Origin of the sequence: Vreelandella rituensis (genome assembly GCF_003336665.1) — a bacterium.
GTDB classification, from domain to species: Bacteria; Pseudomonadota; Gammaproteobacteria; order Pseudomonadales; family Halomonadaceae; genus Vreelandella; species Vreelandella rituensis.
The window spans coordinates 1-49,598 of sequence record NZ_QPIJ01000033.1 but is presented as its reverse complement, the minus strand read 5'-3'; the positions used below and the strand labels follow the sequence as shown (position 1 = coordinate 49,598).

Below are 49,598 nucleotides of genomic sequence, written 5' to 3'. Positions count from 1 at the left end.
AGCATTTCCAGAAACTGGAACTGGTCATCAACAACGTCAAGTTCCAGGACGGAGAGCAAGTAATCGATCAGTCAGACAGGAACGCCGCCTGACCGTCGTACACCAGATTTGACAATAACTCCTATAAAAGTGAGACTTAGTGTAATAAAGAAGGGGGAAAATCATGTTAGACAGGGTTAATCGGAATAAATTATTTAATCTTTAAAAATCTTCATATTTAAAATCAACTGCTTATAAAATAATAAAATATATTTAACAATTTAATATGCGCATTAGAAAGTTACCTTGTCATGACTCAAAAAAAGCCTGTCACCAAAGAACACTCCGCAACAGAAATATTACTTACATATAGTAAAGTCAACGTTGGAATACTTACTTGAGAAAATACTTACAATAAGAAATAGTCTCGAGACTGACATGCCGAATCGGCAATATTGCAGGAAAGTCCAGCAGGGGTAGGAAGAAGGAGCAAAGCGTAGGCATATGGAGCATAAGCCCATCCGTACCCACCGTACCTGCTATGCTCCTTATGAAGCGTTAAAGGAAGTTATGCAAAACAAGCGTGAGCATGACGTGGTATAAGTCAAAAATAACTTATTTCACATGCCATTTAATGGGGCCACTCCCCTACCGATACCGCCAAGGTGCATCATGGCTACACTAGACAGGAAGACTTTGCTGGAAGGGTTGCGGACAGAACTCCAGGAGCGCATACAGTGCTACGAAGATCATCAACATCGTACCAGTGGCGCTCTGGACAAAGACATCGAGGACCAGGCGCTGGAAGTCCAGAACGACGAAGTGGTCGAACGGCTGGATGATGAAGCCAGGACAGAGCTTGCTCAGGTCGAACGGGCGCTGGCACGTATCGATGCCCAAGTCGGAGATCGTTGCGAAGAATGCGGCGATCCGATCGCACCTGGGCGCCTGGAGGTTCTTCCCTACACGACTCACTGTAAGGACTGTGCTGACTTGCAGTAGTGGCAAAGTCTCCTACGCACTCACGCAGGGATCACCTACTGCTTTTACTTGTGACGCCTTTATCATTGGAGCTAAACCCTACCGGACACCTCATTAAGGTGGCAGAAGATAGTCAGCCTGATGGTCAAGAAGCGGCTCATGGCCGTCGTTCAGATGGGGGTGGCAGGAGGTGAGTACCTCACGACGTTATCTAAAATCCGACAGACTGCTAAAGTTTTTCAGCCCAGCCGAGAGTGGCATCTTTCAGCAGCGTATGAACATGCTCGAAGATTTCGACGTTCTTGCGGTAAGGGTCGGGGATATCCTGCCCTTTGCCCCCGTCCAGCCAACGGCCGAGCAAGAGTGTCTTGCCCAAGGCTTGCGGTGCTTGTTGTCCCACGGCACGACGCTGGCCTTCGGACATCACCAGAATCAGATCGGCTTCCTGGATCATTGTCGCTGTCAGTTGGCGCGCCTGGTGGTGAGAAACATCCAGGCCATCGGCCTCGGCCAATTCACGCGCAAGCGGTGAAACGGGCTTACCTACCAATGCGCCCAGGCCAGCGGAACCGATCTGACGCTCGGGCAGTTGTTGTCTAAGAAATGCCTCAGCCACAGGGCTACGGCAGATGTTGCCGGTACAGACCACCAGAATACGCTTGAACATGGCTTACTTATCTCCCGGTAAGCAAAGGTGCAGGTGTTTAAATGTCACGTTCAATGCTCCCACTGAATGGCAAGCAGTCCAAGTGCTTCGTAAAGGGCGCGCTCGGTCTTGCGCAACTCAGGTGCGGAGGGCACCCAATAGGCTAGCCCGAAGCCCTCGGCCCGATTCGCCAGATAATGCGTAGGGGCAGCCACGGGAACCAAACCGGCTACCTCGAAATGACGTACTGCGCGTGGCATATGTGACGCTGAGGTCACCAGCAACACTTGAGCGCCTCCACCGAGTAACGCCTGTACCGCCTTGGCCTCGGCGGCCGTATCGTTGGGCGATGCCAGCTCCACGATCCGCTCTGGGGGCACTCCCAGTGCCTCGGCGGCTTCGGCATAGCCATGGGCCATGGTCATTTCCGGACCCGGACCACCCCCTGAGACCAACAACGGCAAATCTGGACGCTGATGCCAGAGCCGCAGCCCTTCCATCAGGCGTATCCCCGAACTTTCGCTGAGTCGCCCGGTTATCGACCAGGACCGCTCCGGCTGCCAACCACCGCCCAGCACCACCACCGCCTCGATTTGCCGCTCTTGCGGCCATACCGTCAAGGCGGCATATTTCGACTCCATCGGCTCCAGCAGGGCATCCGCCACCGGCGCCCAGGCAGCCAGCAATAACAATAACATGGCCGTTATCATCAGGCTGTCACCCAGACGATAGCGGCCCAGCCGGCGGATCATCCACCCGGTAGCAAAGGTTACCGCCATCAGAGGCATCGGCATCAGCAAGAGGGCCGTCAGGCTTTTGATTAGAGAATACATGGTGCCTATCTTGTGGGACTTTCCCCGGGACTTGAACCCAAAGGAAAATCAGCCAGCCGGAATACACCGCAATTCCTGCGGGATACGCGAAAAAAGAATAACTCAAGCCAAAGCCCATAAAAGCGACCGGTAGCAACACGCCGGCCACGGCAAAGGACCGCTGGACGGGGTTTTTGGTGCGCAAACCCGGTAGAAAACGCCATAAGGGAACCAGATACAGCGCCAGCACCATCAAAAAGCCCGGCAAACCTCGGCGTACCCAGGCATCCAGAAGGTCGTTGTGGGCATGCCAGTAATTGCCTAACCCGGGGCTTAGAACGCCCTTTTCCTCGAGTGCTTGCATGGCGGGTTGATAGCCTTGGTGGCCGTAGCCCACCAAGGGACGCTCACGGATCAACACCAATGCGCCACGGTACATTTCCAGACGAGCCCCAACGGAGCCATAGTCGGTGCCTTCGATGTAGCGATGCACCTCGGCCACCGCCTTGTCCACTCGTTTCTCCACACCACTTTGCGGGATCACGTACATTGCCATGATGAGCGCCAGCACCGCACTCAGTGCCAGCCAGCGCCACGCCGCCGGCCATCGGCGAGCATAGCCGCCATAGAACACCCCTATTACCAGCGGCAAGGCTAGCCACCCACCCCGCGTGCCGGAAAGCGCCGAGGCCAGCCCGCCTCCCGCGGCGCCACTCAGTAACAGCGCCACCCAGAAAAATCTTGTGGTTCGCTGTTGCCAGGCCCAACCCAGTCCAGCCAGACATAACAGGGCACTCAATAACGCAAGATTGCCGAAGAAGATGGAATGTAGCGGTGGATGCCCTGTGGCACGGGTCAACCCCTCCACCAGCTTTTGCCACGCAGCCCAGCCACCCACGCCCAAGCCACTCACAGCCAGCCCTGCCCACCATGCCAAAGGCCGTGGCGGAACTGCGCGAAGCATTACCAACACCAGAGCCGCGAGCCAGGCCGCGCCCGCCAATGGCAAGGCTTGCCGCAAGCTATCATGCCAAGCGCCTGCCGCAAGCTCGACCATGCCCACCCCTAACAGCAACGCCAGCAGGAGACCATCGCCGTGTCCTATTGCTTGCTTTAAACAGCACTGCCCTCGCCGCTTATTCCAGGCAAGCAGCCCCCACACCAAGGTGATCGCCAACCCCAGCCAATAGCCCAAGGGCACCAATAGCGGTAATGCGGTGATTGCTACAGCCTGCATGCATTGTTTGCCTTGTAGGTCATAGGAGTGCGTGTGCTTTAATATTCCACCCGATCCTCGCCTACAGAAACTCGCTGGACGACCTTGTCTAACGGGGAACGAAACGAAATGCTATGACTGGAGGCCAAAGGTAACACCGGCGGCAACCCAGTGCGGTGCCAAAACCTCATCATGGTCTGGGGATTTTTCTCAGGCTTTAGGCACGCCGAGCCTCCTACTTAACCATCAGCTGAGGCAGGAGTTACTTGATCGGTTAAATAATCAGCGGGCTTGAATCAAAACCAGCCCTTGCGGCGAAACAGCCATATCAAGCTGATGCCAATTCCCAGCATCACGCCCCATACCACGAAATAGGCGTAGCGAAAGGTCAGCTCAGGCATATATTCGAAGTTCATCCCATAGATGCCGGCGACGAAGGTCAGTGGCACGAAAATCGCGGTAATCACCGTCAAGACCCGCATGGTGATATTGAGCTGGTGAGACGCAATCGAGATATAGCCGTTCACCAGGTCGCCGCAGATGTCGTAATACATCTGGGTCAGGCTATAGAGACGCTCGAAGCGTTCATAAACATCATTGATCGCGTGCAGCGTTTCGGCAACATCGCGCGGAAGGTGGCGATAATCATAGGCGATCAATTCCTGGGTAATCCCCTGGTGATAACTGAAGATGCGCCGCATCTTGACCAGCCGCGAACGGTACAGGGTGATGCGACGCATCAATTCATCGTTACCCGCTTCCAGCAACTCATCTTCAAGGTCACTCAGCTCGGCTTCAAATTCCAGCAGCCCATCAATGTAAAACCCGGCCGAGATATACATCACCTTCAGCGCCACCTGTTCCGGCGACTGCAGCAGCAGTGCCTTACCCTGGTCGTTATATAGCCGCTCGACGCTTAGCGCCATGCCCGGGTGAAGGCTGATCAAGAAGCGCTCGCCAATAAAGAAGCACAGCTGTTGCGGCACGTAATTGAGTTTGCCGTCGAAGGAGGAAATTCCCCGATAGATGACCAATGTATGCGTCTCGAATTCTTCGATCTTGGGCGGATGGCGCGCCCGATGCGCATCATTGATTGCCATGGGGTGGCAGTCGAAGGCTTCCAGCAAGGTACGCTCGCTGTCCTGCGTTTCCCCCTGCATATCGATCCAGATATGCGCATCCGTCGACTCCCGCCAGGTAGCGATCAGTTCCTCGCCGCCCTGGCGGGACTCGCCATCAGGGAAAACCAGCATTGTGCGTAACATACCACCTCCGGGGTTCAACGAATCATCACTTGGCTACTGCTTTCGCGGCATGAGCCAGGCAAGCAACAGGCTGATCAGGGTAGAGGCGACAAGCGCGCCCAGAAAAGGCGCCAGGGTGGGGATGCTGTGGGGGAAACTTGCCGCCAGTATTCCCTCGATCAAGCTTCCCTGGGTCACCCAGCCGGGCAACACAGCGCCGAGCATACCCGCCACACCGCCAGCCACGGCGGAGAAGGCGCTCATCCGCTGCCACAGACCCAATAACACAGGCACCACGATAGCCGCGCACAACAAATCGGCAATCAGGAACAGCCGCAGTACCGAAAGCCCCTGCAAGGCCACGATGACCACCGGCACCATCAGCGCCACCGTCACCAGCCGAGCGGCACCGATCGACAACCCGCGCTTGCCGGAATCCGCCACCACCAGGGAAGCAATCCCGTTTTGCAGGGTGTCCACACTCGAGGCGACCAAGGTCACCGCCAGCACCAAGGCAGGTAGCGCCAACCAGGCCGGGGCCTGGCTGAGCAAGGCAAAAAATGGAATCGGCGGTTCGCCCAGTGCTACACCGCTCATCGCCGCCAGCATCCCCAAGCCACCGACCACCATCACCACAATGACGGTAATACCGCCGCCCAGCCAAGCGCCTTGCCCCAAGGCTCTATCATCACGCGCCGCCCACACCCGCTGCCAATACCCCTGGTGAAAGAGATTGGCCGCGGTGACCGCGATCACCAGAGTCAGGGCAACGCTCAAGGCCCCGGCGACCGGGATGGCAGGCATCACCGCATCCACCGGCATCTCGGGCAAGCGCAACCAAGCGACGCCTCCCACCAGCGCCAGCAAGGCAATCAACAACCACGCTTGCCAGCGGTCGGTAGCCAGACTCGCCCGCAACCCTCCCAGGGCCGTGTAAAGCAGTGTGGTCAGCGCCACCCCTATCACCACCAAGGCCGGCGGCACGTCGGAAAGCAAGGCGGTAATCGCACCGATCGCGGTCAACTCCGCGGCAAGAAAGCAGGCCATGTAAAGCACCGAGACCAGCGACACCCAGCGGCGCACCCCGGCCCCGTAACAAGCTTCGGCAAACTCGCCGATACTGCGCCCTTGCGGTAAATGACGGCGAATTTTCGGCCCATAAAGCCCCAGCACAATGAACGGCAGCGCCGAACCGATGGCATAGCCCGCCAGGGCCAGCGGGCCGACAAAGGCACCGATTTCCGGCGGCGCGAACAGTATCCACGCCCCCATTCCCGATGCCAGAAACGAGAGCCCCAGAGTCGAGGCATTTTGTGAGTTACGTGCCGTGACGTAATCATCCAGGGGACCGTCGACACGGCGCGCGCGCAGCCCGAGAAACGCAAAACACATGAGTGCCGCGACGAGCACGGCAGACGTCAGGTAAGGCATGTCGCACTTCCTCCGCCGGTATCAACCGGATCAGGTTCCAGGGTCAGCGCCTTGCGCTATCTCAGTCCCGCCTCGCAATGCAGCGGGACTCCCCTGGCGACAGTGAGTGGAATGTAAAATCAGCCGAAGCCGAGAGCGGCATGATCCTTTAGCCGTGCTGGATTTGCAAAGTTGTCCCAAGTTCAGTCGACAGAGCGTGGCATCTCTTACATGGCCGGCTTGTCTCTCGGCACACGTCCCATCAGATAGAACTCTTCATTGGGCGGTGTTCCAGCAAGTGTGACCAGGCGATTGGACAAGCTGAAAAACGCCGCCACCGCGCCGATGTCCCAGATATCGTCCTGGGTGAAACCGGCCGCCATCAGGCGCGCCTCCCAATCGCTGCTCAGCTCGCCCACGTTCAGGCTGCAGTGCATGGCGAAGTCCAGCATTGTCTGCTGGCGCTGGTTGATCGATGCCAGCTGATAGTTGATCGCCACCTGGTCGGCAAGGAGCGGATTCTTGCTGTAGATGCGCAACAGGGCGCCATGGGCCACCACACAATACAGGCAAGCATTACGCGCGCTGGTGGCCACCACGATCATCTCTTTTTCAGCCTTGGTGAGAGTATCGGACTCGCGCTCCATCAAGGCATCGTGATAAGCGAAGAAAGCCCGAAATTCCGCCGGGCGATGTGCCAGCATCAAGAAGACATTGGGCACGAAACCGGCCTTCTCCTGTACCGCCAAGATGGTGGAATGAATATCTTCTGGCAACTCTTCCAGGGTTTCCGGAAGAGGAAAACGACTGATCGGAATACTCATGATGCTTCCTTTTTTTATGAAACAGCGTTTTTATGGAACAGGCTTTTTATGGAGTAGCGTTTTTGTGAAGCAGGCGTCAGCATGACAGCCTGGCTCTTCCAATTCTCGACCCCTCTCGCCATACTGCGTGTCATTATAAACAATCATAAATCTGCGCATTTATCGCGCAATACCCGATAAGAACAAGGGAAGCAGTTATGCGTTACACCGAAGCCAAGGAACATACCCCGGGTCGTCTGCATGAACTGTTTGCCGATCCTTATCATGCGTTCGGCAATGATGCCGACGAGCGACAACTGCATATTCGTATCATGTTGCACTTGTTGGTAGCACGCCCTTTAAAGCGCGGACACCTCACTCTCAGGGTGATTCATGGCTGGGAAAACGGCGGCTTCGAGCCGCAAGCGCTGCTCAATGCCGATTATCATCTAAACAGCATCAGCGATTTTCAAAAAGCGGTGGACGAATTCACCCTCGCCACGCAGAAAGGTAGCGCTTTTCCCAGCGACGATCTCTCGCTGCTGGCCAAACCGCTGGATGCCGCTATCACCAAGGCTCACGCCAAGGGCCAGGTGCTGGATACCGAAACACGTACCATTCCCGCCCGCTGGCCAGCTTTTGAAGAGGGACTGGCGCTGTACACCTTCTTCAAGATTTATCATCGCCTGGTTTACAGTGAAGACGACTCCTACCGTTGCGCTCACTGTGAAACGCCTCAAGGGCTACGCGAGATACACGAATTCCATCTGGAAGAAGGTGAGTTTGCCGTGGTGATCCCTCCCGGCCCGGACTACCGCACCGAAGAAAGCCTGTTGATTCTTCACGAAAGCCAGCTGGTTCCCATGGAAAGATTGCTCACGCAATCGATTCCCCTGTTCGAGAATTTCTGACACCGCTCAGCATACCGACTCATGCACGGACGAACGGCCCCGCCTTTGCAGACGGGGCCGTTCTTATAACGCTACCTCCAACACAATTCTAACCTAACGAAATGGTGCTGTTGATGCCGCTGGAGACGTTTTCCGGCTCGAACCAACGCGCGGTAACGGTCTTGGTCTGGGTCCAGAAAGCGATGGCCTGCTTGCCGTTGGGACCCATGTCTCCCAGCTTCGAGGCCCGTGAGCCGGTAAAGCTGAAGTAGGCCACCGGCACCGGGATAGGCACGTTGATACCCACCTGACCGACATCGATATCGCTTTCATAGCGACGCGCCACCCAGCCGGAATTGGTGAAGATCGAGGTGCCGTTGCCATTGGGGTTGGCATTGACGAAGGCAATGGCGTCATCCAGCGTTTCGACGTTGACCACACAGAGTACCGGGCCGAACACTTCTTCACGATAGATGGTCATGTCGGCGGTCACATCGGCGAACAGGGTCGGGCCGACGAAGTTACCCTTGGGATAGCCTTCCACCTCGCAGCCACGCCCATCAATCATCAGCCTGGCGCCTTCCTTCTCACCCACCCCGATCAAGCGTTCGACACGCTCCTTGGCGGCGGGCGATACCAGCGGGCCGAGGTCGGCGTCACGCTGGGTACCGGGGCCGACTTTCATGTTACGCGCGCCTTCGACAATATCTTCGAGCCACTCACGTGCATCCCCAACCAGCACCACGACGGAGTTGGCCATGCAGCGCTGACCGGCGGCGCCGAAGGCGGAACCCAGCAGATTGTTGATGGCCTGGCTACGGTTGGCATCCGGCATCACCACACAGTGGTTCTTGGCGCCCATCATGGATTGCACACGCTTGCCCGCGTCACTGGCGCGGCGATAGATGTGCGTACCCACATGGGTGGAGCCGATGAACGAGAGGGCCTTGATGTCCGTGTGGTCGCAGATCTGATTGGCGACATCCGGGCCGCCATGCACCACATTGAGCACCCCTGCCGGAATGCCCGCTTCGTGAGCCAGTTCGACCAGACGCATGGTAGAGCTGGGGTCCTGTTCGGAAGGCTTCAGAATGAAGGTGTTGCCGGTGGCAATGGCCAGCGGGAACATGAAGCACGGCAGCATGATCGGGAAGTTGAAGGCGGTAATACCCGCCCCCACGCCCAGCGGCTGGTGCATGGTGTAGACGTCGATCTCGCTACCGGCGTTCTCGGCCAATTCGCCAAGCTGCAGGGAAGTGATCGAACAGGCGTGCTCGATCACTTCCAGGCCACGGCCCACCTCGCCTTCGGCATCCGGCAACGTCTTGCCGTGCTCTTCGGTGATCAGTGCGGCCAGCTCGGAAACGTTATCGCGTACCAGCGCCTGGAACTTGAGCATGATACGCATGCGCTTGCCCAGCGACGTCTTGCGCCAAGTCTTGAAGGCTTCCTTGGCGCTGGCAACCGCCTGATCGACTTCTTCAGGCGTACAAAATGGCACTCGGGCGACCACTTCCTGGGTAGCCGGGTTGACCACCTCGCGCCATTCCTGGCTTTTTGATTGAACCGGCTGGCCATCGATAATCATGGGGATTTCGCGGACGGTCATGGCGTTGCTCCTATAAATTATTGTTTGCCTATCAATTTTTCGTTTGTTAGACGTTATGTGTACAAACACACGAATAGTAGTAACGAGGAGTCTATCCGCAGGTCGGATTGCCTGACAACGGGCACTCAGGCACATTGTTTGTGCATAATTGCACAAACAGCTACCCAAAACAGACCCCTTACGTTGCAAGCGGAGCCCCCATGCTCGACTGGCATGACATTCAAATCTTTCTCGAAGTGGCGCGCAGCCGTCGGCTCACCGATGCCGCTCGGCGCCTGGGGCTGGATCATTCCACCTTGTCGCGGCGTACAAGGCGTTTCGAACAACAACTCAACACCCAACTGTTCGAGCGCAGCACCCACGGCTATCACCTGACGGAAGCCGGCCAGCAGCTGTTGGCCTATGCCGAGGAAATGGCCCGCCATGCCGAGGAAGCCGGGGAAAACCTGTCCAACAAGAATCATCAGGTCAGCGGCCAGATACGCTTGGGAGTGACGGAAGGTTTCGGCACCTGGGTGATCGCTCCACTGCTTTCCGCCTTCTGCCGCAGACACCCGGGCATTACCCTGGATATTCTCGCCCTGCCCCGAGTGGTCAACTTGAGCCGCCACGAAGCGGACCTTGCGATTACCATCGAACGCCCGGTAAGCCCGGGCCTGGTAATTTCAAGGCTATGCGACTATCGGCTGCGCCTTTACGCGAGCCAGGATTACCTGGCGGGCCACGGCGCCCCCACAACCCTGGCTGCGCTGGCCCGCCACCCGCTGGTCGGCTATGTGGACGATCTTATCTTCAGCGACCAGCTGAGTTATCTCGACCCCTTGTTACCCGCCAGCAGCCTCAGCGAAGAGGCGCATTTCAGTATTCGCAGCACCAGCGTCACCACTCAGTACAGTGCCACCCTGCATGGTGCCGGGCTTGCGGTGCTGCCTTGTTTCATGGCCGAACCCACGGCCTCATTGGTGCGCGTACTGGAAGACGAGGTGACGGTGACTCGTCAGTTCTGGATCACCGCCCGCCAGGAACAACGCCGCCTGGCGCGGGTGCGCTTGTTGTGGGATTTTCTGCGTGAAGCGCTGAAGCTCAATCGGGACTTCCTGATGGGTGACAGCGCCACCCTGGTGATACCCGAGCATGTCTCGGCAGCCGAATTTTCAGCGCCCGATCAGCCCGGTAGTCAACCAGGGCTGCCAGGCCAATAGCACCAGCGTCACCAGGGTGGCGAGCAGGAAAGGCAGCAGAGAGCGGAAAATTTTCAACGGCGGCGCCCCGGTCATCGAGGAGGCAATGAACAGCCCCGCCCCCACCGGCGGGGTCAAAAGCCCCATCACCAACGTCAGACAGACCACCACGCCGAACTGATAGGGGCTTATGCCGAACTGCTCCTGAGCGATAGGCAGCAGTATGGGCACCACCAGGATCAGGGCGGCAATGCCGTCGATAATCATCCCCACCAGCAACAGCACCCCGATCAGCAGCAACAAGAACAGGAATGGGTCGGTGGTCAGGGCGGCGATCCAGGCCGCCGCCATTTGCGGCAAACGCTCGTAAACCACCACCCAGCCGAACACCCCGGCGGCGGCGATCAGCATGATCACCAGCCCCGCATTGACTGCCGTGCGCCGCAGCACCAGGGGGAGGTGACCGAATCGCAAATCGCCATACACGAAGCGCCCGATCAAAAGCGCAGCCAGTGACGCCAGGGCGGCGGACTCCGTGGGAGTGGCCAAGCCCAGCAATATGCCGCCGATAATGATCAGGGGAATACTCAACGCCGGCAGGCCCATGAGCAGATCGTGAAGCGCCTGGCGGCGGCTGGGCCATTCTCCACGCGGATACTGCTGTACCAGGCCCACCACCGCGATGGTGACGAAAAAGGTAAAGCCGAGCAGCAACCCCGGCAGAATGCCGGCAATGAACATTTCAGCAATCGGCACCTGGGCCATCACCCCGAACAGCACGAACAACATCGAGGGCGGAATGATCGGCGAGAGCAAGCCGCCGGCCGCGGTAATCGCGGCACTGTAGGACTTGCTGTAGCCCTCCTGTTGCATGGCCGGCACCATGGCTCGGGACATGATCGCGATCTGCGAGGCGGCCGAGCCGATGATCGCCGCCATCATCATGTTGGCGACCAGATTGATGTAGGCCAGACCACCACGAAAGCCACCCACGAAAATACGCGCCAAGGCGATCAAACGCTTGGTCAGTCCGCCTTCGTTCATCAATTCACCGGCCAGCATGAACAGCGGAATCGCCAAGAGGCCATAGCTTTCCACCGCACTGAAAAGCTGTTGGGGATAGGAGTCGAACAACACCGTATTACCGGAGGCCTGGATGTACCACAGGGCGGTCAACGCCAGTACCAGGGCGATCGGCACCGCCCCCAGCAGCAATACGCTGAATATCACGATTGTCATGGCGGCGGCTCCGTGGAAGGGTCACTCGCCGGGTCGCCCAAGCCTGTCAGCGACTGCCAAAGGTTGGTCGCCCCATGCAGGCTCAGTGAAAAGGCAAACCAGGGCAGGATCAGCCACAGCCAGAACTTCCTCATGCCCAACGTCGAGGTGTTTTCGGCATAGATGAAGTTGAACGTCTCGCCTTGAAAAGTACGCGTATCGAACCCCGCCTGCATCAAGGCCCAGGGTTGATACCAGCGCCAGCACAGCCACAGCAGTATCAAGGCGAACCCGAGCACCATGGTATCCACGAATACCCCGATCAGCTTGCGCCCGAAGCTCGGCAGGGCATCACTTAACAAGGTAACTGCGATACCCTGGCGACGCTTGAGCACCGCCCCGCCAATCAGGAAAGTCATCCAGATCATGGCGTAAATCGCCAGTTCACTGATCCAGTAGAGCGGGTTGCCCAGGGCGCGAAAGGCGACATTGGTCAGAATCAACAAGGTAATCGCCGCCGCCAGAAAGGCGGCGGCGATTTCTTCCAGGTGCGCCAGGCATGTCGAAAAACGTGACAGCATCAAGCTCCGCCCTTATCGGCCCGCCTGTTCATCCACGCCTTCACTGCTGCTGCGGTTCACGCAGACGTTCGGCTTCTTCGCGAAGGGTATCCAGCATCGGCGCCTTGGGTTCCCAGATGGCTTCCCACTCGGCGATGGCCTCACTGAAGAAGTCGGCATCGGCTTCAACGATATTGATATCCAGCGCACGGATCTGCTCTTCCTGAGCGGCATCCATTGACTCGAAACCACTCAGGACGTTTTCCAGATGCTCGGCCATGGTGGTATCGATCAGTTCGCGGTCCTGTTCGGAAAGCTCGCGCCATACCCGCCCGGAAACCACGCCCACCATCGGGAACATCATGTGGTTGGAAATCAGCAGATTATCCGCTTGCTCGTAAAACTTGAGGATCAGAATGGAATCGAAGTCCATGTCGATGGCATCGACCTGGCCGTTGGCCAGCGCATCGTAGACTTCCAGCAGCGGCATCGGCGCCGGGGCCGCGCCCGTGGCGGTATAGAAGTCGCGAATCGGTTCGAAGGGGGTGATACGGATACGCTGGCCGTTCATGTCCTCGGCGCTTTGGATGGGATCGCGGCTGAGCACCTGGCGCATGCCCACCATGCCGTAACCCACCCCGATCATCCCTACCTCGACAGGCATGAGCTCGAGCAACTCCCCGGCGGCATCGGAGCGCAACAACCGAGCGGCGTGATTGACGTCGTCCACCAGGTAGGGCGCATACAGGGCGCCGAAATCCGGAATGCGATTGGAAATCTCGGCGATGGTCAGAAACGCCATGTCCAGCGCGCCGGTTTGCAGCTGCTGGACCATTTGCGCTTCGTTACCCAACTGCTGAGCCGGGTAAACCGTCACGCTATGCTCACCCTCGGAACGCTCCTCCAGGGTACCGGCAAATGCCTCGGCTTCGGTTGACCACAGATGCTGAGCCGGGGTGATCAGACCCAAGCGGAAATCGCGCGCCTGAGCGCTCAGGCTGGTGGAGACCAGAGCGGCGGCGGCCACCGCCAGCGTCAATGACTTGCGTAGGTTCATGTAAAGCCTCTTGTCGTTAGAATTAATCGATAACGCGAGAATACCCCAGCCACCCGCCGGATGGCACCCGCCGAGCGAATGCCGTAAGACAAGACGCTGCGCCTCGTCTGCGCTAGGCTGTCGGGCATTCAACCTTCAAGGAGTCTTGCCCGATGAGTGAGCATGTCTCGCTGGTAATCGCCCCTGTCGATGGCTCACCCGAAGCCGCCGCCGCCGCGCATCACGCCGGCCTGCTGTCGCAGTTGCTCGACGCCCAGTTGCAACTGGTACACGTGATGCCGCTGAACCCACCCGAGCTCAGCGACCTGCCGGCCAACCGCAAAGCCGAACTCGACCACGACCGCGCCCAGCGCAAACAGGCCGCCGCCGCCGCCTTCGCCGAGGCGCGCAAGGCCCTCCACGACGAGGCGCCGACGCCGGAGGAGGTAGTGCTCGAGGAGAGCAGCTTCGTTCGCCACCCCGAGCGCGTCATCATTGACCACGCTCGCGATCAGTCTCGCGCCTTGCTGGTCATGGGGGCGCGTCAGCTCAGCGACATGGGCAAGTGGGTCCGTGGCAGCGTCAGCAACGCCGTGGTGCACCAGGCCCGGGGGCCGGTCACCATCCTGCATACCGATGCCGATGTGCTCAACAAGGCCCGCATCAAGCGCATTCTGGTGCCGGTGGATGGCTCGAGCCACAGCGACATGGCGGCACGCCTGGCCGGTGATATGGCACGCAGCGGCAGGCTTCCCGTCGAGCTGCTGTTTTGCCGGCCTCCCCGTGAGGTGCCGCTTCGGGATGACGGCGAACCCGAAGAGATGCGCGTCTTCGCTCGCTCACGCAAGGCACTCGGCGAGGTGCCGGCGGGCGTCACCCAGACACTGCTGGAAAATGAGCACTATGCTCGAGCCATCGTCGCGCATGCCCGGCACTGCAATGACTCCCCGGTCATCATCATGGGGCGCCGCGGCCTGGGCAAGTGGCGCGAGTCCCTGCTCGGCAGCGTCAGTCACGATGTCATCGATGACGCCCCCTGCGCGGTCACCGTGGTGAGTTGCGACAAGGGGGTCGTCAGGCGTCCTCGTAGGCGGCCTTGAGACGATAGAACTCCGCCACGATAGCCTCCATGGCCACGGCATCGTAATCACACAGCCCACTGACCACCAGCTTCTTAGAACCGATACCCACAGGGATGCCATTGGAATGGATGGAAAATTCGAGCAAGGCATCCGCCCGCTTGCCATTGACCTCAAGCGATGAGTGATTCAGCGTCAGATCGGGAGAAAAGCCGTCCAGGCGTTCCAACGAAAAGCCCATGCTGTCATAAATTACCAACGGGCGTTTGGGGTTGAACATCACCCCATGCTCTTCCATCAACGGCTTGAGATAGTGCGGAAAGTTCTTGCCGGAAAACGCCACATAACACCGCGAAAACGCATCGACCGCCGCGTTGTCGCGTGTGGTTTCACCTGAGCGGGTTACCGTCAGGTAGCATTTGCCGTTATCGTCGGTCACATGAATATCGCCGTTTTCCACTTCGCTGAAGTTCAGGGGGGTGTCCGCCCCCACCATCGCCAGGAAGTGAAACTGCATGTGCCGCGACAGGCCAAAACGTTCCAGCACCAGCGTGAACAGCAAATCTCCCGGCACGCAGAAACGCCGCGCATCGGGGTTGTGGATCGGGTTGTAGTCGCCGGCCACACCCTTGGCGAATCGACTGGCCTGCTCTGCGGAAATCATGACTTGCTCTCCGCGCTGCGAGTAAAATTCCTTGAACATGGCGTTTGCTGCCTGCCTCTGCCTTGCGTTGAAAACGAGATCCAAAATGATCCAATGCCGCGCATAATGCCATAAAAACAACGCTTACAGGAGCCGCAGCACAAGGATGCTCAATTTACTTGTGCCAGCGTACATCCACGGATGTTCCAGATATCAGACGTTTTCCGGAACGTTTTTCAAACAAAAGGAAGACGCCATGCCAGAGCTTTCAACGCCAGCGCGCCATCGCCTGTCCAGGCGTATCGTCCTTTGGTTAGGCGGCATAGGGCTGATACTTGGCGCCCTCGGCGTGTCCTGGCTAGCGGCCAGCCATTGGTTGCTCAATAGCCAATGGCTGGCTCAGCGGCTTTCCCAGGCGGAAGGTATCGAGATCAGCTGGGAAAGCGGCACCAGCCGTCACCCCGGCCGCTGGGAACTCACCGGCCTCTACCTGGCTCGCGAAGATAGTCGACTCGCCCTTTCGCTAGCCACCGAGCAGGCGACACTCGAGCTTTCATTGCTGGCACTGCTGCGGGGTGAGCTGCATATTACCTCCCTGGACGCCCAAGGGATTCGCCGCCTCACCCTGAATGAGTACCGTCTGGAAGGCGATGGCAGCCTTCAGCTCGAAGATACCCGCCTAACACCGGATTACCTGGAAATCCCACTGTTTGTTGTCTCGCTGCAAGAAGCCCGTATCGATCGTGGCTCAACCAACCTGAGCCGGGATATCGCCTTGAACGCCGACCTTTCACTTGAACGTATCATCCCCTCTCAAGCCGGCCCGGAAACCCTGGGTGCGCTTTCCGGCGCGCTCGATCTTCAAGCCTATGCGGATGCCTGGGATGTGTTTAACCCCTACTTGCAAGCGTTGCCCTGGCTGAGCCTTTCCGGTCACGGCAGACTGCAGGGCGAGCTTTCACTGTCCAAGGGCGTGCTTCAATCGGGTAGCCGCCTGCGGCTTGACTCGCCACGCTTGCGTGTCGAGGTCGATGAGTCACGCTTGAATGAAGCCGACGATACAGCCGACAGCGCCCGGCGATGGTTGATTCCCGGGCAAATGCCGCCCACCCACTATGCCCAGGGCCAAGGCAACGTCACCTTGGAGGTACCCCGCAAGACCCCCGATATTTTGAGTTTTTCCGCCCAATGGAACGACGTTGCGCTGTCGGATGGCGAGCCTTACGCCGAACGCATCCACCTGACGCTACTCACCCGGCTGCCCAACAAGCCTCTCAATCAACTCGAAGCGCCCACCCATGCCCAAGCCACACTCAAAGGGGATATCACGCGCCTGGATATGCTGGACCGTTATCTGGCCTCTACTCTTGATGGCCAGGGAATCGAACTGCGTGGCCATGGTTCGCTTGACGCCAGCGTCTCCATTGTTGAGGCACGCCCCGACCAGGCTGAGCTCAGGGTGGAATCCCCGCGCCTGGAGGCACGTGCATTGGGGTTTACCGCCAGAGGCCGTGGCTTGCTGAGTGCTGATTTGCAAGAGAGTCGGCAATTGAGTGCGGACATCACCTTGAATGAGGCCGAGTTCGACCACCATGGGCGTCGCCTGTTAAAGGACGCCGACCTCGCGCTGCACCTCGAAAGCTCGCTGGACGCTGACACCGCCCTGGCCCAGGCCGAAGGCTACGTAGAATGGAAAGCGGCGCGACTGCCCGACATTGCCGTCTTGCAGCCTTACCTTTCACCCTACCTCCCTTCCCCCTCGCCGCTGCTCCTGGAGGGAGGCAGTGCGCAAAGTGACGGGCGCTTGAACGTCACCCAGGAAGGCATCCAGGGAAAAGCTACCCTGACCGGCCGAGAGCTGCGTACTCGCTTTCGCGACCACACCCTGACCAGCGAGATGCGGCTTGACCTGGCATTGAACCAGGCGACCCTGGACGCTACACAGCTGGACATCAGCGGCAGCCGCCTGAACTGGCAGGCTGGTAGCGAGGCCGACACCGAGCGACTGGAAAGTTCTGAAGGTCTTGAAAGTCTTGAAGGTCTTGAAAGCTTGATAGTGCTGCGAAAAGGCCAGTTTCAGCGCAACGAGGACATTCCCAGCGGCCAGGTGGTTGTCGAGGGCATGGTGCAGCATCTAGGGTTTCTCAATACTTTTTTGCCCGACGCCCATGGCTTGGCGGTGGATGGCAACGGCCAACTGCGCCTACAACTTGATTTCGAAGGCAACCGCCCGTTGCCCGGCAGCCGGTTACGAATCAATGCCGACGACCTTTGCGTGGGGTTTCTCGACCATCAGGCACGCGGACGTGGCGAATTGACCGCACGGATTGACCCGGATGATCACGCCCAACTGTCGCTGGCCCTGCCTCGTTTCGAGCTACGCCGCACAGATGACCCGCGTCCTCATCTGGAAGGGCGGCATTTCGCTTTGTCCACCCAAACCAGGCAATTTTCTCAGCTGTTGAACGCGCCGGACCCACGCGATTTCGTTACGCGAATTTCCCTACCGATTACCCAGGTGCCCGATCTGAGGCGCTATAACGCCTACTTGCCGAAAGAAGCGGGGATCACCTTGCTCGGCGGACAGGCAAGCCTGAGCAGTGAGATGACGCTCACAGGGCTAAAAGCCCAAGGAAATCTGGAACTGCAGGCGTTCGGCGCCGAACTATCGCTGCTCGATCAACACCTGCGCGGAGATTTGACACTGGCGCTCACCCTTTCCGAAGGCGACTTGGAAGCACGCCGTTTTCAAGCCGATGGCTCGCGCCTGCGCCTGGATAGCGTCCAGCGGCTTTCTACTGAGCGACAAGGCGCCGGTGAGCCACAAGGCGATGCCGGTTGGTGGGTACAGCTCGATTTGCAACAAGCGCGTCTGCATTGGGCGCAACCGCTGACGCTGGAAAGCCATTTGCGGTTGAGCATGCGCGATAGTGGCTTGCTGGCGCGTCTGTTCCTGCAACGCGCCCGCGACAACCAATGGCTGGGGAGACTGCTCAACGTGCGCGATATCGAAGGGACGGCTCAACTCACCCTGGATGAAACCCAGGTCGAATTGAGCGATATCCAGCTGTACGGCGGGGAAAATCTGTCGTTACTCGCCGACCTGATGCTACGGGACGACACCGCTAGTGGCGCCCTCTATGCGCGGCTGGGCGCTCTGGCCCTAGGGGTCGGGTTAAAAGAAAACTCACCGGAACTGCATCTAATCAGCCCCAGGCGCTGGTTCGATGCCTGGCGCGAACGGCGGCCATGAACACCCAGCTATCAGCGGCTTTCTTGGTCACGATCACGACGAATTATGCGGACACGTTCCTTGGCGACCTGTGCCGACTGTCGTGACGCATCGGCCGCCGACTCAGGTGGCGGCTCCTTGGGAGGCAGCGTCACCCAGGCGAACACCGGCAACGAAAGCTTCCAGTGAATCGCCGCCAGGCGCAAGCCCAGCGTCACCGCGAGCGAGCCGCCAATAATGGCCGTGAACGGCGCGCCCAGACCGTCAAGCGTCACGTAAGTGATACCTCCGGCGATGGAAGCCGTGGCGTAAACTTCCTCGCGCAACACCATGGGTATGCGCCGGGCGAGAATATCACGCACCATACCCCCCGCCACCCCGGTCAATAGCCCCATCAGCACCGCCACCTCAGCCGGGCTTCCCAACAGCAGCGCCTTGTGAGTGCCGATAACCGTGAACAACGCCAGACCGAAGGCATCCGCCACCGGCAGGAAACCTCGCGAAAGACGGTGAATGTAATGAAACCCCACCAGCGACAGCCCGACGGTGGCCAGAATCACCCACAGGTAGGTCGGGTCGGTCACCCAGAAGACCGGTCGCACCCCCAGCACCAAATCGCGCAGCGTGCCGCCGCCAATTCCCGTCACCGCCGCTAGAACCAACATGCCAAAGGGGTCCATACGTGTGCGACACGCCAGAATCACTCCGGAAAGTGCAAATACCACCACGCCGGCCAAATCCAGCCAATAGACCCACTCCGTCACAGTTGTCTCCTTGATTTCGACTGACCCATTACCCGGAAGGCGGCAGGATAGCACTGCTTGATCCAGCTCGCCGAGTTGATCGCTGGCTCATGCCATGGCCGGTATGACTTCGATGAGTGGAGTAAACCCCAGGCTAAAAATGACTCTTGTAAAGTAAGCACTTACTTCTACACTGATTTTGGCTGAACATTCAGCTTGGCAGTACAGGACAGTACGCTTCATGTCATTCATGAAAACTGCAAGGGGGTTCTAATGAAACATCATAACACCACTGTTATCAGTACGTTATTCGTTTCAGCTTTTGCGCTTTCCATCGCAACAGCCCATGCTCAGCAGCAAAGTGAGCCAACCGAAGGGCAGGCGGGCAGTATTACGGGCGATACTCAGATGCACGGCTCCCCAACAGATAAAGAAGCAATGTACGTTACCCGTAAGGAACAAAATGAGTTCCTTGCTGATGACTTGATGGACACGGAAATACACAGCACCACCGAAGACGATGAAGGCATTGGTTCCATTGAAGACCTCATTATTAATGAAGACGGTGAAATAACCGCCGTCATTGTCAACGTGGGCGGTTTTCTCGGGATGGGAGAAAAACAGGTCGCCATCGAGTGGGATTCCCTGGAGTTGACCCAGGAAGGTGACGACTATGTGATCAAGACCAATGCGAGCCAGGATGCTCTCGAAAATGCCGAAGAGTTCGAAAGCGAATGACTTCCCTGGTGTGACCTAGCGTTGACAGTTTCCCCAACGCCCGGACAAGCGTCCGGGCATTTTTAATGACCTTCACCAAACCTCATGCAGCCGGCCGCCATCCGCCGCTGTTATCCTGTAGGCTAGCCTGATCAAAGGTTGTCATTACAGGAGTTTCGATGGAGTGGAATCCCGCTTATACCTGGCTGATCATCGCCTTACTGCTTAGTCTGGCGGAGCTTTCTTCCGGTGGTATGGTACTTCTTGCCCTGGGCATGGCTGCCGCCCTCACCGCCCTGCTTGCCTGGTTGGGCCTTTCGCTTGCCTGGCAATTGGTCGGCCTGGGTATCCTCGCCGGCGTTCTGGTACCAATCGCCATCAAGTTCATCCGCCCCTGGTTCTCGCCACGCGGCGTGGCCTATGGCACTACCGGCACCGGTGTCGAAAAGGGACGTACCTACCACACCCTCAAACGCGATTTCGATGGCGCGACCGGTATCAAGGTCAATGGCGATTTTTACCGCATCCGAATAAGTGAAAACGGTGCCACCGAACTTCCGGAAGGCACGGCCGTCACTTTCAAGACATTCGATGGCACCACCGCCATCGTCACCCTCGATTCACCCAAGGAACATTGAACATGGATTTACCTGTTAGCCCGGGATTGATCATCAGCCTGATCATCGTACTGCTCGGCACTTTGATCGTCGTCAAAGGGCTGGTCATCGTTCGCCAGTCGGAAGTCATGGTCATCGAACGGCTCGGCTCGTTCAGCCGCGTGCTCGAAAGCGGCATCAATATCATCGTTCCGTTCATCGACCAGCCGCGGGCCATCAAAATGCTTCGTTACCGCAAGATGGGTGACGAATATCAAGCGATCACCAGTGACGAGATCCGAATCGACCGCCGGGAAACAGTGATGGATTTCCCCGGTCAGCCGGTGGTAACCACGGACAATGTCACGGTGCGAATCAATGGTGCCCTTTACTACCAGATAATCGACCCTAGACGCGCTGTCTATGAAGTGGAGAACATGAGCCAGGCGGTGGAAGTGCTGGCCAAGACGACGCTGCGCTCGGTGGTGGGTAAAATGGAGCTCGACAAGCTGTTCGAGTCGCGTGCCGAGGTCAACAATGAAATTCAGGCCGCCATGGAAGAACCCGCGTCCAAATGGGGGGTAAAGCTTTCCCGTGTCGAGGTTCAAGATATCGCCATGCCGGAAGAAGTGGAAACCGCCATGCGTTTACAGATGGCCGCTGAGCGTAAACGTCGCGCCACGGTGACCGAAGCCGAAGGCGAGAAATCCGCCGCCATCGCCAAGGCCCAAGGCCAGCGCGAATCGTCGATCCTGAATGCTCAGGGCGACAAGGAATCGGCCATTCTACGCGCCCAGGGTGAGCAGGAGTCGATCAAACTGGTACTCAACGCCATCGGCGACAGCGAAGAAAACAAGCGTACCGTCGTGGGTTACCTGCTCGGCCAGAGCTATATCAAATCCTTACCCAACATGGCCAAGGATGGCGAGCGGGTCTTCGTACCCTACGAATCCTCCGCCCTGCTCGGTTCCATGGGGATGTTCCGTGAAATGGCCGGATCACCGGAAAATGCGGTGGGCAAGCACCTTGGAGCGAGCAGTAGCGCAAGCGATCTGCGTAGCGGCATGGTAGGTGGCGCCGGCAGCAGCGCTGGCTAAACTGCATTTCTTACTATTCAGGGGCCTGGTCCCGCATCAGGTGCCTGATCCCGCAAAAGAAGTGCTCGGTCTTATCTTGAGTTTCCAAGCGGTGGCACACGCCCGGCCACCGTTTTCCTACTCTTTTCACCGACTGTTTTTTACCGACTATGTAAGGCCCCAGAAATGCGCTATACGACGGGTCGAAGAAATACCGACTTCCAGCATAAACCTGTCCTCTTCCCCGAGGCCCTCGTCCCCCTCGGCCATGATCGGCGTGCCGTGGCCCATTCCCTTGATGATGTATTCCTCGATCACCTCCCGCCCCTCGTCGTTGCACCAGACCTGTCGGGGAAAACCGTCGACCTCCTCCACCCGTGTCGGTGGTCCTTCGACTTTGTGGATTTTCTGCCACTGCCGGACGATGGAATCGGCGTTGGCATTGTTGACGGTCGTATCGCTGCCGCCATGCCAGACCGAGATCGTTGGCCAAGGGCCGTCGAAGGTCGAGGCATCGCGCACCAGCGAGTCGAGCTTGCTATCCGAGGGGCCGCCATAGCCTTTCATGCGAACCATCGCTTCCATCATGTTGTCCGCGCTGCCGTAGGGGAGTCCGGCGATGATCGCGCCTCCCGCGAACACCTCTGGATAGGTCGCCAGCATCACGGATGTCATGGCGCCACCCGAGGACAACCCCGTGATGAAGACACGCGACGGGTCGATGGCGTGATCCTCAACGACCTGCTTGATCATATGCCGAATAGAGAGGGGTTCACCGCCGCCACGTTCGGTGTCGCCGGACTTGAACCAGTTGAAACTGCTAAGGGGGTTGTTAGTTTTTCGTTGCTCCGGATACAGGAGCGCTATCCCGCATTCGTCGGCGAGAGTAGACCAGCCTGAACCATGGTCATAGCTCTCCGCCGACTGGGTGCTGCCGTGTAGCACGACGACGAGCGGCCCGTTCTTCGCGAAGTTTTTCGGAATATAGATGTCCGCATGCAACGACCCGGGGTCAGTTCCGAATTTTTTCAACACGGTCAGACGATCATTGCTATCTGAAAATGTCGGCATAGGACCTCCTTTACCAGTACCAGTTTAGTTCCGTTATGGACAGCATCACTCAGGATAGTTCTTTCAGAACTTTAAGCTACTTTCTTTGGGATCGATCACTGAATTCGCCCATCTTTGCTTCGCTCGGCTTACGGGGCGAGAATACCTTCAGTTCACCCCGAGAGGACCCCGGGCTCAGCGCCACCGCGTATAACGCAAGGCCCACCGTAGCAAGGAAGAGTCGCACGCTAAGGGAATCCTGAGCGGTGACTGCCAGCAGTAAGGCTACCGTTCCAAGCATTAGGACAAAGATGGTTTTCATAACATTTTCCTTACAACGGATCGATTTAATGCTGAGTCTTCACGACCTGCACCCCTCTCGCTCGAACCTTTGCTCGTAAATACCCTTCGCGGCACTCTAGGCACGGTTCCCCGCCATCGGTAATGAAAATTGATGGAGCATGATGTCGGCAATTGCCAGCGATTATTCGAGGAGGAACAGCGTCAGGCGGCGAACCCCGCCGCCAAGGACAAAGCGCGGGACGAAGAATGAGATGCTATCGAACCATTGATCTACTATGAGAAAGAAGCGCTGCATCCTCCGCAGTGCATAGCGCAACATCCTTGTTTAGGCATTTCCTTTGCCACGTCCAGACGCAGGATGAACCCTTAAAGCACACACTCACCGTGCGCTAGCGAACGTAGCGTTGCGGAATTACCAGAAGTGCAGGCTACCTTCTGTCTTATCTTTGAGCAATTTAAGCCGCGCATCCTACGCATCGACGCGCAGCGTGATGCGCTAGTTAAACGGCTGGCCATGATGTATATCATGGCTCGCTATGGCTGGATATAAATCAGGGTTTGGGGGTATGGTGTCGTTATGCCAAGCAAGATGATTCGTACCGACAAATGGCCACTGCAAGCCACGTTGCAACAACGACAGTTGATGCAGAATACGCGGGATGAATACCGTGCCTTTTGTCGTGCGCTATCGGTGGTGGTGCTCAATAATTGGGCAACGTTACAGCAGGCGCCCAGCTTTTCGGCAGCGGTCGAGCGGTTAATCCACCCAACGAAAAAGAACCCGTCACCTCGCCATCACTATTTTGCTCAGCGGTTCTACAAGTTCCCGTCTTACCTACGCCGTGCCGCTATCGAGTTCGTCAAAGGCCAGGTGTCCAGTTACCTCACCCGCTACCGCGAGTGGCAATCGGGCTACCGCTCACGGCGTGACGCCAAACCGCCACGCTTTAACGCCGTCGCGGGCTACTATCCGGTGATGTATCGCGGGCAACTGGTCAAGTTTGATGCTGACTTCACCACGGCCAGCCTGAAGTTATGGAACGGTAAAGAATGACTATGGCATAACGTCGCTATTAAAGCGGTGCGCCAGCGCCACCTACTTGGCACCGTGAAATCACCACATTGGTACTCAATCGGCACTGCCATCTGGCGGTGCCGGTGGAAATACAACCTGAAAAACTCCCCGATCAGCAGAGCGTCTGCGCGGTGGATGTGGGGATTAATACGCTGGTCACGGCCAGCATCGTTTCATCCAACGGCACTGTCGCCGCGAGGCGGTTTTTCCACCCCGCAGCGGACATGGACCGTCGCGATAAACGTGCCGCGATGATTCGTGGCAAGGCGCGTAAGACCGGCAAGCTGTCAAAAGGCTTTGGCCGAACGTGGTACCGCAAAGTGCAGCGCATTAACGAGAACATGGCGCAACAGACGTCACGCCAACTGGTCGATTTTGCCTTGGCCGAAGGTGCTGACATGATCGGGTTGGAAGAGCTGAAGGGCTGGCGTCCCAAGGCGGGCAAAAAACGCTCTAGCTTACGCCAGCGTTTTCACCAATGGCTGCATCGGCGGCTCGCCACGCTGATCGAGCACAAGATGAAAGAAGCTGGCGGGAAGGTGGTTTATGTCTATGCGCGAGGCACGTCATACTGGGCGTTTGATGGCTCTGGCCGCGTGAAGCGGCACAAGACGCAATACGAACTGGCCACCTTCCAGAGCGGGAAGCAGTACAACGCCGATCTTAGCGCCAGCTACAACATGGGTGCCCGTTACTGGGCATGGAAACGCAAACTGACCCGCCGAAAGGACGGGCAGGCGTCAGGCGGCAAACGTTCCCCTGGCTCACCGAGGATGCCGGTCACGCTCTCCACGTTGTGGCGGAGCGATGAAGCCCCGAATCAATGCGCAGCATGATTCGCGGGAGCATTCACTTAAAGGCGCTTAAACTACCCCCGCTGAAAGGGATAGACTGAGCCGATCTTGAGCATTTGAGTCAACTCATCCAGTGCGGTCAGGGTTTCTTCGGTGAGCCGTGGGTCGGCGAGGTCATCCGGCGTGAGGCGGTCGCGGTAGTGGCGATTCACCCAGGCGATCAAGTCGCCGTATAACGCTTCATTCAACAACACACGCCCGGAAAGCGCTGTGCGTTCGGCTTCATTGAGCACCACACGCAAACGCAGGCAGGCCGGGCCACCGCCATTGCGCATGCTCTGCTTCACATCCTTGACGATCACCTCACCGATCGGATTATTGCCCGCGAGCAGGTAATTTTGAATCGTGCGCCAGACGTTTTCGTGTTCCTGACATTCGCCGGGCACCACCAGGGTCATGCCGCCATCGGGATTGGAAAGCAGCTGGGAGTTGAACAGATACGAGGCCACGGCATCTTCCAGGCTTACGGCTTCCAACGGAACCCGTATCGGTATCAAGGGCGTGGCCAGTTTGGCGCGCAGTTCGTCCAGCGTTTTTTGCTCATCGAGAAATGCCATTTCGTGGTAAAGCAATACCGGTCCGTTGCCTACCGCGATCACATCGTTGTGAAACACGCCGGCATCGATGGCGTCCGGATGCTGCTGGGCGAAAACCGTCTGGGCCGACGAAAGCCCATGCTGGCGCGCCACTGCCTGGCTGGCTTCGAGCGTCTGGCGGGCCGGGTAATGTCTCGGCTCTCGCTTGGGGTTGCCGCCGAACGCCTGGCGCCCATAGACGAAGAGATGCACCGCCGGTTCAGCGTAATCGCCACATAGCCGGGTATGGTTGGCCGCCCCCTCGTCGGCAAACGCAGGCGTCGCCGGAAGCACGGGGTGATGCGCGAAATGCCCCTCGTTGCGAAAAATTGCTGCCAGCACGCGCCCGGTGGTTTCGGGTTCGAGAAAGCGGTGAAAGCTTGACTGCAAGTTGGCCGGGGTCATGTGCATTCGGCTGTCAGGCGCATCCACGCTCGGCGTCACGGTGGCGGCGTTGGCCGTCCACATGCTCGATGCCGAGCACACCGCCCGTAGCAGTTGCGGCGCTTCCCTTGCCGCCCGCGACAACACCTCCACGGGCGAGCCGCTAAAGCCGAGGTCCCGCAAGGCACCGATATCGGGGCGCTGTTGGGGCGGCAGTACGCCCTGAGCGTAGCCGGCATCCATCAGCGATTTCATCTTGGCCAGGCCCTGCAAGGCGCCTTCCCTGGGGTTGGCCACTCGACCTTCGTGACTCATCGAGGCCAGGTTGCCCACCGCCAGCCCGGCGTAGTTGTGCGTGGGGCCGACCAGTCCATCGAAGTTGACTTCCCGATAATCCATCGCGCTCACAGGCTGACTCCCGGTGGCAGGGTATCGGGCATTTCCAGCGAATCGGACTCCATGGAAGCCACCGGATAAGCACAGTAATCGGCGGCATAATAAGCACTGGGCCGGTGGTTGCCGCTTTCACCCACCCCGCCGAAGGGAGCATCACCGGCAGCCCCGGTGGTCTGGCGGTTCCAGTTGACGATGCCCGCACGAATTCGCAGCAGAAAGTCATCCCAATCTCTGCGTTCGCCACCGATCAACCCGGCGGAAAGCCCGTAACGGGTATCGTTGGCAAGTGCTACGGCCTCGTCCCAGTCGCGATAACGATGCACCTTGAGCAAGGGGCCGAAATGCTCTTCATCTGGAACATCCAGACCGGTGACATCGATCAACGCCGGGCTTAGCAGACTAGTATTGTCTTCGAGCCGCTGCATGCGTGCGATAACGGTGCCGCCCATGGCTTCCAGATCATCCTGAGCCTTGAGCAGACCATCGGCCGCTGCCACGCTCACCAGGCCACTGTAGAAAGGCTGCCGTGTTTCCTCGAACTGAGCGGCGACATGCAGCTTGGCGATAGCCTCGGCCAGCGCATCGAGCAAACGGTCGCCAACCTCACCCTCCGGTACGATCAAGCGGCGCGCGCAGGTGCAACGCTGCCCGCCGGACAGAAAGGCCGACTGCAGGATGGTCAGCACTGCGGCGCGCTGGTCCGGCACATCCTTGATGACCAAGGGGTTGTTGCCACCAAGCTCCAGCGCCAGAATCTTTTCCACCTGGCCAGCAAATTGTCGATGCAAGATGCCACCCACCTTGGCGCTACCGGTGAACAGCAGGCCATCGATAGCCGGGTTACCCGCCAGGGCCTGGCCGACTTCCACGCCACCTTGCACCAGGTTGAGCACCCCTTTCGGCAGCCCGGCTTCCTCCCAGCATTGCAACGTAAGGTCGGCGGTCAGCGGTGTCTGTTCACTGGGCTTGAAAACCACGGTATTGCCCGCCAGCAACGCCGGGACTATGTGGCCGTTAGGCAAATGGCCGGGGAAATTGTAAGGGCCGAATACCGCCATTACGCCGTGCGGGCGGTGGCGCAGCACCGCTTTCGCCCCGCTGCCGTTACCGCCTACAGGCTTTTCGCGCTTTCCAGTACGTTCATGGTAAGCATCCAGCGAAAACGTCACCTTGCCGACCATGGCACCGACTTCCGTGCGCGCCTCCCAGAGAGGCTTTCCGGTTTCCCCGGCAATCGCCACGGCCAAGGCTTCTCCACGGGTCCTGAGCACTTCAGCAAAACGCTGGACCAAGGCCTGGCGCTCATCGAAAGCAAGGCGCGCCCAGCTCGAAAATGCCTCTCGGGCACTAGCGATTGCCTGGTCGACCTGCGCCGGACTTGCCGCCTTGGCCTCCCAAAGAGCGTGCCCGGCCACAGGATCGAGCTTGGTGAAAGCGTCACCCCCGCCATCGACCCAGTCGCCATTGATGAATAATTGTTGTTTGGCGTGCATAACGTCTCCTAAGTCTCGAGTAAGCGAAGGGTATCACCCGTGCTGACCTGCAATTGCTGCGCTTCCGCCTCGCTCACCACAATAATCTGGTCATCCGAAGGCCCGCGTCCTACCCAAGCGGCGTAAAAGTTTTTCATGTCCGTGGTCGCTGCCAACCAGCGGCGTTCCTCGCTTGCCACCAGCTGTTTGCTCACTTCTACCTGACACAGCCGCGAGTGACATACCGCCTGCACTTCATCGATATAAGCTTCCACGGTGGGGCCGCCATCGAAAATATCGATATAGCCTTCCCAACGCAGCCCCTCTTTCTTGAGCATTTCCAGTGCCGGTCGCGTATCGCGATGAACCTGCCCGATACAGGCGCGGGCATCGGCACTCATAAAGGTAGTGTAGAGGGGAAACTTGGGCATCAATTCGCCGATGAAGCTTTTGCGGCCCAAACCGGTCAGCCGGTCGGCTTCGCTGAAGTCCATGGGGAAAAAATGCTTGCCCAGGCTTTCCCAGAACGGGCTTTTATTGTCCTCGTCGAACACCCCGCGCATTTCAGCCAGCACCTTTTCCGGGAATCGGTCACGGAACTGGGCGATGAACAACCAGCGAGCCTTGGACAGCAGCGCGCCGTTGCGCAGATGGCGCAGTTCCCGGCCACGATATTCCGGGCGCAGAAACAACGAACAGACCTCGGCGTCGCCGGTGTGATCGGAGCTCAGAAACAGCGTCTCGAACGTGCGATGTAGCTCCAGCTGTACCGAGGAGTGAGCCAGTTTTCCCAGGCGGTAATTGTAGAACGGCACGCCCTTTCCCACTTGCCCTTCGATGGCGCAACAACCGGCCAACTCACCGTTGCTTTCGTCTTCAAGCACGAAAAAATACAGCCGATCATCCACCGGCACCCGTTCTTCGAAGGCACATGCGGCTGCTTCGATCTTGCCGGCAAGAAATTCACGGTTATCGGGTAACGAGGTAAAGCCGACACCGGTCTGGCGTGCGAGTACCTGCAAGCCATCCAGATCATCACGTGCGATGGGTCGAATGCGCATCACATCTCTCCTTCATCGAGCACATTCGGTGCGGATGGCAGCGCCAAGGGCGCCGCCAGCACAGCACGGCCCTCTTCCACGCCGAGCCTTTCGGCATGTTCCGCGGTAAGCATCAACTGGCCGGTCAGCGACAGGGCATAGCTTGCCATGATGCAGCGAAAACCTTCACGCTTCTGGTTGGCGATCATCACCGGTTCGGCCTTGGGCAAGGTCGATGCCGGACGCAGCCGCACCGGATGCCAGGCAGCTTTCCGGCAAGTTTCCAGGCGTTCGCGCTGGGCCTCGACCAACGGCCCGGCATCGAAGATGTCCACATGACGCGAACGGGTGAAGCCTTCCGCCAGCATTTCCTGAAGTGCCGTTTCATGCGCTGGGTGTTCATGGCCGATGACCGCCCGCGCCTCATCGGTGAGCAGCGGCAGATAAAGCGGAAATTGCGGCATCACCTCGGCGATAAAGCTTTTCGAGCGCACCCCGGCAATATGATTGATCGCCTCATAGCCACAGGCGAAAAAGTGCTGCCCGACGCTGGCCCAGAACGGCGATTCGCCTTTCTCGTCCAGGTAGCCCGGAAACGCCACCGCCAGGGTGGTTGAAAAGCGCTCCGGGTACTGGGCGATGAACATCAGCCGTGCCCGACGCAGCAGGCTTTCCGCGGGCGTGCCCTTGTAGCGCGCATCCAGGGTGAACGCACATAGCAGGCTGGCCTCGGACACTTCATGGGAAAGCGCCAGGGTTTCGACTTCACGGCGCACGTTGAGCTGCTGGGAGGCGTGAATAAGGGTTTCCCGGCGGTAGGTGTAATAGGCATCCTGCGCCCCGGCATGGGCCCGAATGCTTGCCGTTCCCAGCACGTCTCCCCCCTTAATGTCTTCCAGCACGAAGGTGTACTGTTCATCGCCGGGGGCGTCGATATCGCGACTGAACGCCTCTTGCGAGCGCGCAATACGCTCCACCAGCCGTTCACGATGGGCCGGAAGGTTGGTCAAGGGCGGTACCGCGCGAGCCGCCAGGCGTTCAAGGGCGGGCAGGTCATCGGTTTTGACGGGGCGTATCAACAGCATGTGTTTATGCCTTGACCAGGAGTTTCTCGATGGCTCGCTCCAGACGTGCCATGCCTTCGGCAATATCTTCCTCTGGAATCACCAGCGAGGGCGCCAGCCGCAAGACGTTGGGTCCGGCAATCAACGCCATCAAGCCTTCTTCAATCGCCAACGCCAGAATGTCCTTGGCCCTGCCTTCGTATTCGGGGGCCATCTGGGCGCCCATCAGCAAGCCCATCCCGCGAATTTCCTTGAATACCCCATGCTTGGCATTGATGGCTTCAAGGTGCTCACGAAACAGCGCATGACGCTTCTTGACGCCGTCCAGCACTTGCGGCGTATCGATGAATTCAATGGCTGCCAGCGCGACCGCAGAGGCCAGGGCATTCCCGCCGTATGTCGAGCCATGAGTACCGATGGCAAGCGAAGGGGCGATCATATCGGTGGTCAACATGGCCGCCACGGGAAAGCCGCCCCCGAGGGATTTGGCGGTGGTCAGAATGTCCGGCGTCACGCCGTAGTTCTTGTAGGCGTAAAGCTCTCCGCTTCTGCCCACACCGGTCTGGACTTCATCGAAGATCAACAAGGCATTGTGGTCGTCGCACAGCTGGCGCAACCCTTTCAGAAAGTCAGGCGTGGCCGGAACGATGCCGCCTTCGCCCTGCATCGGTTCGACCATGATGGCGCAGGTATCGTCACCGACCAGTTGCATCACGCTTTCCAGGTCGTTGTAAGTCGCATGCACAATACCACCGGGTATCGGCCCGAAACCTTGCGAATATTTCGGTTGGCCGCCCACGCTCACGGTGAAGAAGGTACGACCATGGAAAGACTGGCGAAACGAGATGATCTTGTCCTTGTGCTCGCCGTGGTGCTCCACCGCCCAGCGACGAGCCAGCTTCAAGGCGGCTTCATTGGCCTCGCCACCGGAAGAGCACAAGAACACCTTGTCGGCAAAGGTGCGTTCGACCAGCGCCTTGGCCAGCTTGAGTGCCGGCTCATTGGTAAACACATTAGACAGGTGCCAGAGCGTTTCACCCTGGACCTTCAATGCCTCCACCAGCACCGGATGGCAGTGTCCCAGGGCATTCACCGCGATCCCCCCAGCGAAATCGATGTATTCATGCCCCTGCTGGTCCCATAGACGGCTGCCTTTGCCACGCACCGGAATCACTTCCTGGGGGGCATAGTTGGGGGTCATGTAACGATCGAAATCGTGACGATTCGGGGTGTAGTCCATGAGAGGCTCCCTGCTGGGATAAGAAAATGGGATAAACAGAACAGGATAAACAGTATCAGTGGCAAGACAAAGGTCGTGCGAACGTCCATCTTACCCAGTTGGTATAACAACACAATTGCCGGGCACGAAGGCCCGGCAATCATTGCCTCATGGCTAAGGTTTCACTGGTGACTTTTTATGAAGGGCGCGGTCAGTCGGTAGCCCCGGAAAACAGCAACAGACCCACCAATAGAATCCCGACCACCACGATGATGATAGGTAACAGCTTATGCATCCCCTTGGGCGATTTCTGGGCCTCCGGTTGAAGATGCGGCTCTACCTCATCCTCCTGCGGATAGCGTTCGTTCATTACGTGCTGCTTTTCTTCTTCAGGTGTCTTGCTTTCTCTGGTGTCCATTTTCATCTCCTTGCTATTCGGTCAAGCCAAGGCATTCATTCAGACAATACGATGTTTCAAGTTCAGTGTTACAGGTTCTCCACGTCGAATTCCACCATGGGGTTTACATCGGCTTCGTAATCCACATCGTCGCGCTCGAATCCGAACAGCTTCAAGAATTCATGCTTATACCCAGCATAGTCGGTAATCTTGAAGAGGTTGTCCGTGGTGACCTTCGGCCACAGGTCCTTGCACGCTTGCTGGACATCATCACGCAACTCCCAATCATCCAGGCGCAAACGCCCTTTTTCATCGGTAGCAGGCGCTCCGTCGTACAAATAGTCAGCGAACAAGCGGTTGAGCTGATCGATGGTGCCTTCGTGCAGGCCTTTTTCCTTCATCACCTTGTAGACCATGGCGATATACAGCGGCATCACCGGAATGGCGGCGCTAGCCTGGGTCACCACCGACTTGAGCACCGCCACATTGGCACCACCCTGGGTTTTCGCCAGGCGCTGGTCGATTTCATGGGCGGCGCGGTCCAGGTCTTCTTTGGCCTTGCCCAGAGCACCATGCCAGTAGATCGGCCAGGTGATTTCGGTACCGATATAGCTGAACGCCACACTGCGCGCGCCTGGCGCCAATACGCTGGCCTTGTCCAGGGCATCGATCCATAATTCCCAGTCTTCGCCCCCCATCACCGCCTTGGTGTCTTCGATTTCCTGCTGGGTGGCGGGTTCGACTTCGGCTTCGATAATACTGTCTTTGTTGGTATCGATTGCTGTGGCGCGATAGGTCTCACCGATAGGCTTGAGCGCCGAACGCTTGAGCTCGCCACTGTCCGGGAGTTTGCGCACCGGGGAAGCCAGCGAATACACCACCAGATCAATCTGGCCCATGTCCTGCCTGATTATCTCGATGGCCTTCGCGCGCGCCTCATGGGAGAACGCATCGCCATTGATCGATTTGCTGTAGAGTCCTTCAGCCTTGGCGAACTTGTCGAAAGACGCACTGTTGTACCAACCGGCGGTACCCGGTTTTTTCTCGCTGGCCGGTTTTTCAAAAAATACCCCCAATGTATCGGCGCCATACCCGAAAGCGGCGGTGATGCGCGCCGCCAGGCCGTAGCCGCTGGAAGCGCCGATCACCAAGACCTTCTTGGGTCCGGCACTTTTGTCCAGACCACGCGAACGCGTCGCTTCGATCTGTTCCAGAACGTTCTTTTCACAACCCACCGGGTGGGTGGTAGTACAGATAAAACCGCGGACCTTGGGTTTGATAATCACGCAAAACCTCTCAATAGTAAGTAGTCGGTAGAAGACGCTAATTGGACAATAACGGTTGGACAATAGTAAGCAGACAGTGGAATAGGCACCATTCTAGCGAGCCTTGGCCGTGGTGTCCGCCCTTGAGCCAAATCGACTTTCGCGGCACGATGGCGCCTTGGCTCCCAAAGCCAGGTCCGGTGAACAACAGAGGCGACGATGAACGCACAGCAACTGGTAGATGAGCGTGGTGAGCTATGGCTGGCGCTGGCACCGCTTTGGCTGGACAAGGAGCCCGGTGAACGCGGTTACGCCCATATGGTGGCGGTCATCGAGGCTCACGAAATGACGCTGCAAGAACTGGAATGGATGTTCCGCCTGGAAATGGCCCCTGTCATGTCGCGTCATCAGATGTCGGTGGCCAGCGAATGGCGAAAATTCGATGACCGTAAACTGATGCAGCAGTTGGTCACTCACAACATCAAGTTGACCGGCTGGCGGCGCAAGAGCTGGGCGCTGTTTTCAGGATTGACCACCATGATGGTGCGTCACCGCTGGAACGAGTTGATGGGGCGAGTGATGGTGGCTCGCGGAGAACTTCCACACTAAGAAGCGGGTCGGTCAAGCATCTTCAAGCGTCAATGTTCTTCCAAGGCCTTTTCCAAGGCTTCTCGCAGGGGCAGGCCATGGTCGCGAGGGCTGAAGCGCGCAATTACCCGGCCATCGCGAGCCACCAGAAATTTGGTGAAATTCCATTTGATGGCCTTGCTACCCAGTACGCCCGGGGCGGCGTTCTTGAGCTCGGCAAACAACGGATGCGTCTCCCGGCCATTGACCTTGACCTTTTCCATCAATGGAAAGGTCACCCCGTACTTTGTTTCTCCGAAGGCACAGAACTCTTCCGCACTTTCCGGTGACTGATGGCCGAACTGGTTGCAGGGAAACCCCAGCACGGTAAAACCGTGATCGCGATACTGTAGATAAAGTTTCTCGAGCTCTTTTAACTGGGGAGTGAAACCGCATTTACTGGCGACATTGACCACCAACAGTACCTGCCCGCGCAAGGCATGCAAATTGAAGGGTTCTCCCTGGTGGGTGTAGCAAACGTGATCATGAATCGCCATGGTTACTCCCACTACAGGCCGCGGTACAACGAGGTGGCTCTTTATCCACTTCAACATCAATATCGATCTACTGTTATCAACCTTGCCATGAGTGCCGACCAAGCGCCAGCGCAACGCTTAAACCAAGGGGCCGGCGATTACCCGTAGCGCCAGGGCGATCAATAGCACGCCGGTGATACGGTTGATCCAGTGCGCCCGTTGCTGCAGCCAGGGCAGCACCCGCGAATGCGACAGAGCCACCGCCACCAGCACATACCAGCCTCCGTCGATGATCATGGCTGTCGATACGATAATTACCTTGGCCGTCATGCTCATGTCCGGCGTGACGAACTGACTCAACAAGGCGACGAAAAACAGAATCAGTTTAGGATTACCCAGCGCTACCAGCACGCCTTCCCGAGCCGCCTGGCCATTGGTGCTGATGACTTGGCCGGGATGCATCGCCCCGCCTTTTCCGGCACGCAACGCCTTGACCCCGAGCCATGCCAGATACGCCGCGCCACCCCAAGTGATCAACTGAAATAATAGCGGAAATTGCACGATCAACTTGCCCAATCCCCAGACGGTGAGTAGCGCGTAAAACCCGACACCCAAGGCATGAAACAATGCAGCCACCACACCGGGCACGCGGCCGCCGCCAAGCGTATGGCGAAGCACCAGCGCCAGGCTAGGTCCTGGCGACATCGCCCCCATCATGCAGATCGCGACTAACGACAACCAAAGTGAAAATGCCATTCAAGCCCTCCTGTTGATGCGCCCAAGGCGCGATATAGACGCTCGACCATTGCCGCCAAAAAACGCCACCCAGTGTAAGCGATAAGCCGCATAAGGGTCGCCATGACAGGTAAATAACGCTGTTAGCATGGTATTGTGTTGGGTAATATTTGTCTTTTTCTCGACGAGCGTGAGGCCCTCATAGGGGCAGGCACGACCAGCACAGGACAGTAACATGGGTAGGGCATTTCAGAACCGCAAGGAATCCATGGCCAAGACGGCCGACGCCAAAACCAAGGTGTACAGCAAGTACGGCCGTGAGATTTACGTTACCGCCAAAGCCGGCGGCAGCGATCCCAATGGCAATTTGGCCCTGCGCGGCCTGATCGAGCGTGCCAAGAAAGACCAAGTACCTTCGCACGTGATCGATAAAGCGCTGGACAAGGCCAGCGGCGCCGGCGGCGAAGACTTCTCACCGGCGCGGTACGAAGGTTTCGGGCCGGGCAATGCCATGGTGATCGTCGAATGTCTGACCGATAACCCCAACCGTACCTTCGGTGACGTGCGCGGCTGCTTTACCAAGACCAAGAGCAAAATCGGCACGCCCGGTACCGTCAGCCACATGTTCGATCACTGCGCCATCTTCTCGTTTGCCGGAAGTGATGAAGAAGCCGTGCTCGAAGCGTTGATGGAAGCGGATGTGGACGTCACCGATATCGAACAGGAAGACGGGCGTATCACCGTCTTCGCCCCGCATACCGACTACGCCAAAGCCAAGCAGGCGCTGCTGGAAACCTTCGGTGATATCGATTTCGAGGTCGACGAGATTCAGTTCCTGCCCCAGACCACCACCGCCCTGGAAGGCGATGATGTCGCGGTTTTTGAAAAGCTGCTGGGCATGCTCAACGAGCTCGACGATGTCCAGAATGTCTATCACAGCGCGGAACTACCGACGACAATCAATGAACGTTGCGCTACGCTTAGATTGGACGGGTAACTAAATGTATATATCTTGCATCGGTGTGCAGTGTTTATAGAACTCCGCTGATTTCTCGATAAATAACATACCGTCGCTGATTAATGCAGGAGGGAACTCATGAGTATCGTCCATGTCACCGAGAAAGAACTTCATGCCAAGCTGGAAAAATGTTTTGCCGGAGAGCGTGTACTGGTGGAGCATGACGGCAACCGGCTCAGTGCCCGAATACAGCATGTGGGGTTCATGGGAGTGAAAGTGATTCCAGAAACCGACCTGAAACATAGCCACGGCGAACCCGGGGATGTGGAGGGAATCACCGTGCCTTACAAGGATATCTATGAAGTGGAAATCAAGGGCGTGGTTTACAGCCGTCTTCAGGACTGATACGCCCTCGTAGTGTGAGATAGCGTGAGATCAGAACTCCAGGCAGATCTTGCCGAAGTGTCGCCCGGCTTCTTCATAGCGAAATGCATCCGCAATATCTTCCAACGAGAAACGCCGGTCGATAACCGGATGCATGTCGGTGGCGTCAATCGCCCGAATCATTTCCTGCTGGTTACGCCGGCTACCCACGATCAGGCCCTGCAAGCGCGCCTGCTTGGCCATCAGCTTGGCAGTGGGAATCTCGCCCTCACGCCCGGTGAGAATGCCAATCAAGGCAATATGTCCGCCGATCCGCACTGCATCGATAGATTGCGGCAAGGTGCCCGGGCCGCCAACTTCAATCACATGGTCCACCCCACGTCCATTGGTCAGCTCCTTGACCTTCTTGCCCCACTCAGGCTCGTTTTTATAGTTGAGCGTATGCTCGGCACCCAGCTCCTTCAGCCGCTCGATCTTGGCATCTGAAGAGGAAGTGGCAATTACCCGCGCACCCATCATTCGAGCGAATTGCAGGGCGAATATCGACACACCGCCGGTGCCCAATACCAGCACGCTATCCCCTGCTTTCAGGCCACCGTCCACTACCAGCGCACGCCAGGCGGTCAGGCCCGCCGTGGTCAGGGTGGCGGATTCAGCATGGCTGTAGCCCTTGGGCTGATGAGTAAACCACTCGACCGGATGAATCACCTGCTCGCGAGCGTAGCCGTCTACGCCGTCACCCGGGGTGGTGGCAAAGTTACCCACCCGGGCGGGGCCTTCCAGCCAGTGCGGGAAGAAGGTCGACACCACCGCATCGCCTACCGCGAATTCTTCCACGCCCTCGCCCACGGCCTCCACCACACCGGCACCATCGGACATCGGAATGCGGCCTTCTTCGGTAGGGATCATCCCCGCCACCACCGCGTAATCATGAAAGTTGAGCGAACTGGCGTGAATACGCACACGTATCTCGCCAGGGCCGGGTTCGCCCGGCGCCGGGGTATCCTGAAGCTGAAGGTTATCCAGCCCACCGGGTTGTTTCAGGGTTACCGCTTTCATCGCAAGCTCCTTGGTTGTGCACGTTGGCTTGATGCATCGGCGAATTGGCAAATTGGCCAATTGCTGTCAAGACATTAGCAGACGAATAAGCCCTTCGCCCATCAAGGCGCCGCTTCAGTGGCGACATCCACCCCCAGAAAACCGCCGGACTGCCGCCACCATAATGCGGCGTAGATGCCATCCCGGGCCAACAATTGCTGATGCGTGCCGGTTTCCACGATGCGCCCTTCATCCACCACCACCAGGCGGTCAAGCATGGCGATCGTCGAAAGCCGGTGAGCAATGGCGATCACCGTCTTGCCTTCCATCAAGGTATCCAGCTGTTCCTGAATGGCAGCTTCGACTTCGGAATCGAGAGCCGAGGTCGCTTCGTCCAGCACCAGTATCGGAGCGTTCTTGAGCAGCACCCTGGCGATAGCGATACGTTGACGCTGGCCCCCGGAGAGCTTCACCCCACGCTCGCCCACATGCGCATCCAGGCCACGCCGCCCCTTGGGGTCGACCAGCTCATTGATGAAGCTGTCGGCATGCGCACGACAAACAGCTTCCCAGACGGCCTCATCATCGGCATGGGGGCTGCCATAGCGGATATTGTCACGCAGCGAGCGGTGCAACAGCGAGGTATCCTGGGTGACCATGCCAATCTGATGACGCAGAGATGTCTGCGTCACCTTGGCGATATCCTGGCCGTCGATCAGAATCCGCCCGCCCTGAAGATCGTAAAAACGCAGCAGCAGGTTGGCCAGGGTCGATTTGCCCGCCCCGGAACGCCCGATCAAACCGACTTTCTCTCCCGGTGAGATAGTCAGGTCCAGTCCGTCGAAGACACGCCGGGTTTCCCCTTTCGCCTGGGCATATTCGAAGCATAGCGACTCGAAGCGAATCTCGCCCTGTGTGACACGCAGCGTATCGGCGTCAGGAACGTCTTTTACCTCGGGGTCTCGGGCAATGGTATTCATGCCGTCCTGCACCGTGCCGATGTTCTCGAATAGTCCAGCCACTTCCCACAGAATCCAGTCGGACATAAAACGTATACGCATCACCAGGGCAATGGAAACGGCCAGCACCCCAAGCGAGATCGCCTCGAAATACCAGGCACCGATGGCCATGGCGGCGGTGCCAGTCAGGAGTAAGGAGTTGAGCAGGGTCAAACTCACCGACATGCGGGTCACCAGGCGCATCTGGCGATGCACGGTTTGCATGAAACCTTCCATGGCATCCCGGGCATAGGCCTGTTCGCGCTGGGTATCGGCGAACAGCTTGAGCGTCTGGATATTGCTGTAGCTGTCGACCACCCGCCCGGTCATCTGGGCGCGGGCGTCGGCCTGGGCCATGGAGATATCGCGCAGACGCGGCACGAATACCCGCATGATCAGCAGATATCCCACCAGCCAAAGTACCAGCGGCAACACCAGCCACATGTCCGCTCGCCCCAGCAGGATCATCGCGCCACTGAAATAGACCAGGGCATACACCATCAGATCCATCAGCTTGGTCACGGTTTCGCGGATCGCAAGCGCGGTCTGCATGACCTTCTGTGACACCCGCCCGGCAAACTCGTCCTGATAGAATGCCAGGCTCTGCCCCAGCATGTGCCGGTGTGACAGCCAACGGCCGATCATGGGGTAATTGCCGAAAATGCTCTGGTGAGTGACCAGCGACTGCAAGAGTACCAATAGCGGCAAGCCGACGATCACCAGCGCCGCCATGCCTGCCAGGCGCCAGCCGTAGTCGGCAAAAAAGCCTTCGCGTTCGGCGGTCGAAAGCCAATCCACCAAATCGCCCATGTAACTGAAAAACACCACCTCGGCGGCGGAAACCAGTGCCGTCAGCAACGACATCGCCACCAGTAGCGGCAACACCGGGCGGGAAAAATGCAGGATGAAGGCAAACAACCCCGATGGCGGTGTCTTGACCTCGCCTTCGGGGTAGGGATTGACCAATCTTTCAAAGTAATGAAATACGCGCGCCAGCATAGAAGCTCTCAGTAGACGATTCGACGGTACCGCTTGACGATACCGTTCAGTCGTCGTCGTCCTCGTCGCCGTGAATGCGCGCCTGTCGATCCAGCTCTTCTTCCTCGGCGTCGTCGATCACCGCCAGCACTTCATCCACGTCGGCGATATGGGTATCGAGGACGAATTGACCGGTCAGTTCGCTATCCGGATGCAGCTGGCCGGATTCGTAAAGTGCCCAGATCTCCTTGGCGTATTGCGTTTCCAGCAACTCCGGGGCGTAGCGAGCGAAATAATCGCGCATATTATCGACATCGCGCTCCAGCATTTCCTGGGCGGCGTTGTTACCGGCGGCATCCACTGCCTGAGGCAGGTCGATGATCACCGGGACCCGGCCATCGAACAGAACGTTGAATTCGGAAAGATCGCCGTGAATCAAACCGGCGCACAGCATCCGAACCACTTCCTGCAGTACCGTGGCGTAATGCTCACGGGCCTGTTCCGGGGTAAAGGTGACGTCATCCAGCCGCGGCGCCGTGTAGCCGTCGGCGTCGTTGATCAACTCCATCAACAAGACGCCATCGACGAAACCGAACGGCTCGGGCACGCGCACTCCGGCGGCGGCCAGGCGATACAGGGCATCCACTTCCGAGTTCAGCCAGGCTTTTTCCTGCTCTTTCTGGCCGTAGCGCGTCTTTTTCGCCATTGCCCGCGAACGTCGGCTGTTGCGCTCCTTGCGTCCCTCCTGGTACTGCACCGCCTGCTTGAAACTGCGCTGCTTGGCTTCCTTGAACACCTTGGCGCAGCGTACCTGTTCGCCACAACGCACCACGTAAACCTGCGCTTCCTTACCGCTCATCAACTGCACCAGCACTTCGTCTATCATGCCGTCGTCAACCAGCGGCTGTAATCGTTTAGGTATTTTCATGACTGGCTGTCTTGGTTCCTCTTGGTTCTTGGAGAATGACGGTGTGGGAGCGGCCTTTCAAAGCCTTGTAAATAAGCGGCAATCAGCGGCTCACGCGACGCACACGAAATGAACGTCCTTTGAGTTTATCCTGAGCGAGTTTGTTCAACGCGGCGTTCACCGCATCCTGTTTGACCGCCACGAAGGCACTACGCTGCAGCACTTTTATCCTGCCCACCTGATCGCCACGAATGCCTTGTTCACCGGTCAAGGCGCCCAGAATATCGCCGGGGCGAAGTTTATCCTTCTTGCCGCCGTCCAGTTGCAATGTCGCCATCGGCGGAAAGAACGGCTCACGATTCTTGACCGGCGGCAACGGCTCGCAGGTCAGGCGCTGCTCCAGAAATGTACCCAGCAGCCCCAGACGATAATCTTCCTTTTCACTGACCAGGGTACAGGCCACGCCGCTGGCACCCGCACGCCCGGTGCGTCCGACCCGGTGCACATGCACTTCCAGGTCGCGGGCGATCTGGTAATTGATGACCGCATCCAGCTCGGCGATATCCAGCCCTCGGGCGGCGACATCGGTGGCCACCAGAATAGAAGCGCTCTGGTTGGAAAATAGCACCAAGGTGCGGTCACGGTCACGTTGTTCCAGGTCACCATGCAAGGCCAGCGCACTGAAACCCGCCTCATTCAGGGCATCGGCCACTTCCTGGGTTTCACGCTTGGTATTACAGAACACCACCGTCGAGACCGGCCGATAATGCAGCAGCACCTGGCGCAGTGCCGCAAAACGCGCCGCCTCGCTTTCGATCAAGTAAAAATGCTGGCGAATCGTGGTGCTGTCGTGGGTCTCCTCCACTTTCACCCGTAGAGGATCACGCATCAGCCCTGCGGCGATCGCTCGGATACTGCCTTTCTGCTCGTCTTCGGGAAAGGTGGCGCTGAACATCAAGGTCTGCCGCGAGGCCGGTGTCTGGCCGATGATCGCTTCAAGCGAGGCTTGAAAGCCCATATCCAGCATGCGATCCGCTTCATCGAGCACCAGCATCGTCAAGCGCGAAAGGTCCAGTGAGCCTTTGCGCAAATGCTCCTCCACGCGTCCCGGCGTGCCCACCACGATATGCGCACCGTGTTCCAGTGACCCCAGCTGCGGGCCGAACGGCGCTCCGCCGCACAGGGTCAACACTTTGACGTTGGGCATGGCCCGCGCCAGGCGGCGAATTTCTTCGGCTACCTGGTCGGCAAGCTCTCGGGTGGGACACAGCACCAGGCCTTGCACGGCAAAGCTTTCGGGATTCAGGGCTGCAAGCAGCCCCAGGCCGAAGGCCGCCGTCTTGCCTGAACCGGTCTTGGCCTGGGCAATCACATCGCGTTTATCCAGAATTGCGGGCAGCGCGGCGGCCTGAACCGGGGTCATCGCTAGATAGCCTAACGAATCCAGGTTGCTCAGCAATGCCGAAGGCAACACTAACGTGGTAAAACGGGGGGAATCAGCATCGGACACAACGACAACCTGCAAAAGCCATAAGATAAAAAAACAAACGCCGGCAGCGCCAGCGACCCAGGACGGCAACCCGCGCCTGTCAACTTCCGGCACCATACCAGAAACCGCTCTACGCTGCCCTTTCTAGCGGTATAAGTCAGCCCATCCTGATGCTCGCCATCACGCCTGGGTCAGGGGCGCGAATCGCCCTTGGGTCAGGCCGGCCAGGCCTTCCGGGCTCAGTTCGATTTCCAATCCACGACGCCCCGCACTCACATAGATGCTTGCCTGGGCCTGGGCCGAGGTATCGATGAAGGTGGCCAAGCGCTTTTTCTGACCCAACGGGCTGACCCCGCCCAGTACGTAGCCGGTGGCGCGCTCCACCTCGTCCGGTTCGGCCATGGCCGCCTTTTTCGCTCCCGCCGCCTTGGCGATTCGTTTCATGCCAAGCTGCGCGGTCACCGGCACAACCCCAATGGCGAGCACCTTGCCATCGAGCTTCACCACCAGGGTCTTGAACACGCGCTCCGGTAATACGCCGAGTTTCTGGGCCGCTTCAAAGCCATACGACAGCGTGGCGCCCGGCTCGTGACTATATTCATGCACCTGGTACGCCATTCCGGCCTGTCTGGCGCTGTAAATCGCAGGGGTCATCCGATTTCCTTGTCAAAGAGACGTCCCGCGGTTCTCTCAAGGGTTATGACCCGGATAAGAAAATCACGAGACGTCGGGATCTACGAATCTATTTTTCAGCTAACTATCATGCGGACATCATGTTTGCCTTGGAATCGCGTGTCCAGACCCGGTGCTTGCCCAACACTTCACAAAAATCAGCGAAGACGTCCTGCAGCGTAGCGCCACTTATCACCCCCTCTTCCGGCACGGGTATTTCGGCGGTCTCCAGAAGACGTTTTCCTTCCCCGATGGCGACAATCACTTTCAGGTGCTTGTAAGCCTCCTGGAGGTAATAGCGCCCTTGGCCGGATTGCGCCAGGGTATCGATGCTCTGTTGCCCATCGGCCACGATAACCGCATCCATGGTTACCGAAGGCTGACCGTTAAGCATGGCGTCGGGGGACACCATTCGGCCATCGTTTGCCTTGACGGGCGCCATGCTTGGCGCGATGAGCATCGCTTGAGCTCCTTCGCCCTCAAGCCGGGTCTTGATCTCGTCCAGCTGGGCGGCATCCACGCCATCGGCCACCAGCACCGCGACCTTGCGCATGGCGATGTGGCCCGGCAGGCGCGCCATCAGGCTCAGCGCCTCGGAATAGGTCTGCGCGCTATGGCCCAGCTCATCCGCCGAAGCAGGTTTCTGGGCCGGGGCTTCGATGCCGTGCATCTCCCCGACACGACGCGCCAGCTCCAAGTCGATGTTGGGCAGGATCTCCTTGATCACTCGCTCACAAATCCAGGGCCGCTGCACCTTGGAAAGCTCGAAGGCATAAGCGGCGATGATGTGCTCCTTCTCCACGTCCGACTGGCTGTTCCAGAACAGCGTGGCCTGAGAATAATGGTCACCGAAGGAATCGCTGCGACCCCGCACCTTATGGGCGTCTATACGCTCGTAATGGGTTTCAAAACCGCCACTTTCCTCGGCCGGTGGGGTTTCACTCGGCCAGCCGCCATCGATGGAGTTCGGCTCGTAGGACGCCTGACCTTTGTTGATGGTCTGACGGTGCATCGAATCGCGCTGATTGTTGTGGAACGGACATACCGGCTGGTTAATCGGAATTTCGTGAAAATTCGGCCCGCCCAGGCGCAGCATCTGTGTATCGGTGTACGAAAACAACCGCCCTTGCAGCAAGGGGTCGTTACTGAAGTCGATTCCCGGTACCACATGAGCGGGATTGAACGCCACCTGCTCGGTCTCGGCAAAGAAGTTGTCCGGGTTGCGGTTGAGTACCATCTTGCCGATCAGCGTCACCGGCACCTGCTCTTCGGGAATGATCTTGGTGGGATCGAGAATATCGAAGTCGAAGCGATGCTCGTCCTCCTCTTCCACTACCTGGATGCCCAGCTCGTATTCGAGAAAATCGCCGTTCTCGATGTCATCCCACATCATACGGCGGTTGAAGTCCGGGTCACGTCCCCAGAGTTTCTGGGCTTCGTCCCAGATCAACGAGCAGATGCCGGCCACCGGTTTCCAGTGGAACTTGACGAAACGCGACTTGCCTTGCCTATCGATCAGCCGGAAGGTGTGCACACCGAAGCCTTCCATGTTGCGGTAGTGCCGTGGAAAGGCCCGATCCGACATGGTCCACAGCACCATATGGGTGGCTTCCGGCATCAAGGACACGAAATCCCAGAAGGTATCGTGGGCCGACTGTCCCATGGGAATCTCGTTATGCGGCTCGGGCTTTACCGCATGCACGAAATCCGGAAACTTGATCGCATCCTGGATGAAGAACACCGGCATGTTGTTACCGACCAGGTCCCAGTTGCCCTCGTCGGTGTAGAACTTGGTGGCAAAGCCGCGTACATCGCGCACGGTGTCGTTGGAGCCGCGTGAGCCTTGCACCGTGGAAAAACGCACGAATACCGGGGTTTTCTTGTCGGGGTCCTTGAACAGCCCCGCCTTGGAGTACTGGGTAGCATTTTCATACGGCTGGAAATAGCCATGTGCCGCCGCCCCACGCGCATGCACGATGCGCTCGGGAATACGTTCATTGTCGAAATGGTTGAGCTTTTCGCGGAAGACGAAATCTTCGAGCAAGGTGGGACCACGCTCTCCAGCTTTCAGCGAGTTGTGGTTGTCCGAGATTCGCATCCCCTGGTTGGTGCGCAGATCGTGCCCTTCGGCATCGCTGCGGTAATGTTCCAGGTTATCCGATTTGCTCGATTCGTCGGTGGTGAAGTCTGTATCGTGCGGCCCGTCACTGTTCGGGTTGGTATGCGGATTCTTTGCCATGACCCACGCCTCCTGTGTCACGTCTCCTGTAATTGCTCCTGTTTCCACGACAGTGGTTAAACCGTTACCAGCATCGCCGTCACTTCAACGTAGACAGCCACTCTCGCAGATACAAGGCGGACTATTGGGTCAATCCAGATGGGTCAATCCAGGCGTTCCTCCAGCTGCCAGCCATTATCGGTAAGCGGCACGGCACCGTGCGGGGTCACTTGCACGGTATCGCTTAAACCGATGCCCCATTGTCCCGGCCAGCGCAGGCATAACGGCAGGTGAAAGACCATATCGGGTTCGAATTCGCGCATCTGGTTCCGGGCGATAAAGCCTGTGCCTTCCACCCAGCTGGGCGGAAATTGCGCGCCGACCGCATAACCGTAGACCCCGGAGAAAAACAGCTTGTCACTCCATAGCGCCAGAACGGCATCCGCCGCCCGGGCCGCGTCATCGAAGGTATTGCCGGGGCGCATCGCATCGCACAGTACTTCGAATAAACGCAGACACACATCGCGCACCGCCTGCATGTCCGGGGTTGCCCGGCCCGCCACCACGGTACGCATCATCGGCGCGGTGTAACGCTGATAGGCCGAGCCGAACTCCAGAAACACCGGGTCATTGGGCTCGATCACCCGGCGCTTGTGGTTGACGTGAATAATGCTGATACGCCACCCAACGGTGACAATCGGCTGCAGGCTCATGAACTCGCTCCCGGCTTCCAGCAGTGCACGCGAGCCTTCCGCCGCCACGTCGTTATCCGTCACCCCGGGTCGAATCACCTGGATCGCCGCCTTGAGCCCGGCCGAGGTAATGCGTGCACTTTCCCGTAGACATTCGATCTCCGCCGATGTCTTAACGACGCGAACCCCATCCAGCACCTTGCCGCCTTCCCGGAAGCGCCCACTGCCCAGGCGCTGTTGCAACTGACTGATCACCCCATGGCGTAGCCCGGCACTCCAGCCGTCCATGCCGATGGAATGGTACTGGGCCAGCACGTCGTAAAGCGGCTCGACCACCTCGTCGATGCCTTCCCAGCGATACCCGAGGATTTCATCCACCTTGGCCGTGACCACGGCCGGGCCAGTCTCGATAGAGGGCACCTGAAGCACACAACGCTTGGCGGAGAACACCAGACAGGTATGCACCGAAACCTCGAAGGTGTGATAACCGGTCAAGTAATAGATATCCGCCGGGTCGGTCACTAACAGCGCCTCCAGCCCAGCGGCCTGCATGGCGCTTATTACCTTGGCACGGCGCTGGTCGAATTCCACTTCTGGAAACGGCAATTCCGAGGCTTTTAGCTGAACTTCAAGGGCATGACGATAGGCAAGATAGTTCATGGGCGCGACGCTCCGGCAATTCAGGGTTCTTGGGGATTGAGGATTGAGGAATAACGGTTGCCTGCTGAAGTGTAGTCAGAATGGCGTGGCCAAGCGTTTGATCAGCCAACGCCTCAGCTAACCTTTCAGTGAGCGAGCAACTGAAACAGCGGAAACAACCCGAACCACAGGACGTAGCCCAGCGAGACACCCATCAACCCATCGATGCGGGAGGAGACGCTGCTATTTTCCGAAAGCTCGGTCTTTCCCCTCTGGCGATATAACCAGAAGGCCAGCAAGGCGGCATGGGGAACCACCACATAGGCAATACCGCCGTAAGCTCCCTCGGCGATGCCCAGCAGATGCCAGACGAGCGCCACGCTCGCGGAAGCCAGGGTAAAGCCCAAGGCAAGCCCCAGCGCACCGCGACGCCCTAGACGTACCGCCAGGGTGCGCTTGGCAACCGCCGCATCAGCCTCAAGGTCAGGTATTCCCGCGAGCGTGATGGCAGGCATGATCGCCAGGAGCAGAGGCAGGCTTAAAAGCCACGGTAAGGCGTCGTACCAGTCACCTGCGAAAATCACATAGCCGCTCAATAGCACGCCGATACTGTGAGTGACCGCCACATCCAATTCGCCCAGGCCGCGATAGCTGAGTTTCAAGGGCGCCGCCGTATATCCCAGGGTCAATATCGTCAGCACCACCAATACCAGGGTGATGCTCCCCGCGGATCCCGGCGTCTGGCTCAAGAGCCACGCCGAGGCAGCCACGAATCCCAGTAGCGACACGAGGATGCCGGTCCTGAGTTCACGTTGGCTCAAAAGCCCTTCCACCAACACCCGCGAGCCGCCCGTGAAGGTGCTGTAAAAGCGGTTCTGTCGGTCGCTGGGCAAGTCGATGACGTCATTGGTGAGTACCGTCGCCACCTCCAGCAGGAACAGACAAAGATACCCCAGCCAGAAGATACCGGTGCTGAACACATCGCCACTGGGGGAAGCCGCCAGGGCACCGATGGCATAAGCCACCCAGGTCATGGGATAGAACTGCAGCCGCAGCGCTCTAAGCCAGGCTCCGGCTTTATCAAAAAGCGCGTAATACCTCTTCCTGAGTCGCGTAGCGCGAAGGGAGGGGATACAAGCGCGGCACCCGCGAGGGTGCCTTGTTGGCACTGGTACTTGAAAACTTACAGGACACGGACTACGCATGTAACTCATGCAAACCGAACGCGCCTACAAGTACCGATTTTACCCGACGCCCGAGCAGGAAATCCTGCTGGCGCGGACGTTTGGGTGCGTGCGGTTTGTCTGGAACGCGGTGCTGCGACATCGCACCGATGCGTTTTACGAGCGCAAAGAGAAAGTCGGCTACAACGATGCCAGCGCCTTCCTGACGCAACTGAAAAAACAGCCTGACACCGCGTTCCTGGCCGAGGTCAGTTCGGTGCCCTTGCAGCAATGCCTGCGCCATCAGCAAACCGCGTTCAAGCACTTCTTTGCCAAGCGCGCTCGGTACCCGCGTTTCAAGTCAAAGAAGCAGCGACAGTCCGCCACCTTTGCCAGTTCGGCGTTTGTGTATCGTAACGGCCAGGTCACGCTGGCCAAGTGCAAGGAACCCCTCAATATCCGCTGGAGCCGCGAGCTTCCGTCAGCCCCCAGCACCGTCACGGTATCCAGAGATCGCGCCGGTCGCTACTTCATTAGCTGCCTGTGCCAGGTCGACACCCTATCGCTCGGCGTGGTGCCGAAGATGGTGGGTATCGATCTTGGCTTGAAAGACCTGTTTGTCACCAGCGATGAAAGGCGCGTCAACAACCCCCGCCATACGGCGCGTCACGCACGTAAGCTGGCGCGGGCACAGCGCCAGCTATCGCGGAAGAAAAAAGGCTCCAATAACCGCGCCAAGGCGCGGCGTATCGTGGCCAGGCGCCACGCAAAAATCGCCGATGCCCGGCTTGACCACCTTCATAAACTCACCCGGCAGATCGTCAACGAGAACCAAGTGATCTGTGCTGAAAGCCTCGCGGTGAAAAACATGGTCAAGAATCGGTCGCTGTCGAAAGCCATCAGCGATGTGGGCTGGGGCGAGCTGGTGCGCCAGCTTGAGTACAAGTCTGCCTGGGCGGGGCGTCAGTTCGTCCAGATTGGCCGCTGGTATCCCAGCTCGAAGCGCTGCCATGGCTGCGGCTTTGTACTGGAATCCCTGTCGCTCGATGTTCGCACCTGGGACTGTCCCGGCTGCGGCACCCAAGGCATTGATCGAGACCTCAATGCAGCACGTAACATCCTGCAAGCCGGCACCGCGCTGTTAGCCGGTACTGAGCGTTGAAGTAATACCGAGGGGCACTCGGGAATGTACGCCTGTGGAGTTTGTGTAAGACCGGCAATGCCAAGGCATTGAGGCGACGGACAGCGAAGCAGGAACCAGGAAGGCGACGACCTGGGAATCCCCTTCCGCAAGCGCGTCAGCGCTGAAGGTGGGGGAGGATGTCAAGTTGCAGCCACTCGAAAGAGGAAATACGGCCACGTTCCAATTGGCGCCCCTGGAACTTGGCCCGTGCCAGCCATGCCTGACGCTGTCGGGCTGTGGAATCCTTGACCGGCCCGCAGGCTAGGTAGCGCACCGGACGAATCCCGCAAAAACCCAAGGTCGCCTTCGCCAAGGCATTTCTTCCCGGCTGGCGATAAAGCAGCTTGTAGATCAAGGGAGGCGTATCCATGGTGGTGATCAGCTGCGCTGAACGCCCTTTCAGCAGCCCTTCGTAACCGATCCCGCCTTCACAGGGAATGAACGCGAACCCAGGCAGCATGATGCGTTCCAGAAAGCCCTTGAGCAGCGCGGGAGCCCCGCCCCACCAAGTGGGATAGACGAACACCAGATGCTCCGCCTACTCCACCAGCTCCCGCGCCCGGCTCAGGTCGGTTTCCAACGGTTGCTGGTTGGGTGAGGGCGTATGCACATTCGGGTCGAAATCAAGTTCGGCAAGGTCCAGGCGGCGCAACTCCACCCCCGCCGCCCGAGCGCCTTCACTGTAAGCATCCGCCAGGGCGCCGCACAGACTCTCGACACGCGGGTGGCCCAAGATAAGCAGTACGTTCATGCGCAAACCCCACTCAAGCATGATGTCGTAGCGTGCAAGCGCCGAGTGGTTTTGCAAATTTCCGCCTTCATGCCATCCTTCCTGAACCCTTTTGAACAAAATCCTGCCGCATTCTGCGATTCGATTCATTCAAAGAATCGACAGTTAAGGCAGGGCAAGGTGTCAGCCTTGCTTGTTCTTATCACTGGTTGGATATATAGTTTTCTTATGCCGATCATCCGTTCCGACTCCCTGGCGCTACATGTCACCAGTGCCGACCAACAGACCGCTCTGACGGATACGCTGGTGCTGTATCGGCGATTGGTGCGCGATCTCATGACCGTGGCGTATACGCACTGGCCGCAGGTCGGCGTCTGCTAAGGGAACGCGGTGGTCGAGGTAATAGAACGGCTGATACATCCCACCCAAAAACGACCACAGGTACGCTACACGTACTTTGCTAAACGCGACTACAAGTTTCCATCGTACCTTCGCCGTGTCGCTATCATGGATGCGGTTGGTCAAGTCCGCTCCTTCGTGACACGGTTTGAGGCGTGACGCAGCGGTGATCGTAAACACCTGCACGCCAAACCACCGCGCCTGACATCCAGCACCAAGACCTTTCCGAGCCTTTACGGGAGCCAGTGCGCCAGGATCAATGCCGATGCCAGCCATGCCTTTATCAAGGTGCGACAGCATAATGATTGGGCCTGGATGGGATTTCGGCTCAAGGGAACATGCCGGTTCCGGGGGAAAGGCAAGGCCAAATCCCCGCTACTGACCACTAACGGTCGACAATGGCTACTCTCGTTGCCCGAACAGTTTGATCCACCCAAGCCCGCCAAAGGCGCCCCTGACCGGGTGCTGGCGGTGGATGTTGGCATTAACACGGCGGCGACCTGGGCGGTCGTCGATGCTCAAGGCACTGTCCACGCACGCGGGTTTC

The 49,598-nt window shown here is 58.3% G+C and carries 45 protein-coding genes, 2 pseudogenes and 1 riboswitch; of the genes and pseudogenes, 16 read left to right on the top strand and 31 right to left on the bottom strand.

Going from position 1 to position 49,598, the window contains the following annotated elements; all coding sequences use genetic code 11:
- Positions 1 to 651 precede the first annotated feature (651 nt).
- Positions 652 to 981: a TraR/DksA family transcriptional regulator gene (locus DU506_RS13450; protein ID WP_114487425.1), complete on the top strand. Its 330-nt coding sequence runs from the start codon at positions 652 to 654 to the stop codon at positions 979 to 981.
- Positions 982 to 1,189: 208 nt separating this feature from the next.
- Here DU506_RS13450 and DU506_RS13445 read toward each other — a convergent pair whose 3' ends face one another.
- The 6 genes from DU506_RS13445 to DU506_RS13420 all read right to left on the bottom strand — a co-directional run bounded on the left by DU506_RS13445 (position 1,190) and on the right by DU506_RS13420 (position 7,112).
- A complete protein-coding gene (locus DU506_RS13445) occupies positions 1,190 to 1,627 on the bottom strand; it encodes a low molecular weight protein-tyrosine-phosphatase (protein WP_114487424.1) in 438 nt (145 codons plus the stop codon).
- A gap of 50 nt (positions 1,628 to 1,677) precedes the next feature.
- Positions 1,678 to 2,304: an ElyC/SanA/YdcF family protein gene (locus DU506_RS13440; RefSeq protein WP_235825619.1), complete on the bottom strand. Its 627-nt coding sequence runs from the start codon at positions 2,302 to 2,304 to the stop codon at positions 1,678 to 1,680.
- 19 nt (positions 2,305 to 2,323) lie between these two features.
- Positions 2,324 to 3,655: an O-antigen ligase family protein gene (locus DU506_RS13435; RefSeq protein WP_114487422.1), complete on the bottom strand. Its 1,332-nt coding sequence runs from the start codon at positions 3,653 to 3,655 to the stop codon at positions 2,324 to 2,326.
- Between the two features lie 275 nt (positions 3,656 to 3,930).
- Complete coding sequence (locus DU506_RS13430; protein ID WP_114487421.1) at positions 3,931 to 4,899, bottom strand: magnesium transporter CorA family protein; 969 nt, start codon at positions 4,897 to 4,899, stop codon at positions 3,931 to 3,933.
- A 33-nt stretch (positions 4,900 to 4,932) separates the two neighbouring features.
- Positions 4,933 to 6,309, bottom strand: a complete 1,377-nt coding sequence (locus DU506_RS13425) for an SLC5/6 family protein (protein ID WP_114487420.1) — start codon at positions 6,307 to 6,309, stop codon at positions 4,933 to 4,935.
- A riboswitch (TPP riboswitch) is annotated at positions 6,299 to 6,414 on the bottom strand. It overlaps the preceding gene by 11 nt.
- A 101-nt stretch (positions 6,415 to 6,515) precedes the next feature.
- Entirely contained in the window at positions 6,516 to 7,112 is a 597-nt protein-coding gene (locus DU506_RS13420; RefSeq protein ID WP_114487419.1) for a peroxidase-related enzyme, read from the bottom strand.
- 197 nt (positions 7,113 to 7,309) lie between these two features.
- Between DU506_RS13420 and DU506_RS13415 the strand changes: the two genes are divergently transcribed.
- Positions 7,310 to 8,002, top strand: a complete 693-nt coding sequence (locus DU506_RS13415) for a hypothetical protein (RefSeq protein WP_114487418.1) — start codon at positions 7,310 to 7,312, stop codon at positions 8,000 to 8,002.
- A gap of 88 nt (positions 8,003 to 8,090) precedes the next feature.
- On the opposite strand, the gene DU506_RS13410 is transcribed toward DU506_RS13415, so the two are convergent.
- Complete coding sequence (locus DU506_RS13410; protein ID WP_114487417.1) at positions 8,091 to 9,590, bottom strand: CoA-acylating methylmalonate-semialdehyde dehydrogenase; 1,500 nt, start codon at positions 9,588 to 9,590, stop codon at positions 8,091 to 8,093.
- A 200-nt stretch (positions 9,591 to 9,790) separates the two neighbouring features.
- Between DU506_RS13410 and DU506_RS13405 the strand changes: the two genes are divergently transcribed.
- Complete coding sequence (locus DU506_RS13405; RefSeq protein ID WP_114487416.1) at positions 9,791 to 10,792, top strand: LysR family transcriptional regulator; 1,002 nt, start codon at positions 9,791 to 9,793, stop codon at positions 10,790 to 10,792.
- On the opposite strand, the gene DU506_RS13400 is transcribed toward DU506_RS13405, so the two are convergent.
- Genes DU506_RS13400 through DU506_RS13390 form a run of 3 tightly spaced genes read right to left on the bottom strand, consistent with a single transcriptional unit; the run spans position 10,745 to position 13,606 of the window.
- Entirely contained in the window at positions 10,745 to 12,010 is a 1,266-nt protein-coding gene (locus DU506_RS13400; RefSeq protein ID WP_114487415.1) for a TRAP transporter large permease, read from the bottom strand. The genes DU506_RS13405 and DU506_RS13400 overlap by 48 nt on opposite strands.
- On the bottom strand, positions 12,007 to 12,570 hold the full coding sequence (locus DU506_RS13395; RefSeq protein ID WP_114487414.1) for a TRAP transporter small permease: 564 nt from the start codon (positions 12,568 to 12,570) through the stop codon (positions 12,007 to 12,009). Before DU506_RS13395 ends, DU506_RS13400 begins: the two co-directional genes overlap by 4 nt.
- 40 nt (positions 12,571 to 12,610) lie before the next feature.
- Positions 12,611 to 13,606 carry a TRAP transporter substrate-binding protein gene (locus DU506_RS13390; RefSeq protein WP_114487413.1) on the bottom strand — a complete coding sequence of 332 codons (996 nt, stop codon included), beginning with the start codon at positions 13,604 to 13,606 and terminating at the stop codon, positions 12,611 to 12,613.
- Between the two features lie 152 nt (positions 13,607 to 13,758).
- Between DU506_RS13390 and DU506_RS13385 the strand changes: the two genes are divergently transcribed.
- Positions 13,759 to 14,685, top strand: a complete 927-nt coding sequence (locus DU506_RS13385; protein ID WP_114487412.1) for a universal stress protein — start codon at positions 13,759 to 13,761, stop codon at positions 14,683 to 14,685.
- On the opposite strand, the gene DU506_RS13380 is transcribed toward DU506_RS13385, so the two are convergent.
- Entirely contained in the window at positions 14,660 to 15,367 is a 708-nt protein-coding gene (locus tag DU506_RS13380; protein WP_114487411.1) for a DUF3581 family protein, read from the bottom strand. The genes DU506_RS13385 and DU506_RS13380 overlap by 26 nt on opposite strands.
- 196 nt (positions 15,368 to 15,563) lie before the next feature.
- On the opposite strand from DU506_RS13380, the gene DU506_RS13375 reads away from it, so the two are divergent.
- Complete coding sequence (locus DU506_RS13375) at positions 15,564 to 18,560, top strand: hypothetical protein (RefSeq protein ID WP_114487410.1); 2,997 nt, start codon at positions 15,564 to 15,566, stop codon at positions 18,558 to 18,560.
- A gap of 11 nt (positions 18,561 to 18,571) precedes the next feature.
- On the opposite strand, the gene DU506_RS13370 is transcribed toward DU506_RS13375, so the two are convergent.
- Positions 18,572 to 19,303, bottom strand: coding sequence for a trimeric intracellular cation channel family protein (locus DU506_RS13370; protein ID WP_114487409.1), 732 nt, complete (start codon positions 19,301 to 19,303; stop codon positions 18,572 to 18,574).
- Between the two features lie 252 nt (positions 19,304 to 19,555).
- Between DU506_RS13370 and DU506_RS13365 the strand changes: the two genes are divergently transcribed.
- The 3 genes from DU506_RS13365 (at position 19,556) to DU506_RS13355 (ending at position 21,692) form a co-directional block, all read left to right on the top strand.
- A complete protein-coding gene (locus DU506_RS13365; protein WP_114487408.1) occupies positions 19,556 to 20,020 on the top strand; it encodes a PRC-barrel domain-containing protein in 465 nt (154 codons plus the stop codon).
- A gap of 158 nt (positions 20,021 to 20,178) precedes the next feature.
- On the top strand, positions 20,179 to 20,637 hold the full coding sequence (locus tag DU506_RS13360) for an NfeD family protein (protein ID WP_114487407.1): 459 nt from the start codon (positions 20,179 to 20,181) through the stop codon (positions 20,635 to 20,637).
- Positions 20,638 to 20,639: 2 nt separating this feature from the next.
- On the top strand, positions 20,640 to 21,692 hold the full coding sequence (locus DU506_RS13355) for an SPFH domain-containing protein (RefSeq protein WP_114487406.1): 1,053 nt from the start codon (positions 20,640 to 20,642) through the stop codon (positions 21,690 to 21,692).
- A 147-nt stretch (positions 21,693 to 21,839) separates the two neighbouring features.
- Here DU506_RS13355 and DU506_RS13350 read toward each other — a convergent pair whose 3' ends face one another.
- Positions 21,840 to 22,742 carry an extracellular catalytic domain type 1 short-chain-length polyhydroxyalkanoate depolymerase gene (locus DU506_RS13350; RefSeq protein ID WP_114487405.1) on the bottom strand — a complete coding sequence of 301 codons (903 nt, stop codon included), beginning with the start codon at positions 22,740 to 22,742 and terminating at the stop codon, positions 21,840 to 21,842.
- An 859-nt stretch (positions 22,743 to 23,601) separates the two neighbouring features.
- On the opposite strand from DU506_RS13350, the gene DU506_RS22205 reads away from it, so the two are divergent.
- Complete coding sequence (locus DU506_RS22205) at positions 23,602 to 24,078, top strand: hypothetical protein (protein ID WP_235825617.1); 477 nt, start codon at positions 23,602 to 23,604, stop codon at positions 24,076 to 24,078.
- Positions 24,079 to 24,182: 104 nt separating this feature from the next.
- Positions 24,183 to 24,935, top strand: a complete 753-nt coding sequence (locus tag DU506_RS22200; RefSeq protein ID WP_235825615.1) for an IS200/IS605 family accessory protein TnpB-related protein — start codon at positions 24,183 to 24,185, stop codon at positions 24,933 to 24,935.
- 32 nt (positions 24,936 to 24,967) lie between these two features.
- Here DU506_RS22200 and astB read toward each other — a convergent pair whose 3' ends face one another.
- The 7 genes from astB to fabV form a co-directional block, all read right to left on the bottom strand.
- Positions 24,968 to 26,311, bottom strand: a complete 1,344-nt coding sequence (gene astB, locus DU506_RS13335; protein WP_114487426.1) for an N-succinylarginine dihydrolase — start codon at positions 26,309 to 26,311, stop codon at positions 24,968 to 24,970.
- Between the two features lie 5 nt (positions 26,312 to 26,316).
- Entirely contained in the window at positions 26,317 to 27,801 is a 1,485-nt protein-coding gene (gene astD, locus DU506_RS13330) for a succinylglutamate-semialdehyde dehydrogenase (protein ID WP_114487403.1), read from the bottom strand.
- An 8-nt stretch (positions 27,802 to 27,809) separates the two neighbouring features.
- Entirely contained in the window at positions 27,810 to 28,841 is a 1,032-nt protein-coding gene (gene astA, locus DU506_RS13325) for an arginine N-succinyltransferase (RefSeq protein ID WP_114487402.1), read from the bottom strand.
- On the bottom strand, positions 28,841 to 29,905 hold the full coding sequence (locus DU506_RS13320) for an arginine N-succinyltransferase (RefSeq protein ID WP_114487401.1): 1,065 nt from the start codon (positions 29,903 to 29,905) through the stop codon (positions 28,841 to 28,843). Before DU506_RS13320 ends, astA begins: the two co-directional genes overlap by 1 nt.
- Positions 29,906 to 29,909: 4 nt before the next feature.
- Positions 29,910 to 31,124 carry an aspartate aminotransferase family protein gene (locus tag DU506_RS13315; RefSeq protein WP_114487400.1) on the bottom strand — a complete coding sequence of 405 codons (1,215 nt, stop codon included), beginning with the start codon at positions 31,122 to 31,124 and terminating at the stop codon, positions 29,910 to 29,912.
- 190 nt (positions 31,125 to 31,314) lie between these two features.
- Positions 31,315 to 31,521, bottom strand: coding sequence for a hypothetical protein (locus tag DU506_RS13310; RefSeq protein WP_114487399.1), 207 nt, complete (start codon positions 31,519 to 31,521; stop codon positions 31,315 to 31,317).
- Between the two features lie 68 nt (positions 31,522 to 31,589).
- A complete protein-coding gene (gene fabV, locus DU506_RS13305; protein WP_114487398.1) occupies positions 31,590 to 32,786 on the bottom strand; it encodes an enoyl-ACP reductase FabV in 1,197 nt (398 codons plus the stop codon).
- Positions 32,787 to 32,984: 198 nt separating this feature from the next.
- Here fabV and DU506_RS13300 point away from each other — a divergent pair, with 198 nt between their 5' ends.
- Positions 32,985 to 33,374: a DUF7079 family protein gene (locus DU506_RS13300; protein WP_114487397.1), complete on the top strand. Its 390-nt coding sequence runs from the start codon at positions 32,985 to 32,987 to the stop codon at positions 33,372 to 33,374.
- A 29-nt stretch (positions 33,375 to 33,403) separates the two neighbouring features.
- Here the strand turns inward: DU506_RS13300 and DU506_RS13295 are convergent, their stop codons facing one another.
- Positions 33,404 to 33,889 (bottom strand): glutathione peroxidase, encoded by a 486-nt coding sequence (locus DU506_RS13295; protein ID WP_114487396.1) that lies wholly within the window; start codon positions 33,887 to 33,889, stop codon positions 33,404 to 33,406.
- A gap of 117 nt (positions 33,890 to 34,006) precedes the next feature.
- Positions 34,007 to 34,624, bottom strand: a complete 618-nt coding sequence (locus DU506_RS13290; protein WP_114487395.1) for a LysE family translocator — start codon at positions 34,622 to 34,624, stop codon at positions 34,007 to 34,009.
- A gap of 214 nt (positions 34,625 to 34,838) precedes the next feature.
- On the opposite strand from DU506_RS13290, the gene DU506_RS13285 reads away from it, so the two are divergent.
- Positions 34,839 to 35,600 (top strand): YebC/PmpR family DNA-binding transcriptional regulator, encoded by a 762-nt coding sequence (locus DU506_RS13285; RefSeq protein WP_114487394.1) that lies wholly within the window; start codon positions 34,839 to 34,841, stop codon positions 35,598 to 35,600.
- Between the two features lie 99 nt (positions 35,601 to 35,699).
- On the top strand, positions 35,700 to 35,966 hold the full coding sequence (locus tag DU506_RS13280) for a hypothetical protein (protein WP_114487393.1): 267 nt from the start codon (positions 35,700 to 35,702) through the stop codon (positions 35,964 to 35,966).
- Between the two features lie 30 nt (positions 35,967 to 35,996).
- Here DU506_RS13280 and DU506_RS13275 read toward each other — a convergent pair whose 3' ends face one another.
- The 8 genes from DU506_RS13275 to DU506_RS13240 all read right to left on the bottom strand — a co-directional run bounded on the left by DU506_RS13275 (position 35,997) and on the right by DU506_RS13240 (position 46,610).
- Positions 35,997 to 37,004 (bottom strand): zinc-dependent alcohol dehydrogenase family protein, encoded by a 1,008-nt coding sequence (locus DU506_RS13275; protein WP_114487392.1) that lies wholly within the window; start codon positions 37,002 to 37,004, stop codon positions 35,997 to 35,999.
- 101 nt (positions 37,005 to 37,105) lie between these two features.
- Positions 37,106 to 38,980, bottom strand: a complete 1,875-nt coding sequence (locus tag DU506_RS13270) for an ABC transporter ATP-binding protein (RefSeq protein WP_114487391.1) — start codon at positions 38,978 to 38,980, stop codon at positions 37,106 to 37,108.
- 46 nt (positions 38,981 to 39,026) lie between these two features.
- Entirely contained in the window at positions 39,027 to 39,887 is an 861-nt protein-coding gene (locus tag DU506_RS13265; RefSeq protein WP_114487390.1) for a PA4780 family RIO1-like protein kinase, read from the bottom strand.
- A gap of 82 nt (positions 39,888 to 39,969) precedes the next feature.
- Complete coding sequence (dbpA, locus tag DU506_RS13260; protein WP_235825613.1) at positions 39,970 to 41,376, bottom strand: ATP-dependent RNA helicase DbpA; 1,407 nt, start codon at positions 41,374 to 41,376, stop codon at positions 39,970 to 39,972.
- A 159-nt stretch (positions 41,377 to 41,535) separates the two neighbouring features.
- Entirely contained in the window at positions 41,536 to 42,009 is a 474-nt protein-coding gene (gene ybaK, locus DU506_RS13255; RefSeq protein ID WP_114487388.1) for a Cys-tRNA(Pro) deacylase, read from the bottom strand.
- A gap of 106 nt (positions 42,010 to 42,115) precedes the next feature.
- A complete protein-coding gene (gene katE / locus DU506_RS13250; RefSeq protein WP_114487387.1) occupies positions 42,116 to 44,266 on the bottom strand; it encodes a catalase HPII in 2,151 nt (716 codons plus the stop codon).
- A 143-nt stretch (positions 44,267 to 44,409) separates the two neighbouring features.
- On the bottom strand, positions 44,410 to 45,597 hold the full coding sequence (locus DU506_RS13245) for a M24 family metallopeptidase (protein WP_114487386.1): 1,188 nt from the start codon (positions 45,595 to 45,597) through the stop codon (positions 44,410 to 44,412).
- Positions 45,598 to 45,722: 125 nt separating this feature from the next.
- Positions 45,723 to 46,610 (bottom strand): prenyltransferase, encoded by an 888-nt coding sequence (locus tag DU506_RS13240; RefSeq protein ID WP_220254382.1) that lies wholly within the window; start codon positions 46,608 to 46,610, stop codon positions 45,723 to 45,725.
- 178 nt (positions 46,611 to 46,788) lie between these two features.
- Between DU506_RS13240 and DU506_RS13235 the strand changes: the two genes are divergently transcribed.
- Entirely contained in the window at positions 46,789 to 47,901 is a 1,113-nt protein-coding gene (locus DU506_RS13235; protein WP_114487384.1) for an RNA-guided endonuclease InsQ/TnpB family protein, read from the top strand.
- A gap of 136 nt (positions 47,902 to 48,037) precedes the next feature.
- Here DU506_RS13235 and DU506_RS22195 read toward each other — a convergent pair.
- Positions 48,038 to 48,673 (bottom strand): annotated as a pseudogene (locus tag DU506_RS22195) (NAD(P)H-dependent oxidoreductase).
- Positions 48,674 to 48,880: 207 nt separating this feature from the next.
- Between DU506_RS22195 and DU506_RS21680 the strand changes: the two are divergent.
- Positions 48,881 to 49,033 (top strand): hypothetical protein, encoded by a 153-nt coding sequence (locus DU506_RS21680; RefSeq protein ID WP_181870767.1) that lies wholly within the window; start codon positions 48,881 to 48,883, stop codon positions 49,031 to 49,033.
- Positions 49,034 to 49,366: 333 nt separating this feature from the next.
- A pseudogene (locus DU506_RS21675) lies at positions 49,367 to 49,598 on the top strand (IS200/IS605 family accessory protein TnpB-related protein); the annotation flags it as partial.

Excerpts from the sequence above, each read along its gene's own strand:
- DU506_RS13450 (WP_114487425.1), top strand. The coding sequence starts at position 652 with ATGGCTACACTAGACAGGAAGACTTTGCTGGAAGGGTTGCGGACAGAA.
- DU506_RS13445 (WP_114487424.1), bottom strand. The coding sequence starts at position 1,627 with ATGTTCAAGCGTATTCTGGTGGTCTGTACCGGCAACATCTGCCGTAGC.
- DU506_RS13440 (WP_235825619.1), bottom strand. The coding sequence starts at position 2,304 with ATGTTATTGTTATTGCTGGCTGCCTGGGCGCCGGTGGCGGATGCCCTG.
- DU506_RS13435 (WP_114487422.1), bottom strand. The coding sequence starts at position 3,655 with ATGCAGGCTGTAGCAATCACCGCATTACCGCTATTGGTGCCCTTGGGC.
- DU506_RS13430 (WP_114487421.1), bottom strand. The coding sequence starts at position 4,899 with ATGTTACGCACAATGCTGGTTTTCCCTGATGGCGAGTCCCGCCAGGGC.
- DU506_RS13425 (WP_114487420.1), bottom strand. The coding sequence starts at position 6,309 with ATGCCTTACCTGACGTCTGCCGTGCTCGTCGCGGCACTCATGTGTTTT.
- DU506_RS13420 (WP_114487419.1), bottom strand. The coding sequence starts at position 7,112 with ATGAGTATTCCGATCAGTCGTTTTCCTCTTCCGGAAACCCTGGAAGAG.
- DU506_RS13415 (WP_114487418.1), top strand. The coding sequence starts at position 7,310 with ATGCGTTACACCGAAGCCAAGGAACATACCCCGGGTCGTCTGCATGAA.
- DU506_RS13410 (WP_114487417.1), bottom strand. The coding sequence starts at position 9,590 with ATGACCGTCCGCGAAATCCCCATGATTATCGATGGCCAGCCGGTTCAA.
- DU506_RS13405 (WP_114487416.1), top strand. The coding sequence starts at position 9,791 with ATGCTCGACTGGCATGACATTCAAATCTTTCTCGAAGTGGCGCGCAGC.
- DU506_RS13400 (WP_114487415.1), bottom strand. The coding sequence starts at position 12,010 with ATGACAATCGTGATATTCAGCGTATTGCTGCTGGGGGCGGTGCCGATC.
- DU506_RS13395 (WP_114487414.1), bottom strand. The coding sequence starts at position 12,570 with ATGCTGTCACGTTTTTCGACATGCCTGGCGCACCTGGAAGAAATCGCC.
- DU506_RS13390 (WP_114487413.1), bottom strand. The coding sequence starts at position 13,606 with ATGAACCTACGCAAGTCATTGACGCTGGCGGTGGCCGCCGCCGCTCTG.
- DU506_RS13385 (WP_114487412.1), top strand. The coding sequence starts at position 13,759 with ATGAGTGAGCATGTCTCGCTGGTAATCGCCCCTGTCGATGGCTCACCC.
- DU506_RS13380 (WP_114487411.1), bottom strand. The coding sequence starts at position 15,367 with ATGTTCAAGGAATTTTACTCGCAGCGCGGAGAGCAAGTCATGATTTCC.
- DU506_RS13375 (WP_114487410.1), top strand. The coding sequence starts at position 15,564 with ATGCCAGAGCTTTCAACGCCAGCGCGCCATCGCCTGTCCAGGCGTATC.
- DU506_RS13365 (WP_114487408.1), top strand. The coding sequence starts at position 19,556 with ATGAAACATCATAACACCACTGTTATCAGTACGTTATTCGTTTCAGCT.
- DU506_RS13360 (WP_114487407.1), top strand. The coding sequence starts at position 20,179 with ATGGAGTGGAATCCCGCTTATACCTGGCTGATCATCGCCTTACTGCTT.
- DU506_RS13355 (WP_114487406.1), top strand. The coding sequence starts at position 20,640 with ATGGATTTACCTGTTAGCCCGGGATTGATCATCAGCCTGATCATCGTA.
- DU506_RS13350 (WP_114487405.1), bottom strand. The coding sequence starts at position 22,742 with ATGCCGACATTTTCAGATAGCAATGATCGTCTGACCGTGTTGAAAAAA.
- DU506_RS22205 (WP_235825617.1), top strand. The coding sequence starts at position 23,602 with ATGCCAAGCAAGATGATTCGTACCGACAAATGGCCACTGCAAGCCACG.
- astB (WP_114487426.1), bottom strand. The coding sequence starts at position 26,311 with ATGGATTATCGGGAAGTCAACTTCGATGGACTGGTCGGCCCCACGCAC.
- astD (WP_114487403.1), bottom strand. The coding sequence starts at position 27,801 with ATGCACGCCAAACAACAATTATTCATCAATGGCGACTGGGTCGATGGC.
- astA (WP_114487402.1), bottom strand. The coding sequence starts at position 28,841 with ATGCGCATTCGACCCATCGCACGTGATGATCTGGATGGCTTGCAGGTA.
- DU506_RS13320 (WP_114487401.1), bottom strand. The coding sequence starts at position 29,905 with ATGCTGTTGATACGCCCCGTCAAAACCGATGACCTGCCCGCCCTTGAA.
- DU506_RS13315 (WP_114487400.1), bottom strand. The coding sequence starts at position 31,124 with ATGGACTACACCCCGAATCGTCACGATTTCGATCGTTACATGACCCCC.
- DU506_RS13310 (WP_114487399.1), bottom strand. The coding sequence starts at position 31,521 with ATGGACACCAGAGAAAGCAAGACACCTGAAGAAGAAAAGCAGCACGTA.
- DU506_RS13300 (WP_114487397.1), top strand. The coding sequence starts at position 32,985 with ATGAACGCACAGCAACTGGTAGATGAGCGTGGTGAGCTATGGCTGGCG.
- DU506_RS13295 (WP_114487396.1), bottom strand. The coding sequence starts at position 33,889 with ATGGCGATTCATGATCACGTTTGCTACACCCACCAGGGAGAACCCTTC.
- DU506_RS13290 (WP_114487395.1), bottom strand. The coding sequence starts at position 34,624 with ATGGCATTTTCACTTTGGTTGTCGTTAGTCGCGATCTGCATGATGGGG.
- DU506_RS13285 (WP_114487394.1), top strand. The coding sequence starts at position 34,839 with ATGGGTAGGGCATTTCAGAACCGCAAGGAATCCATGGCCAAGACGGCC.
- DU506_RS13280 (WP_114487393.1), top strand. The coding sequence starts at position 35,700 with ATGAGTATCGTCCATGTCACCGAGAAAGAACTTCATGCCAAGCTGGAA.
- DU506_RS13275 (WP_114487392.1), bottom strand. The coding sequence starts at position 37,004 with ATGAAAGCGGTAACCCTGAAACAACCCGGTGGGCTGGATAACCTTCAG.
- DU506_RS13270 (WP_114487391.1), bottom strand. The coding sequence starts at position 38,980 with ATGCTGGCGCGCGTATTTCATTACTTTGAAAGATTGGTCAATCCCTAC.
- DU506_RS13265 (WP_114487390.1), bottom strand. The coding sequence starts at position 39,887 with ATGAAAATACCTAAACGATTACAGCCGCTGGTTGACGACGGCATGATA.
- ybaK (WP_114487388.1), bottom strand. The coding sequence starts at position 42,009 with ATGACCCCTGCGATTTACAGCGCCAGACAGGCCGGAATGGCGTACCAG.
- katE (WP_114487387.1), bottom strand. The coding sequence starts at position 44,266 with ATGGCAAAGAATCCGCATACCAACCCGAACAGTGACGGGCCGCACGAT.
- DU506_RS13245 (WP_114487386.1), bottom strand. The coding sequence starts at position 45,597 with ATGAACTATCTTGCCTATCGTCATGCCCTTGAAGTTCAGCTAAAAGCC.
- DU506_RS13240 (WP_220254382.1), bottom strand. The coding sequence starts at position 46,610 with ATGACCTGGGTGGCTTATGCCATCGGTGCCCTGGCGGCTTCCCCCAGT.
- DU506_RS13235 (WP_114487384.1), top strand. The coding sequence starts at position 46,789 with ATGCAAACCGAACGCGCCTACAAGTACCGATTTTACCCGACGCCCGAG.
- DU506_RS21680 (WP_181870767.1), top strand. The coding sequence starts at position 48,881 with ATGCCGATCATCCGTTCCGACTCCCTGGCGCTACATGTCACCAGTGCC.